Origin of the sequence: Phenylobacterium sp. NIBR 498073, from assembly GCF_027286305.1 — a bacterium.
Taxonomy (GTDB): domain Bacteria; phylum Pseudomonadota; class Alphaproteobacteria; order Caulobacterales; family Caulobacteraceae; genus Phenylobacterium.
On the sequence record NZ_CP114599.1, the window covers coordinates 2,102,994 to 2,159,097 of the forward strand.

The window sequence follows — 56,104 nt, forward strand, 5'->3', positions numbered from 1 at the left end:
CGGGAAGTAGGTGATGTCGTCGAAGCCCTCGATGCCGCCGCCGCCGTCGAAGTCGCCGGAGACGCCGACATGGGCCTTACCGGCGACCTGGGCCGCGTGCTGGATGTGCTTCATCAGGTCGTCCATGTTGGCCCGCGCGATCGGGTGCTTGGCCTCGATGGCGTTGCGGGCGGCGCGATAGGCCTCGCGCTTGTCGGCCGGGATGTCGCGCGGCGAGCCATAGGTCTTGAACAGTTCGGCCAGCGCCGCCTTGCGCTCCGGGATCTCCGGCATGTCCTTCATGTAGCCGGAGAAGGCGTTGATCTGGATGACGCCGCCCTTGGCCGCCAGCTTGCGCAGCAGGTCGTCGGGAACGTTGCGCGGGTGGTTGTAGATCGCCTTGGCGCCGGAGTGCGACAGGATGATCGGCGCCTTCGACAGGTCGAGCATCTGGTCCAGCACCAAGTCGGAGGCGTGGCTGGCGTCGAGCAGGATCCCCAGGCGGTTGGCCTCGGCGACGAACTGCTTGCCGAGCGGCGACAGGCCGCCGTGGATCGGGCCCTTGGGGTCGGTGGCGCTGTCGGCCAGGTCGTTGTTGGCGAAGTGGACGGGCGACATCATCCGCACGCCCATGTCGTATAAGGTCTTCATCAGCGTCAGGTCGCCGGCGACCGGCGAGCCGTTCTCCATGCTGATGTAGACGAAGCGCTTGCCGCTCTGGCTGATGGTCTCGGCCTCGTCGGCCTTGGTGGCCAGGGCGAAGATGTCGTGGTTCTTGGCGACCATCTCGTGGATCACCATGGTCCGCAGCAGGGCATGGTCGCGCGCGGCGATATTGCCCTCCTTGGTGTTGGCGCCCTGCGGGGTGAACACCACGAAGAAACCGCCGTCGACGCCGCCGTCGACCATGCGCGGATAGTCGACCTGGCTGCCGTCCTCGACCTTGTTGCGGGCGCGGATGTCGAAGCTGGGGTTCGCCTCGTTCGCCGGGGTGTCGAAGTGGGTGTCTAGCACGATCAGGTTCTCGTGCAGAATCCGGGTCTCCGGCTTCACCTTGGGAGCCTGAGCCAGGACCGGCGAGGCGCTGGCGAGCAGAACCGCGAGCGGAAGACCAAACTTGAACACGAACGCCACTCCCCGAAACTTGAATGGCGCGAACCTTCAGCATTCCGGAGAGTCTGCGCAAGCCTCAGTTGCGGTCGATCCGCGCGGCGAAGCAGCCGCGGCCTGCATTATGGGCATGCAGGTAGGCGACCTGCGGATCGGCGAGCAGTCTTTCGATCACCGCCGCCAGATCCGCACCCGGGGAAAGCTCGGCGGCGGTCATCATGCCGGCGGCGTCGAACGCCCGAAGCGAGATTTGCGGCCGAACCGCCAGGCATTGGGGCAGGGAGTCGACCGCCACCGCGGTCTCCTGGGCGGCTTCGCTCACGAAGATGGCGTGCGAGGAACGATAGGGCGTGTCGGCGCTCTGGTGCTGGTAGTTCAGCAGCAGCAGGGTCTGACCCACGGCGGCGTCGCGCAGGGTGATGCGGCAGGGGAAGCCGATCGGCGTCGTGGCCGTGTAGCGGACGGCGCCTAGGGCGGCGAGCTCGGCGTCGCCGAGGCCGAACAACGGGCGAAACTCATCGACCGGCAGGCCGGTGATCCTGAAGGACATGACTAGCTCCCGAGGTTCAGGCGGCGTCGTGGAAGATGACGCCCAGGGTGTGGCGTTGGCCGCTGTGCAGCTGGCTGACGCCGTGGCGCATGGTGACCCGGTAGCTGCCGCGGGTTCCGCGCACCGGGCGATGGTGGACGGCGAAGATCAGGCCGTCGCCCTGGCGCAGCGGCGCGACCTCGGCCCGCGACTGCATGCGCGGCCGCTGTTCGGTCAGCACGAACTCGCCGCCGGTGAAGTCGCGGCCGGGCTCCGACAGCAGCACCGCGACCTGCAGCGGAAACACGTGCTCGCCGTAAAGGTCCTGGTGCAGGCAGTTGTAGTCGCCAGGCCCGTACTGCAGCAGCAGCGGCGTCGGCCTCTGCTGCCCGGCCTCGTGGCACCGCTCCAGGAACGCCGCGTGCTCGGCCGGATAGCGCACGGCGATTCCCATGGCCTCGTTCCAGCGGTTGGCGATTGGAACCAGGCGCGGATAGAGCCGGGTCCGCAGGCCGCCGATCAGGGCGGGCAGGGGATAGGCGAAGTACTTGTACTCGCCGCGACCGAAGCCGTGCCGGCTCATCACCACCCGACTGCGGAAGCCGTCCTCGCGGGGATAGAGGCCGGCGATCGCGGCGCATTCCTCGGGCGTCAGCAGGCCCGGCAGCAGGGCGTTGCCCTGGGCGTCCAGTTCGCTTTCGACTTGGCGCCAGTCGAAGGACGCCAGGCGTCCTTCTCCGGCTGCCGGCTGGAGGACCGCGGCGCTCATGCCGCGGCCTCGCGGTCCAGCAGGGCGCGCTTGCGCTCGACGCCCCAGCGATAGCCCGACAGCGCCCCGTCGTTGCGCACCACCCGGTGACACGGGATCGCCACGGCCAGGGCGTTGGCGGCGCAGGCCTGGGCCACCGCGCGCACCGCCGAAGGCTTGCCGATCTGCTCGGCGACCTGGGCGTAGCTGGCGGTCTGGCCGGCCGGGATTTCCCGCAGCGCCTGCCAGACTCGCTGCTGGAACGCCGTGCCGCGCACGTCGAGCGGCAGGTCGAGGCCGAGCCGCGGCTGCTCGACGAAGCCGACGACCTGGGCGACCAGGGCCTCGAACGCCGCGTCGCCGCCGATAAGCTCGGCCTTGTCGAAGCGGTCCTGCAGGTCGCGGACCAGGCGGTCTGGATCGTCGCCGAACAGGATGGCGCAGACGCCCTTGTCGGTCGTCGCCACCAGAATCGAGCCCAGCGAGCACTCGCCGACCGCAAAGCGGATCTGCTGGGCCTCGCCGCCGGCCCGGAAGCGGGTCGGGGTCATGCCCAGAACCCTTTCCGACTGCTCGTAGAAGCGGCCGCCCGAGTTGAAGCCGGCGTCGTAGATCGCCTCGGTGATGGTGCCGGCTTCCCCCAGCGTCTGGCGGACCCGCTCGGCGCGGCGGGCGTCGGCATAGGCCTTGGGCGTCAGGCCGGTGACCGATTTGAAGATCCGGTGGAAGTGGAACGGGCTCATGCGCGCCTCCGCGGCCAGGACCTCGAGCCCGGGCGCCTCCTCGGCGGCCTCGATCAGCCGGCACGCGGCGGCGACCGCGGCGGCGTTGCGCTGCGCCAGCGGCGCCTGGTCAGGCTTGCAGCGCTTGCAGGGGCGAAAGCCCGCGGCCTCGGCCTCGGCCGTGGTGGCGTGGAAGGCGACGTTCTCGGGCCGCGCCGGCCGCGCCGCGCAGGAGGGGCGGCAGTACACCCCGGTCGTGCGCACGGAATAGAAGAACGCGCCGTCGGCGGCGGCGTCGCGGGCGGCCAGCGCGGCCCGGCGGGCGCTATCGGTCTCGAATGCGATCTGCATCTCAAATGCTCCATCGATCTGGTGAGCGATGGGATAGGCCCGTGATCGGGCGCTGAAACTCCGGCTCTTGCTTTCAAATCCGCATGTCGGGCCCGCATCGCAAGCGCGGCCACGGCGCGAGGTCCGAAATCCGCGATTTGCGAACCCATGCGCCGCCCCCTATATCGGTCGCTCACCGCAGGGAGACCGCAGCACCATGGACATCGCGACGACCAGCCAACTCGTCCCGAACGTCAATCTGTCCATGGTTTCGCATGTCCGCCTTCCTCACGCTCGACGGCCTTTCGTACAAAACGCCTGACGGCCACCCGCTTTTCGACGACCTGACCCTCGCCTTCGGGGCCGAACGCACCGGCCTCGTGGGGCGCAACGGCGTGGGCAAGACCACCCTGATCCGGCTGATGCTGGGCGAGATCGCGCCTGCGGCCGGGACGGTCGTCGTGCGCGGCCGCGTCGGCGTGCTGCGCCAGGCCCTGGCCCCGCCGCCGGGCGCCAGCGTGGCCGACATCCTGGGGCTCGCCGGCGAGCTGGCCCGCCTGGAGCGGATCGAGGCCGGCGCCGGGAGCGAGGACGATTTCGCCGACGCCGACTGGAGCCTGCTCTCGCGCCTGGAGGCGGGGCTGGCCCAGGTTGGGCTGGCGGGGCTCGACCCCATGCGCCCGGCCGCCGAGCTCAGCGGCGGGCAGGCGACCCGCGCCTCGCTGGCCGGGCTGCTGGCCCGCGAGCCGGACCTGCTGCTGCTGGACGAGCCGACCAACAATCTCGACGCCGAGGCGCGCGACCTGATCGCCCAGGTGCTGGCCGCGTGGAAGGGCGGGGCGGTGGTGGTCAGTCACGACCGCGCCCTGCTGCGCCTGATGGACCGGACGGTCGAGCTGACCAGCCTGGGGGCCAGGGTCTATGGCGGCGGCTACGACCTCTATGCCGAGCGCAAGGCCCAGGAGGAGGCGGCCGCCGTCCGTGAGCTGGCCGACGCCGAGCGGACGGTGGCCCGCGTCGAGCGCGAGACCCAGGTCGCGCGCGAGCGCAAGGACCGCCGGGACGCGGCCGGGCGCAAGTTCGCGGCCAAGCGCAGCGAGCCCAAGATCCTGCTCGGCGGCATGGCCGAACGGGCGGAGAACTCAGGGGCGCGTGAGGGGCAGGTGGCCGCTCGGCTGCGCGAACAGGCCGCTGGCGACCTGGCCGAGGCGCAGGGGCGCGTGGAGCGTCTGCGGCGCCTGGCGTTCGAGCTGCCGCCTTCGGGACTGGCGGCCGGCAAGACGGTGCTGGCCCTCGACGAGGCCGCCTTCGCCTATCCGGGGGGGCGGCCCGTGCTCAGCGGCCTGTCGTTGCGGATCGCAGGCCCCGAGCGAGTGGCGGTGACCGGCCGTAACGGCGCGGGCAAGTCGACCCTGATCGGGCTGGTCACCGGCGACCTGACGCCCACCGCTGGGCGCGTCACGCACGGCGCACGCTTCGCCTTGCTTGACCAGCAGACCGCCATGCTGGCGCCCGACGAGACCCTGGTCGACGCCTTCCAGCGGCTGAACCTCGGCGCCACCCGCAACGACGCCCACGCGGCGCTCGCCCGGTTCCTGTTCCGCAACACCGCCGCGGAAAAGCCGGTCGCCGCGCTCAGCGGCGGCGAGCGCCTGCGCGCGGCCATGGCCTGCGTGCTGATGTCGGCGACGCCGCCCCAGCTGCTCGTCCTCGACGAGCCGACCAACCACCTGGACCTCGACTCGATCGCGGCGGTCGAGGCGGCGCTGCGCGGCTATGACGGAGCGATTCTGGTGGTCAGCCACGACCGCGATTTTCTGAACGCGATCTCCGTGGATCGGGAAGTGCGGCTAGGCGACGACTAGGCCTGGCTGGAGTCCAGGGTCACCGCCGCGACCAGGCCGTCGGGGACCAGGTCGCGGATGATGCTGGCCAGGCCGATGCGCACCGCCAGCTCGCCGCCGTCCTTGACCAGCAGGGTGGTGGCGACCTGGCTCGGCTGGCCGCCCTGCAGCACGGCTTCCAGCGCCGCGGTCAGGTCGGCGCGGTCGCGCGGCCGGGCGATGTCGGGCAGGCGGCAGGAAACCAGTTCGTCGGCCGAGAAGCCAAGCAGCTTGGCGAACCCCGGATCGATGGTGGCCAGAACTCCGCGGACATTGAGCCGCAGAACCATCACCTGCGGCAGCATCGACAGCGCCGCGTCCAGGGCGCGCGCTTCGTTCAGCTGCGCCTGCATCTCGCGCTCGGCGGTGCGGTTTTGGATCAGCACCGCCACGCCGCCTGGATAGGGAAAGGCGCGGAAGCCGTAGTGGCGCACGCCGGGCGCGTCGCCAGGCGCCTCGAACTCCAGCGTCTCGCCGCTCCGCAGCGCGCGCTTGAGCTGCTCGCCCATCAGCGAGCGGGCGGTCGCCGGAAACAGGTCTTCCCAGAACCGGCCGACCAGCTGCGAGGCGCTATGGCCCACCAGCGCTTCGAACACGTGGTTCACGGCGGTGATGTGCAACTGGGAGTTCACGGCCATGAACGCCTCGGTCACATGATCGAGGATTGCGTGCTGGCTGGTCTCGAAGAACGGTTCGTTGTCTTCGCGCGGGTGGAAGGAATGGTCTTCCTTCGATGCTGAGTAGTAGTCGGCCGATACCAATACTACCCGTGGTCGCCCGTGGTGGGTAACGATGACCGGACCGCCCAATGCTCGATCCTGCCACTGTCCGAAATTCCGGCTGATCTCGCCGGCGGTAACGACGGAAGGCTCCCCGTGGCCATTGTTCATCGCACTTCCAAGCTTCGCGTGAATTCCGCGGACTGCGCAATTCCCGGAAGGCTCGCCCCCAAGGCCCAGCTACGCTTAACCAAACGCTAGCGTTGCTTCGTGGCAGAGCGCAACTCGAAATATGTCGCCTGCGCTGAAGGATTGTCGTCCGCAAAAGATGCGTAAAATGCGTACTTTATGCGCTTACTCTACGCAAAGGTGAGAGGTCGCCAACCTGCTCGCGAGGGAGCGGCCCCGGACCGACACGCCCGAGGCCGCCCGACGTCGCGGCGGAGCTAGGCCGCGGCCTTGCGCACCACGCGGAAGGTGCCGTTGGCCCGCGCGCAGGGCTCACCGTCGGCGGTGACGAAGGCCTGGGCGAAGGCCAGGGTGGAGCCCGGCTTCACGAACACGGTGTCGAACTCCAGCCACTGGCCGATCTTCGCCGCGCCCAGGAAGTCGAGCGCGAGGTTGACGGTCACCAGGCTGGCGTCCGGCCCCAGCCGGTGCGCGCAGGAGAGGCCCATGGCGTTGTCGGCCAGGGCGCTGATCAGCCCCCCGTGCACCATGCCGCGGCTGTTGGTGTGCGCGGCCTCGGCCACCAGCCCCAGCACCACCGCGCTGTCGGTGCGGCGGCTGTAGATCGGCTCCCAGGGGTCGGTCAGCGGACTTTGCCGGAAGTGCCGCTGGAAGCCGAGCGGGATGGCGAGGGTCTCCTGCATCATCCCATGCCTCACGCCGCCGCGGCGAGCTTGGCCAGGCTGGCGATGGTCTTGGCCACGGCCTGGGCCGCCTCCGCGCCCTTGGTCAGGAAGTGCTCGCGGAAGAAGGTCTGGTGGACGTCGTGCTCATGGAAATGGTGCGGCGTCAGCACCACCGAGAACACCGGCACCTCGGTCGAGAGCTGCACCTGCATCAGGCCGCTGATCACCGTCGAGGCCACGAAATCGTGGCGATAGATGCCGCCGTCGACCACGAAGCCGGCGGCGACGATGGCGGCGTACTTGCCGGTCTTGGCCAGGGTTTGGGCGTGCAGCGGGATTTCAAAGGCGCCGGGCACCTCGAACCGGTCGATGGCGCTCTCCGAAAAGCCGAGGCCGCCGATCTCCTTCAGGAAGCCCTGATAGGCGTTGTCGACGATCTCGCTGTGCCAGCCGGACTGGACGAAGGCGATGCGGGCCAGACGGAAGGCGCCGTTGGCGGTGGGGACTTCGAAGTGGGTGACAGTCATGGTCAGATCCCTGAGATGGATTGAAACCACGACTCAGGGAGACGCTAGGCCCCGGCCAGGGAATCCCGCACGCAGGCGTGCAAGGACTGGCCGTCGCCAGCGGTTCTCATAACCGGACTCTAACCGTCGGCTCCGGAATCGCACCGGAATCTGCTGTCCCCGACGACCTATCGACCGCCAGGCGCCCGCGGGCTCGTGCGGCCGAAGCCGCCATTACCGCCGGTGGGGACTTTCACCCCGCCCTGAGAACGCGGTCGCCGGAACAGCCCGACGACAGCGGCAAGGGTAGGCCCATGACCCAACGTCAAACAAGTGTTTAATTTCTGAGGCGGGGCCCCAGAGGGGCTGACAGCCCGTCTACGCTCGCTTGTTCAGCGTGATCGAGGTGGCCGAGGCGGCCGGCGCGGCGACCCCGCCGCGGCCGTAGCCCGAACCAGTGTTGCGCTTGGAGGCCACTTCCTCGGCGATCGCCCGAACCAGGCCCTCGGTGACCGTCTTGGCGGCGTCCAGGGCGCGGCCTTGGCGAGCCAGCACGGCGTCGAACGCCTCGGTGGCGCGGATCAGCCGCGTGCGCTGGACCAGCGGCGCGCCGGCCACCAGGTTCGGGTTGGCGCGCACGCGGGCCGACTCGTGACGATAGACGTTGGCCAGCTTCGAGGTTTCCTCGATGTGCAGCGCTGCGTCCTGGGGCCGGCGCTCCTCGAACGCCAGCGCCTCGTGCGCGATGAGCTCGGTCAGGCGCTCGGTCAGAACGATCAGTTGTTCGACGCGGTCGGTCGCGTCCGTGGCGGAGATCGCCATGCCAAACTCTCCTAACTCAGACCTTGAAGCTTCAACATTTCCTGGGCGACCCGATCGGACAGGCCGACGCCGCCGGCCTTGCCGACCTGCTTGGCCATGGCGTCGCTCAGGAACGACTTGAACGCCGCCTCGCCATGGCCGCCGTTGAACGGCGCCTCGGCCCCGACGTCCTTGAACATCTGGCTCAGCATCACCGACAGGAACGAGGCCTCGAAGTCCTTGGCGGTCTTCTCGATCTGGCCGCGCTTGGCCAGTTGCTCGGCGGTGAGCTGCGGCGTCGCCGCCGTCGGAACGCTGAAGGTGCTGGAGGTCAGGTCCATCACATCACCTCGATGTCGGCTTGCAGCGCGCCGGCCGCCTTGATGGTCTGCAGGATCGAGATCATGTCTCGCGGCGTGACGCCCAGCGCGTTCAGCCCGGCGACCAGGCTGGCCAGCGAGGCTCCGTCGCGCAGGGTGATGAACTTCTTGCCCTTCTCCTCGTCCACCTGGACGTCGGACTGCGGGACCACCGCGGTCTGGCCGCGGCTGAACGGGGCCGGTTGGCTGACCGCCGGGCTCTCGCGCACGGTGATGGTCAGGTTGCCCTGGGCGATGGCGACCGTGGAGACGCGGACGTTCTCGCCCATCACGATCACGCCGGCGACCTCGTCGATCACCACCTTGGCCGGGCTGTCGGTCTCGACGCTCAGGTTCTCGACTTGCGACATGAACGAGACCATGTCCTGGCCGCCCGGCGAGCGGATCGTGACGATGGTCGGGTTGTCGGCGCGCGCGGCGCCGGGGAAGCGGGTGTTGACCGCATCGGCGATCTTGCGGGCGGTCGAGAAGTCGGGATTGCGCAGGGTCATGCGCAACTCGCCCATGCTCGCCATCTGGAAGCCGATCTCGCGCTCGACGATGGCCCCGCCGGCGATCCGGCCGGCCGTCGGAACGCCCTTGGACACTGACGAGCCCGAGGCGCCGCCGGCCGAGATCGAGCCGGTCTGCACCGTGCCCTGGCTGACCGCGTAGGCCTGGCCGTCGGCGCCCAGCAGCGGGGTGACCAGCAGCGTGCCGCCCTGCAGGCTCTTGGCGTCGCCCATGGCCGACACGGTCGCGTCGATCGGCGCGCCGGCGGCGACGAAGGCGGGGAGGCGGGCCGTCACCATCACGGCGGCGACGTTCTTGGTGTTGAGGTTGGTGTCGCGGGTGTTGACCCCCAGCCGCTCGAGCATGGCCTCCAGGCTCTGGCGGGTGAACGGGGCGTTGCGCAGGCTGTCGCCGGTGCCGTTCAGGCCGACCACCAGGCCGTAGCCGACCAGCATGTTGTCGCGCACGCCCTCGAACTCGACGATGTCCTTGATCCGCGACTTCGCGAAGGCCGGCCCCGAAACCAGGGCGGCGGCGACGAAAGCGGCGCTGAAGAGGCGGAAAGTTCGACGCATGGGACCTCGACGCAATACGGACGGCAAAGAGCTTGCTGGTCCCTTGCGACGGGCGTGCCAGTTCAAAAAGTGAGCAAAATCAATGGTGAAGGTTTGCGCGGCGCCGCATCGGAGGCGCCTGGCGGCAGAAATTGCCCGGCATTAACCATACCATAAGCTTGCCCCGAGAGATTTGGGACGAAGCATGGTAGAGGGCCTTTCATGAAGGTCAGCGGAACAAGCGGCGTTGGATCGGCCGCCGGGCCGGGCAAGGCTAAGTCGGCCGGCGGCGAAGGCTTCCAGATCGCCCAACCCACAGCGGCTGCAGGCGCAGCTCAGGTCGCGCGCGCCGGCGGGGTCGGCGGGGTGATGAGCGTCGATGCGATCCTCGCCCTGCAGGAGATCGGCGGGCCGCTGGAACGCCGCCGCCGCGCCGTTGGGCGCGCAGGCAAGATTCTCGACGTTCTCGAAGACGTGAAGATCGCGCTCCTTTCGGGCGACGTGTCGGTGGACGATCTAGATCGCCTGAAGCGGGCGGTCGCCGAGGAGCGGCAAGGCTCGGACGACGAACGCCTAGAAGGTGTATTGAACGAGATTGAAACCCGTGCTGCCGTGGAGCTCGCTAAACTCGAGCGCGCGAATCGTGCGGCGTAATGGCCTGCGGAGAGCGAGGTTCGTTGAAAGCGGATTTCTATTTGGTATAAGCGGCCCGCGTTTCGTCGGGTTGATGTACCGAGGGGGCTTGAGGCGTCTATGAGCACGGCCACGATGTTGGCGGAAAAGCCTGAATATCGTCCTTCCGAGGACGAGGAATTCATGAATGAGCGGCAGCTTGAGTACTTCAAACAAAAGCTGCTGAACTGGAAAGAGGACATCCTTCGCGAGTCCCGGGAAACTCTCGCTCATCTTCAGACTGAGACCGAGAACCATCCCGACTTGGCGGACAGGGCGACGTCGGAAACTGACCGAGCCCTCGAACTCCGCACTCGCGATCGCCAGCGCAAGTTGATCTCCAAGATCGACGAGGCGTTGCGGCGGATCGAGGATGGATCGTACGGCTACTGCGAAGACACCGGCGAGCCGATCGGCGTCGCCCGCCTCGAAGCCCGTCCGATCGCGACCTTGAGCCTGGAGGCCCAGGAGCGGCACGAACGCCGCGAACGGGTCCATCGGGACGACTGAGATTGAGAAGGGCGATCCTCCGGGGTCGCCCTTCTTCATATGGCCATGAGACTGTCGCGCAGCATTCACGCGGCTGAACTCGTGTCGTCATGCGCAAGGGCTAGCAGCCTCCCAGTTGTTTCGGGGGATTGCTATGCGCCTAATGACCACCACGGCTGCCGCCGTACTCGCCTTCGCCATCGCCCAACCGGCCTTCGCCGAGGCGGACACGACCGACACGCAAGTTGAGGACGTCATCGTCACCGGCACCCGCCGCGTGGACCGCACGGCGTTCGAGTCCGCCGCCCCGGTGGATGTCATCTCGGAGTCGGTGCTGGAAAGCACGGTTTCCGACGAACTCATGGAAAAGCTGGTCGCGGCGGTGCCGTCCTTCAATGTCCAGCGGCTGCCAGCCGCGGACGGTCAGGCCTTCGTGCGTCCCGCCACCTTGCGCGGCCTTTCCCCCGACCAGACCCTGGTGCTGATCAACGGCAAGCGCCGGCATCGGTCGGCCTTGCTGGGCGGTCGCGGCGCCCAGGGCGTCGATCTCGGCCAGATCCCCAGCTTCGCCATCAAGCGGATCGAGGTGCTGCGCGACGGCGCCTCGGCCCAGTACGGCTCGGACGCTATAGCCGGCGTCATCAACCTGATCCTGAACGATCAGCCGGGTGTCAGCGCCTTCGCCCAGGCCTCGCAGTATTACGAGGGCGACGGCCGAGTGCTTGAGGGCGGCATCCGCGCCGGTTGGGCCATCGGCGACGGCGGGCATCTCGTCGCCACCCTGACCTACACCGACAGCGAAGCGACTTCGCGCACCCGTCAGCGTCCGGACGCCATCGCCTTCCAAGCCGCCAATCCCACGCTGACGGTCCCCAATCCGGTGCAGCGTTGGGGCCAGCCGGATCGCGACGCCACCCGCTTCGTCGTCGACGCCTCCATCCCGCTGAACGAGGCGGTCGAGCTCTACGGCTTCGCCACCTACACAGACTCCAGCGGCGTGACCGACTTCAACTGGCGCAACCCCTCGACCGACACCGCCTATCGCAACAGCGCCGCGTTTCCGGGCTGGAATCTACGCCAAATCTATCCGGTCGGCTTCTCGCCGAAGTTCGGCCAGGACGAGACGGACTACGCGGTCAACGCCGGCCTGCGCGGCGAGTTAGACAGTGGATTGTCTTGGGATTTCAACGCCTCGCTGGGCGAGGACAAGATCGACTACTTCATCAACGAGACGATCAACGCCTCATTCGGCCCGCAATCGCCGACCGCCTTCCGCGCCGGTGTCCTGACCCAGCGCGAGCAGAACCTCAACCTCGACTTCACCAAGCCGGTGGAACTGAGCTTCCTGGCGGAGACCGCCAATCTGGCCTTCGGGGCCGAGCGGCGGGTGGAGACCTACAAGATCGGCGCAGGCGATCCGATGTCCTATCAGGTCGGCCCCGGCGCCCCGGCCGGTCTGCCCTCTGGCTCCAACGGTTTCCCGGGCTACAGTTCTTCGCAGGCCGGGTCGTGGGACCAGACCAGCTACGCGGGCTATGTCGACCTCGACCTTTCCTGGACCGACGCCTTCTCCACCGACATCGCCATCCGTTACGAGGACTTCTCCGAGTTCGGCTCGACCACCGACGGCAAGATCGCCGCCCGCTATCAGATTTCGCCGAACTGGGCCGTTCGCGCCGCGGCCTCAACCGGCTTCCGCGCTCCGACGCCTGGGCAGTTGAACAGCACCCGCACGTCCCAGGGCCTGGACACCACGACGCTGCAGCTGTTCACCGCCGGCCGTCTTTCGCCGGCCAACCCGGTTGCGCAGTTCTTCGGCGCCAAGCCGCTTGAGCCGGAAACCTCGAAGAACGTCTCGGTGGGCCTGGTCTATCGCAACGCCGACAACGGTCTGACAGCTTCGCTGGACTACTACCGGGTCGAGGTCGACGACCGCTTCGCCACCTCGCCGAACTTCACCGTGACCCCGGCGATTCGCGCCCAGCTGGTGCGCTTGGGCGTGCCCGGAGCCGATTCGCTGACCTCGGTCAGCTACTTCACCAACTCGTTCAACACCCGCACGCAGGGGATCGACGCCGTCGGCTCCTGGAAGACCGTGGTGGGGGAGGGAACCCTGACGCTGACCGCCGCCTACAATTGGAACGACACCAAGGTCACGCGCTCCAAGCTCAGCGAGGTCTCCAACCTAGCCCGCATCAACATCGAGGACGGCCTGCCTGAGCACACAGGCAACGTCACGGCGTTCTACGCCTGGGGCATGTTCGAGGGCATGGCCCGGGTCCGCTATTTCGGCGACTGGACCGACGCCCAGTTCCAATCGTCCGCCGACCTCGTCCAGGCCTTCGGCGCGCGGACCTTCGTCGACGTGTCGCTCAGCGCCCAGGTCACCGACCAGGTGAAGATCACCGTCGGTGCGGAGAACCTCTTCGACACCTACCCGGACGAGGCGACCTTCCAGGCCTCGCGCGGCCTGATCTATTCGCGCAACGCGGTCTACGACACCGACGGCGGGCTCTACTACGTCCGCGTCGGCGCGAAGTTCTGAGGGCGCGATGGGCGACATCACGCGGCGCGGCCTGGCGGGCCTGGCCCTGGCGGCCGTCCCGGCGGGCGCCGGTGCGGCCGACGCCCTGGCCGCGCTGAACATCACCGAGAACCCGTTCGGCCCCAGCGCCGCCGCCCGCGCGGCGCTGGCCAAGGCTGTGACCCACGTCGAGCACTATCCCCACGCCGAGGAAGCGGCGCTGGTGGCCGTGATCGCCAAGGCCAACGGCGTCACTCCGGCCCATGTGGCGATCTCCACCGGCGCTCTGGAGCCGCTGGCCATGATGTCGTCCTTCTGGACCAAGGGCGGCGTTCAGCTCGCACCGGCCCTGACCTACGACACCCACATCAGTTACGCCGCGCGGGTGGGCCAGCAGGCCCGCCGTGTGGCGATGGCGCCAGACCAGCAGATCGACTTCGCCGCCATGGCGCGGTCGCTGGGGCCGGACGTGCAGTTGTCCTACGTCTGCAACCCCAACAATCCGACCGGCCTGCTCGCCGATCGGACGGCGTTGCGCAGCTTCTGCATCCACGCCGCCAGATTCGCCCCGGTGATCGTCGACGAAGCCTTCATCGACATGAGCCTGGATCCGGCGAGAGCGTCGTCGACCTGGTGCGTGAAGGCCACGACGTGATCGTCGTCGGCACCTTTTCCAAGAGCTACGCGCTGGCCGCGGTGCGCATCGGCTACTGCATCGCCCAGCCTGAAAGGGCGCGGGCGATCCGCATGCTGCTGGCGCCCTCGCGCAACGGGCCGGGTTTGTCGGCGGCGGCCGTCAGCTACCGCGACACGGACTATCTGGCCGCCTCCAACAGGGCGATGGAGCAGGGGCGTCAGGTCCTCTACCGCGCCTGCGACACGGTCAAGATTCCCTATCTCCGCTCACATGGCAGCTATGTCTGGGCCAATTTCGGCACGGCCCGGACGATCAAGCGGCTGGAGGCCGAGGGCGTGATGCTGCGCCTGTTCGCTGGCGCCGCCCCCGGCTGGGCGCGAGCTGCGGTCGCCGACCCGACCGCCATGGCCCACTTCGCGCGCGTCTTGCCGAAGGTAATGGCCGCCTAGCTCTGGCCCCCGGCGAATGGCGAGGCTACATGGGATTCATGTCCACGCGCCTCGTCATCGCCGCTATCCAAGCCAATCCGACCGTGGGCGCCATCGCCCATAACGAGGCGCTGGCGCGCGAGCGCCTGGCCCAGGCCAAGGCGGCCGGCGCGGACATCGCGATCTTCTCGGAACTCTTCATCAACGGCTATCCGCCCGAGGACCTGGCGCTGAAGCCGGCCTTCTGGGCCGCCGGCAAGGCCGCAGTCGAGCGGCTGGCGCTGGAGACCAAGGACGGCCCGGCCGCCCTGGTCGGCGTGATCTGGCCCAACGCCAAGCCCGGCGGGCGTCCGCACAACGCCCTGGCCTTCCTCGCCGAGGGCGAGATCAAGGGCCTGGCGATCAAGGGCGACCTGCCGAACTACGGCGTCTTCGATGAAAAGCGCGTGTTCGAGGCCGGCGCCTCGGCCAGCGTCTTCGAATGGAAGGGTGTGAAGCTCGGCGCGCCGATCTGCGAGGACATCTGGTCGGATGCCATCTGCGCCGATCTGAAGGCCAAGGGCGCCGAGATCCTGCTGGTCCCCAACGGCTCGCCGTTCCGCCGCACCGCCGATCATGAGCGGATGGGGGTGGCCAAGGCCCGTGTGGCTGAAACCGGCCTGCCGATGCTCTACGTCAACGAGGTCGGCGGCCAGGACGAGCTGGTCTTCGACGGCGGCTCGTTCGCGTTGTCGGCCCAGGGCGAGGTGGTCATGCGCCTGCCGATGTTCGAGGAAGCCTTCGCCCTGACCGTCTGGGAAAAGGGGCAGGGCGGCTGGGCCTGCGTCGAGGCGCCGATGGCGGATTGGGTCTCGGGCCCTGAGGAAGTCTACCGCGCCATGGTGCTGGGCCTGCGCGACTATGTGAACAAGTCCGGTTTCCCGGGCGTGCTGCTCGGCCTCTCGGGCGGCGTGGATTCGGCGATCAGCGCCGTGGTCGCCGCCGACGCGCTCGGCCCCGACCGGGTCCGCTGCTTCATGCTGCCCTCGCGCTACACCAGCCAGGACAGCCTCGACGACGCCGAGGACTGCGCCAAGCGGCTTCGGATCCGTCTCGACGAGATCTCGATCGTCCCGGCCATCGACGCCTTCGCCCAGATGCTGACTCCGCATTTCGAGGGCAAGGCGCCCGACCTGACCGAGGAGAACATCCAGGCCCGCGCCCGCGGCGTCTCGCTGATGGCGCTCTCCAACAAGCTCGGCCTGATGCTGATGACCACCGGCAACAAGTCGGAGATGGCGGTCGGCTACGCCACGCTCTACGGCGACATGTGCGGCGGCTACAACGTCCTGAAGGACATCTATAAAACCGAGGTCTACGCGGTCTGCGACTGGCGCAACGCCAACGATCCCTACGGCGTCGCCGCCGATCCGATCCCCGAGCGCATCCTGACCAAAGCTCCGTCGGCCGAACTGCGCCCCGACCAGAAGGACCAGGACAGCCTGCCGGAGTACGCCGAACTCGACGCGATCTTGCATGGGTTGGTGGAGGAAGAGGCGACCCTCGACGAGATCGTCGCTCGCGGCCATGCGCCCGAGACCGTCGAGCGCATCCAGCGGCTGCTCTACAATTCGGAGTACAAGCGCCGCCAGGCCGCGCCGGGCGTGAAGGTCGGGGCCCGCGCCTTCGGCCGCGACCGCCGCTATCCGATCGTCAACGGCTTCCGCGACGTGGTGTCGGGGAGGTGAGCCGCGCGCCCGTCATCGAGACCGAGCGCCTGCTTCTGCGCGGCCAGTCGCGGACCGACTTCGAGGCCTTTGCCGCAATGTGGGGCGATCCTGAGGTCACCCGCTTCATCGGGGGCAAGCCCTCCACCCGCGAGGAGGCCTGGAACCGCCTGCTACGCAACATCGGCCACTGGGAAGAGATGGGCTTTGGCCCCTGGATGGTCTGCGAAAAGGACAACGGCCGCCTGGTCGGCGACATCGGCTTTGCAAACTTCCAGCGTACGCTGGAGCCGACCCTCGGCGAGACGCCGGAAATCGGCTGGGTCATGTCTCCGGCCGCCCACGGCAAGGGCTATGCGAGCGAGGCGGTCGCCGCGGCCCTGGCCTGGGGCGACGCGAACTTCGAGGAGCCGCGCACGGTCTGCATCATCGCCCCAGGCAACGCCGCTTCGCTTCGGGTCGCCGAGAAGAACGGCTTCCGCGAATACGCCCGCGCCGACTATCACGGCGAGATCGTGCTGCTGGAGCGGCTGCGGCCCTAGGTTAGTTGGGCGACGTCCGGCGCGGCGTCCGGTCCGGTCGGCACGCCGCGGCGCAGGGCCGGGATGATCTCGTCGATGGCGTCGACCGCGACCCAGCTCGCCATGAAGCTGGGCGGGGTCAGGTGCTGGTCGACCGTGTGCTGGAACAGGTGGAACAGCGGTTCCCAGAAGCCGTCCGGATTGTAGAACACCACCGGCTTTCCGTGCAGGTCCAGGCGTCGCCACGACAGCAGCTCGACCACTTCCTCCAGCGTGCCGATGCCGCCCGGCAGCACGACGAAGCCGTCCGAGCGCTCGAACATCATCATCTTGCGCTCGTGCATGGACTCCACGACGACGGTCTCGACCACGTCCAGGCGGCGTTCGCGTTCCTTCAGGAAGGCCGGGATGATGCCCAGCACCTTGCCGCCGGCCTCGTGCGCGGCGACCGCACAGGCGCCCATCAGCCCGACCCCGCCGCCGCCATAGATCATCGTCAGCTCCTCCGCCGCCAGCCCGCGGCCCAGTTCGGCGGCGCTGGCCAGCAGGGCCGGATCGGCCGCATCGGACGAGCCGCAGAAGACGCAGACGGAGTCGAGGCGGTCGGGCGCGTCGCCCATTTGATGAAGCTCCTGGAGAATCAACGCGGCGCGCTTGCAGAGGCGCCGGGAAAGACCGATTAGCTAGGCCGAGAACCAGGGAGTTTCAAGCTGCGCCGAGTCCCGCTTCATCCGCCGCTGCTGGCGGCGCTCGCCCTCGGCCTGGCCGCTTGCGGCCAGGACCCTGCGCCCAGCGCCGCGCCGGCCGCCAAGGGGGCGCCGGCCCAGGCTGACGTCGGCTACCTCGCGCCGCCGCAGGTCAGCGAGGTGCGGCTCGACGGCGACAGCCTACGGATCAGCGGCTCGGCCCCGGGCTCCTCGCGGGTGCGTCTGGCGACGCCGCAGGGCCAGGCTCTGTTCGTCGACGCCGACTCAAAGGGCGTCTGGCGCTTGGCGGCGCCGCGCGGGACCCAGCCCCAGATCTACGGCCTGTCGGCGACCGGCGGCGGGCGCACGGTGCAGAGCGAAGGCTATCTGCTGCTGACCCCTGACGGAGAGGCGGCGCTGCTGCGGGCCGGGACCGGCGCGTTGCGTGTCGGCCGCACCGGCAAGAATGATCTCGACGCCGTCGACTTCGATCGCGAGGGCGGGGCGGTGGTGTCGGGCCGCGCCCCGGCCGGCGCCGCGCTCAGCGTCCATATCGACGGCCGCAAGTTCGCCGAAGGGCGGGCCGACGGCCGCGGCCGCTATGTCCTGGCCCTGACCCAGCCGCTGGAGCCGGGCCGCCGGCAGATCGACGTCTTCGGCGACGCCACCGAGAACCCGGTGGAGGTCGATGCGACCCCCGCGCCGGCGCTGGCCAGCGGGCCTTTCCGGGCCGCCGCCGTAGCCGGGGGCCTTCGCGTCGACTGGATGACCCCGGGCGGCGGGGTCCAATCGACCATCCTGCTGAAGTGAGCCGCTGATGACCCCTGCCATGGCCGCCCGCCGTCAGGCGGTTCCCGACGCCATCGCCCCGGCGTCGGTGAAATTCGACTTCTGGCGCTCGATGCGCGACCTGGCCGCCCTGGTCATGCGCTCGGGCGCGCCCGGCCTGCGCTGGCGCGTGGCCGCATCCCTGGCCCTGGTGTTCGCCGGCAAGGCGGCTGGGGTGGCCGCGCCGGTGGCTCTGGGCGATGCGATCAACCGCCTGGCGCCGGGCGCCGGCCAGGCCGCCCAGCTCGGTTTCGACTTCCTGCTGCTGGCCCTGGCGTTTGCGGGCCTGCGGTTGGTCGCGGCCTGCGCGCCCAACCTGCGCGACATGATCTTCACCGTGGTCGCCCAGTCGACCATGGCCAAGGCCGCCACTGAGACCTTCGCCCACACCCTGGCGCTCGGGCTCGACTATCACCAGGGCAAGCAGACCGGCAGCTTGGCGCGGGTTATCGACCGCGGCGCGCGCTCCACCGACTTCCTGATGCGCAGCGTGGTGTTCAACCTCGGCCCGACGGCGATCGAGCTGGTGCTGGCCATGGCGGTGATGGCCATGCGGCTGGACTGGCGTTTCGCCGCGACCGCCTTCGTCACCATCGTCCTCTACGCGATGCTGACCTTCAAGATCACCGACTGGCGGCTGAGCCACCGGCGCGAGTTGAACGAGGCCGACAGCCGCAGCGCCGGCCTCTCGGTCGACGCCCTGCTGAACTACGAGACGGTCAAGACCTTCGGCTCTGAGGATCGCACCGTCGACCGTTACGAAGCGGCGATGGCCGACTATGTCCGCGCCGGGGTGCGGGCCAACGCCTCGCTGGCCATGCTCAATGCGGTGCAGGCCCTGGTCCTCAATCTCGGCCTGGCGCTGATGACGGTGATGGCCGGCTACGAGGTCATGAACGGCCGCATGCGGATCGGCGACGTGACCATGGCTATCCTGTTGCTGATCGGCATCTACGGCCCGCTCAACATGCTGGGCTTCAACTACCGCGAGATCCGTCAGGCCTTCATCGACATGGAGCAGATGGTCCAACTGCGGGCGGTGAAGCCCGACATCGTCGACGCCCCTGACGCCCGGCCTCTGCCGCCGGCCAGCGGCCGCGGGGCCGAGATCGTGTTCGAGGACGTCGAGTTCCGCCATGACGCCCGCTCGACCGGCCTGATCGACGTCAGCTTCCGCGCGGCGCCCGGCGCGACGGTGGCCCTGGTCGGGCCGTCCGGGGCGGGCAAGACCACCGCCATCCGCCTGGCCCTGCGGCTGATCGATCCGCAGAGCGGCAAGATCACCCTCGACGGCGTCGACCTGCGCCAGGTTCGGCAGAGCTCGCTGCGTCAGGCGATCGCCCTGGTGCCGCAGGACGTGGCGCTGTTCAACGACACCATGGCCGCCAACATCGCCTTTGCGCGGCCCGCCGCCAGCACGGCCGAGATCCGCGCCGCGGCCGAGGCGGCCGAACTGGGCGGCTTCATCGACAGCCTGCCGAACGGTCTGGCCACCCTGGTGGGCGAGCGCGGCCTGAAGCTGTCCGGCGGCGAGCGCCAGCGCGTCGGCATCGCCCGCGCCCTGCTGGCAGATCCACGCCTGCTGATCCTCGACGAGGCCACCAGCGCGTTGGACGGCCCGACCGAGGCGGCCATCCAGGAGACCCTGCGCAAGGTCCGCGCCGGCCGCACCACCCTGGTCATCGCCCACCGCCTGTCCACCATCGTCGACGCCGACCTGATCCTGGTGCTGCGCCGCGGCCGCATCGTCGAGCGCGGCCGCCATGCCGAACTGCTCGAAAAGGGCGGCGAGTATGCGGCTCTTTGGCGTCGCCAGACCCGCGAGGCGTGACGGCGGCTGTAGACTGGGTCTAGGCTCTGGCGCTCAAGTCTCCGAAGGCGCGCCGATGTTCAATCCCAATCCCTGGCTGAAGCTGTCGATCGACGCCTTCTGGCTCGGGGCCGAGTCCAGCCAGGTGGTGGCGCTGCGCATGATGAAGCTGGCCGGCGGCGGGGCAGGGGCGGCGGCCGAAGCCCAGCGCATGGTGGCCGAGAAGGTCTCGGCGGCGATGGCGGCCCAGACCGAACTTGCGCTCGGAGCCATGAGCGGCTCGCCGCACGCCGGGGCGACCAAGGCCATGGCGCTCTACCGCCGTCGGGTGCGCGCCAACCGTCGGCGGCTGGCGCGCGAGGTCTGAGGACCTACTCGGCGGCCTTGGCGATTTCGCTCTCGCCGCCGGCGACGATCTCGTCGCTGCGCCGCTTGCGCTTACGCAGCCCCAGCCGCTCGCCCAGCCAGCCGAACCGCCGGCCGTAGACCTTCGGGGCGGCCAGCATCACCGGCGTCAGGATCAGCGTCAGCAGGGTGGCGAAGGACAGGCCCCAGACCACCGCTCCGGACAGCTGCACCCACCACTCGGAGCCGGGCGCCTTGTACTCCAGGTGCATGCCGTGGAAGTTCGGGTGCAGCTGGAACATCAGGGGCAGCAGGCCGACCACCGTCACCAACGTGGTCAGCATGACCGGCCGGAACCGCTGGGTGGCCGCGCGCACAGCCGCCTCGTCGGCGGGGAAGCCGGCGCGGCGCAGCTGGTAGTAGGTGTCGACCAGCACGATGTTGTGGCCGACCACGACCCCGGCCAGCGCCACGACCCCGGTCCCCAGCATGATCACCGAGATGTAGTCGAAGGTGTGGGCGATATTCACGACCACCCCCAGCAGCACGCCGACGGTCGACAGCGCCACCGCCGACAGCGTGACCAGCACGCCGTAGAACGAGTTGAACTGCCAGAGCAGGATGACGCCCATCAGGAACAGCGAGACCGCCATGGCGGCGACGAAGAAGCGCGCCGCCTCCTGGCCTTCCTCGTCGGCGCCCGTGAACTTCCATCGCACGTTGGGGTCCAGGTTGGCTTTCTCCAGCCAGGGGCGCAGCTCGGCGATCTTGTGGCTGGCCGCCACCCCCTCGATGGCGTTGGCCTGGATGACCGCCAGCCGCTGTCCGTCGCGGCGCTGGATCGTCGTCACCTGCTGGGCCGGGGCGAGCTTGATGAAGTAGCTGGCCGGCACCGGCCCGAACTGGGTCGGGATTTTCAGGCTGTCGAAGGCCGCGACGTTGCGGCTCTCGGGCGGGAAGCGGACGCGGATGTCCAGCTCGTCGTCGGCGTCGTCAGGGCGGAAACGCCCGACCAGGACCCCGCCGGTCACGAACTGGATCGCCTGGCCGACGGTCAGCACGTCGACGCCGTAGCGGCCGGCGGCCTCGCGGTCGACAGTCATGTTCCACTCGATGCCGGGCGAGGTGCGGTTGTCCTCCAGCTCGTGTAGCTGCCGGTCGGCGGCCAGCTTGGCCTTGACGATGTCGGCCGCCTTGTTGAGCGCCGCGGGGTCCTGGCTGCGCAGCTCGACCTGCACGTCCTTGCCGACCGGCGGACCGCCCTGCGGCTCGCGCACCTCGACCTCGACGCCGGGAATGCCGGCCACGCGCTTGCGAACCTCGTTGGCGATGTCCTTGCCGACCAGACCCAGCTCCAGCCGGTCCTCGTAGTCGACGAAGTCCACGTTGATGCGGCCGATGGTGTCGTTGGGGATCGAGTTCGGGCCGCCGCCGGGGCTGGCCGTGCCCGATCGCACGAAAATCGAGTTGATGCCCTTCTGCCCGATCAGCCGGCTCTCGACCTGGCGCACGATGACGTCCTGGGCTTGCGGCGACAGGTTGCCCCGCGCCTTGACGTAGACGGCCACGTATTCCGGGTCCTGCTGCAGGAAGAACTCGGTCGGCTTGTTCTCGGCGCGGAAGGCGATGACCACCACCACGATGACCGCCAGGGTCGCGAACATGGTCGTGGTCGGGTGATGGCCCAGGCTGTCGATGGTGCGTGCGTACCAGCCCATGAAGCCGGTCATCTCGCGCGGGTCGCCCCGTTCGGACTTCTCGATCTCGGCCAGGTGCGCCTCGTCCACCGCCGCCTTGCGTCCGAAGATCGAGCCCAGGGCCGGGGTGAAGATCAGGGCGATGAAGATCGACGCGCCCAGCACGTAGAACAGGGTCATGGGCAGGAAGCTCATGAACTTGCCGGGGATCGAGTTCCAGAACAGGAACGGCAGGAAGGCGCAGAGCGTCGTCAGGGTGCCGTTCAGCACCGGCCAGAACATCCGCTTGCCGGCCGCGGCGAAGGCTTCCTCCTTGGACATGCCCTCGGCCATCTTCCGGTCGGCGTACTCGACCACCACGATGCCGCCATCGACCAGGATGCCGACCGCCAGCACCAGCCCGAACATCACCATCTGGTTCAGGGTCACGCCGGTGGCGTTGAGCATCAGGAAGGCCAGCATGAAGCAGGCCGGGATCGCCGCGCCGACCATCAGTCCCTGGCGGATGCCCAGCGTCGCCACGATGATCAGCATGACCAGGATGGTGGCGATCAGCAGGCCGCTCTCCAGCACCACCAGGGTACGGCCGATGAAGTCGCTTTCATCGAAGATGTACGAGACCTTGACCGTCTCGGGCCAGCGCTTCTGCTCCTCGGCGACGACCTTGCGGACTTCCTTGACGGTGTCGAGGACGTTGGCCCCCGACCGCTTGGCCACGTCCACCGAGAAGGCCGGCTGGCCGTTGAAGCGGGTGATGTAGTTGGCTTCCTTGAAGGTCCGCCGGACGTCGCCGATGTCGCCGACCGTGATCAGCCGGTCGCCGTTCTTCTTGATCGGCAGGGCCAGGATGTCGGCGGGCTGGTTGACCACCCCGGGGACCTTGACCGCGAACTTGCCGGCGCCGGATTCCAGGTTGCCGGCCGGGACCAGCTGGTTGTTGCGGCCGATCACCTGCGCCAGCTCGCCCGGCGAGACGTTGGCCGCCTCCATGCGCACCGGGTCGATGGTGACTTCCAGCAGCTCCTCGCGGCCGCCGTTCAGATAGACCTCCAGCACCCCGGGGGTGCTTTCCAGCCGGTCCTGCAGGTTGCGCGAAATGTGGAACAGGGTGCGTTCCGGGGCCGCGCCCGACAGCACGATGCCGATGATCGGCTCGCCGGAGGCGTTGGCCTCCTCGATGATCGGCTCCTCGGCGTCGGGCGGGAACTTGCCGCGGGCCAGGTCGACCTTGGCGCGGACCTCGCCCAGGGCCTTGTCCTTGTCGAAGTCGGCTTCGAACTCCAGGTTCACGATCGCCATGCTCTGGCGGGCGACCGCGTTCATCTCCTTGACGCCCTCGATCGTCTGGAGCTCGGTCTCCAGCGGCCGCACGAGCAGCCGCTCGGCGTCCTCGGGACTGACGCCGGGGTAGGGCACCACCACGGTGAGGAACGGGAAATCGATGTTCGGGTTGGATTCCCGCGGCATCGACAGGTACGCGAAGAACCCGAACAGGCTGGCGATCAGGGTGACAGCCAGCACCACCTTGCGCCGTTTGATCGCGCCATCGATCAGAGGTCCGATCATAGCCTCGTCTCCTGATGAGCAGGGGCGCGCCTAGCGCGCCGCGGCCACTCGAACCTTCTGACCTTCGGCCACGTACGACTGGCCGACCGTGATCACCCGGACCGGGCCCTTCAGGCCGGTCACCCAGATGCCCTGCGCCGTCTCCTCCAGCACCTTGATCGGCGCGAAGGCGACCTTGTCGTCGGCCAGCACGTAGCGCACGCCCTGGCGCCCGCCCGCATCCAGCACCAGCGAGGACAGCGGCACCAGGTGCGCGGGGCCCGACCCGGCGTTGATCCGCACCGCCGCCGACAGGCCCGAACGGGTCATCTGCGGGTTCGCGGTGGTGATCTCGATGCGATAGGTGCGGGTCTGCGCGTCGGCCTCGCGCGCGGCGTAGCGGACCTTGCCGGCCAGGGTCTCGCCGGAGGTCAGCTGGGCGCTGGCGCTCGAGCCGACCTTGACCTTCGAAGCCTCGGTCTCAGGCAGGTCGCCGACGATCAGCAGCGGATTGAGCTCGATCATCGTGCCGCAGGGCTGACCGGGGGCCAGATAGGCGCCGACCTCGGCGTCGCGCTTGTCGAACACGCCGTCGAACGGGGCGCGGATGCTCATCTGCTCGACGCCCAGCTCGGCCTGGCGGACCGTGGCCGCGGCGCTGTCGAGATTGGCCTGGTCCTGCAGCACCTGGGTCTGCGAGCGATAGCCCTTGGCCGCCAGCTCGGCCGACGCCTTCTGCTGCAACTGGCGCGAGCGCAGGTTGGCGCGGGCCTGGTCCAGCGTCGCCTGGCGAGCGTCGACGTTCAGCCGGCACAGCACCGTGCCCTTGCGTACGAACGAGCCTTCGACCGCCGGGGTGGCGGCGACGACGCCGGCTGTCTCCGAACGCACCACGACGCTGCGCGCCGCCTCGGTGCGGCCGCGGATCGCCACGGCGTATTCATGAGTGGATTCCGGGGTCAGCACCGCCTGCACGGTGGGCAAGGCGTCCGCGCCGGCGGTCTTGGCCTCGGCCTTTCCAGACTTGTTCGCCCGGCTGACAATGGTGCCGATGGCGAAAGCCAGGACCAGCACGGCCACGACGGCGATCACAAACAGGTACTGTGACTTGACTCGCATTCAGCCGTTTCCCCCCGGGCAGCAACGAAGTCGCGACCGCTCTTGGAATCGCAGTCGTACGCCCGGGCCGCAGAAAATAGGTTTTAGCGTCTTCTGATGCCGCTGTTCTACGACTGCAAATGAATTCGCGGGCAGACGACGCAAAGGGCCGATAATGTGCCCCGGGCGCCGCATGATTGCAGCATGGCCTTGCTTGCTCTTTAACGCCGCGGGCGCTCCAATATCCGCCGCCTGCAAGGAAAGTACGCCGCCGTGAAATACCTGCACACCATGGTTCGGGTGACCGACCTCGACGTTTCTCTGGACTTCTACTGCAACAAGCTGGGCTTGGTCGAAGTCTCCCGCACCGAGAACCAGGGGGGACGATTCACCCTGGTGTTCCTCTGCGCCCCCGCCGACCGCGAGGCGGCCCTGGCCGCCAAGGCCCCGATGGTCGAGCTGACCTACAATTGGGATCCGGAGGACTATCAGGGCGGTCGCAACTTCGGCCACCTGGCCTACGCCGTCGACGACATCTACGCGACCTGCCAGCGCCTGGCCGACGGCGGGGTGACCATCAACCGCCCGCCGCGCGACGGCCACATGGCCTTCGTGCGTTCCCCCGACGGCATTTCGATCGAGCTGCTGCAAGCCGGTCCGCGCAAGGAGCCGGCCGAGCCGTGGGCCTCGATGCCGAACACGGGGTCGTGGTGAGCGGCCGCCTTTCCGGGCGCTCGGCGCTCGTCACCGGCGCGGCCGGGGGCATCGGCCTGGGCTGCGCCCGGGCCTTTGCCGCCGAGGGTTGCGACCTCGTGCTGCTCGACCTCGACGAGGCGCGGGTCGTGGCTGCGGCGCAGGACCTGGCCCGCGACAGCGGGCGGCAAGTTCACGCCCTGGCCTGCGACCTCGCCGACGCCGAGGCCGCGCGCATGGCGGTGATCCGGGCCGCGGCGCTGCTGGGCAAGATCGACGTGCTGGTCAACAACGCCGGCATGCTGGTCGCTGGCGACATCCTCGACGCCGAGCTGGAGGACTTCGACCGGGTTATGGCGGTGAACCTGCGCGCCCCGTTCGTGGTCGGCCAGACCGTGGCCCGCCACATGGTCGACGCCAAGATCAGGGGCTCGATCATCAACATGTCCTCGATCAACGCAGTGCTCGCTATCCCCAACCAGATCGCCTACGTCACCTCCAAGGGCGGCCTGGCGCAGCTGACCAAGGCCATGGCCCTGGGCCTGGCGCCGCATGGCGTGCGGGTGAACGCGATCGGGCCGGGCACCATCGTCACCGACATCCTGAAGGGGGTGATGCAGGACGATGAGGCTCGCCGCCGGGTGCTGCAGCGCACGCCGCTCGGCCGCTTCGGCGAGGCCGACGAGATCGGCCGCGTCGCCGTCTTCCTGGCCAGCGACGACAGCTCCTACATCACCGGTCAGACCATCTATCCCGACGGCGGCCGGCTGGCCCTGAACTACACGGTGCCGGTCGCGGACTAGAGACCGAGCGTCATCCCGGAAAGCCTGCAGGGTTTGTCCGGGATCCATTCGCGCCGACGCGCCGCGCGGAGCGAGGCGTTCCGAGTCAGGGTGTTTATGGATCCCGGCCTTCAGCTGCGCTGAAGGCGGGATGACATCGATAGGCATCCCCGCGCTTCCTTCCCTCCCTAGACCGGCTAAAAGCCCCGAATGCTGCGACTGACCGAAATCAAGCTGCCTCTCGGCCACCCGGAAGAGGACCTGCGCGCCGCCGTGCTGGCCAAGCTGGCCGGCCCCGAATCCGAGCTCGTCTCGTTCGAGATCTTTCGCCGCGCCAACGACGCGCGGCGCAAGTCGGCGATCCTGATGGTCTACACAGTCGACGTGGTGGTGCAGGACGAGGCGGCCGTGCTCGCTCGCCACGCCGGCGATCGCAACGTCCAGCCGACGCCGGACATGGCCTATCGCCACGTCGCCCAGGCGCCCGCGAATCTGGCCAAGCGTCCGGTGGTGATCGGGGCCGGCCCCTGCGGCCTGTTCGCCGGCCTGATCCTGGCCGAGATGGGCTTCAAGCCGATCATCGTCGATCGCGGCAAGGTCGTGCGGCAGCGCACCAAGGACACCTGGGACCTCTGGCGGCGCAGCAAGCTGCACCCCGAGTCCAACGTCCAGTTCGGCGAGGGCGGGGCCGGCACCTTCTCCGACGGCAAGCTCTACAGCCAGATCAAGGACCCGCGCTTCCTCAGCCGCAAGGTGCTGACCGAGTTCGTCGCCGCCGGCGCCCCGCCCGAGATCCTGACCGAGGCCCACCCCCACGTCGGCACCTTCCGGCTGGTGACCATGGTCGAGGCTATGCGCGAGAAGGTCGAGGCGCTCGGCGGCGAATACCGCTTCGAGCACAAGGTCGAGGACTTCGACATCGCGCTGGAGGGCGGCCAGCGCCGGCTCGTCGGTCTGCACCTGCAGGGCGGCGGCTACATCGAGGCCGACCACGTCGTCCTCGCCCTCGGCCACAGCGCCCGCGACACCTTCCATGCGCTCTACGACCGCGGCGTCCACATCGAGGCCAAGCCGTTCTCGCTCGGCTTCCGTATCGAACACCCGCAGTCCTGGATCGATCGCGCCCGGTTCGGGACCAACGCCGGGCACAAGGACCTGGGCGCGGCTGCCTACAGCCTCTCGCACCACTGCTCGAACGGGCGGACGGTCTACAGCTTCTGCATGTGCCCGGGCGGCACGGTGGTCGCCGCGGCCTCCGAGCCGGGCCGCGTCGTCACCAACGGCATGAGTCAGTATTCCCGCAACGAGCGGAACGCCAACGCCGGCATCGTCGTCGGCATCGAGCCCGAACGCGACTATCCGGGCCATCCGTTGGCCGGGATCGAACTCCAGCGCCACTGGGAATCCCAGGCCTTCGTGGCCGGCGGCGAAACCTATGCCGCGCCCGCCCAGCGGGTCGGCGACTTCCTGGCCGGCAAGCCGTCGACCGACCTCGGCGAGGTGGCGCCGTCCTACCGCCCTGGCGTCACCCCGACCGACCTGTCGACCTGCCTGCCGGACTTCGCCATCGCCGCGATCCGCGAAGCGCTGCCGGCCTTCGCCCGCCAGATCCCCGGCTTCGACCACGCCGACGCGGTGCTGACGGGCGTGGAGACCCGCACCTCGTCTCCGGTCCGCATCACTCGCGGCAAGGACTTCCAGAGCCTCAACACCGTCGGCCTCTATCCGGCCGGCGAGGGCGCGGGCTACGCCGGCGGCATCCTCTCGGCCTCGATCGACGGCATCAAGGTCGCCGAGGCGGTGGCGCGCAGCATCGTGGACGGCCGGCCGGCCGCTACGGCTTGATCCCGGCCGCGTCTCGCCGGCCTCAAGCAGGACCTCTAGGGGCGTCGTCCTGCAGACCCCGCTGGGCGAACCAGGCGATGATCAGGCCGAAGGCCAGCATGGCCAGGCCGTTCTTGATCAGGCCCTCGGGGCTGAACGTCGGAACCCTGCCGACCGCCGACAGCGGCATGACCACGTAGTTCATGACCCCGTAGATGACGACGCCGTAGGCCAGGCCGGCGGCGATCCACGCCCGGCGCAGCACCGGTGCGGCCAGGCTGGCCGACACGAAGACCGCGGCGATGATCAGCCCCATCGCTTCCTGCAGCGCCGCGCCCAGGACCGCGGTGGCGGTCCCGCCGTCGAACGCCGCCTTGCCGATCAGGCCGCTGGCGATGAACTGCAGGATGGTGGTCAGGCCGGCGCCGCTGATCAGCATGGCCGCGCCGATGTCGAGCGTGGCCGCGACCACTCCGCCGAGGACGATGGCCGTGAGGATTGAGCGTTTCGAAGCCACGAGTTGCGTTCCCCGACCAGCCTTGGCAGGGGACGCTAGTTCAGGATCGGCGTTCGCTCAATCTTGGCGCTTCGGGGGGTAGGCATGGCTGACCCCGTTCGGATCCTCGACGCTGGTCTCGCCGACATAGTTGGGGCCGACCGGGACCTTGCCGTGCCCGCCGGGGATATCGAGCACGTAGGTCGGCTGGCAGAGGCCCGAAAAACGCCCGCGCAGGGCCCGCATCACCGCGCGGCCCTCCGCGATGCTGGTCCGCTGGTGGCTGGTGCCCGGCGCCAGGTCGCCCTGGTGCAGGTAATAGGGCCTGATCCGGTTCTCGACGAAGCTGCGCATCAGCGCGCCCAGCGTCTCAGGATCGTCGTTGACGCCCTTCAGCAGCACGGTCTGGCTCAGCATCGGCAGGCCGGCGTCGATGATCCTGGCGCAGGCGGCGCGGGCGGCGGGGGTCAGCTCGCGCGAGTGATTGGCGTGCAGGGCGACATAGACCGCCTTGCCTTCGCAGGTGATCGCCGTGACCAGCTCGTGGGTGACGGCGCCCGGATCCACGACCGGCACGCGGGTGTGATAGCGCACCACTTTCACGTGTTCGATGGCCGCCAGCCGGGTCGAGATGTCGGCCAGCCGCCGCGGCGACAGCACGAACGGGTCGCCGCCGGTGACGATGACCTCCCAGATCTCCGGTCGCTCGGCGATATAGGCGAACGCGGCGTCCAGCTGGGCGGCGGTGAGGTTCGACAGCCCCTCGGGCCCGACCATTTCGCGCCGGAAGCAGAACCGGCAGTAGACCGCGCAGGTGTGGGTCGGCTTCAGCAGGACGCGGTCGCGATAGCGGTGGACGATCCCCTCGACCGGGCTGTGGGTGAAGTCGCCGATCGGGTCGGCGTCCTCCTCGGGCGTCGCCTCCAGTTCGGCCGCGTCCGGCATCAGTTGGCGGGCGATCGGGTCGGCCGGGTCGGCCGGGTCGATGAGCTCGGCCATGTCCGGGGTGATCGCTAGCGCATAGCGGGCGGCCACGCGCTCAAGCTCCGGCAGCCGCTCCAGCGGCGCCAGCCCGGCGGCGACCAGGTCGCCCGGTTTGCGAAGCGTGCTCATCCCGCGCGCATATGGCTCATGCGGGGCCTGGGGGCAAATGCGGCCTAGCGCGCGACATCGGCCACCGGCGTCCAGACCACCTGCTCGATGCGGGCCGCGCCGGTCGCCAGCATCACCAGCCGGTCGAAGCCGAGCGCCGAGCCGCAGGCGCTCGGCATGTGCGGCAGGGCGGCCAGGAAATCCTCGTCGATCGGATAGCGTTCGCCATAGACGCGGGCCTTTTCGTCCATCTCCGCCTGGAACCGCCGCCGCTGCTCGACCGGGTCGGTCAGCTCGCCGAACGCGTTGGCCAGCTCGACCCCGCAGGCATAGAGTTCGAAGCGCTCGGCCACCCGCGGATCGGACGCCTTGGGCCGGGCCAGGGCCGCCTCGCTGATCGGGTACTCGCAGAGGATGGTCGGGCGGCCCATGCCCAGGTTCGGCTCGACCTTCTCGACCAGCACCTTCGAATAGATGTCGGCCCAGACGTCGTCGTCGGCGATCCGCACGCCGGCTCGCGTCGCAGCCTCGGCCAGGCCGTCGCGGTCGGTCGCCCCGTCCGTCGCCACCGTGGCCAGCAGGTCGATGCCGGCGTGCCGCTGAAACGCCTCCTGCAGGCTCAACCGTTCGGGTTCCTGGAAGGGGTCGCTGGATAGCTGCCGATAGGAGAGGGTCTTGGCCCCCGCCGTCTCGGCCGCCAGCCGCAGCAGGTCGGCGCAGTCGGCCATCAGTTGCTCGTAGGGCTCGCCTGTGCGGTACCACTCCAGCAGGGTGAACTCAGGGTGATGCAGCGGCCCGCGCTCGCGGTTGCGCCAGACCCGGGCGAAGTCGAATATCCTCGTCTCGCCCGCGGCCAGCAGCTTCTTGCAGGCGAACTCGGGCGAGGTGTGCAGGTAGAGCGGCGCGGTCTCGCCAGAATTGCCGATGATTTCGGTGGCGAAGGCGTGCAGGTGGGCTTCGTTGCCGGGCGAGACCTGCAGCGCCGCGCCCTCGACCTCGGTGAAGCCGCGGTCCTCGAACCAGCGGCGGGCGGCCCGGGTGATCGCGCCTCGCGCCAGCAGGAACGGCCGTCGGTCCTGGTGGATGTCGGCCCGCCACCAGGGCGATTGAGAAGTCATCGGCGCAGGCGTCCTCTATGCGGCCATTTCGATCATGACTGGCGAATTTCGCCTTCATCGTATAGGTGCGCGGCAAGACCGCCGCTCGGCGGAATCGCGCGGGGGTCGATGGCGGCCCCTCCAAAATAGGCTTGAGGACGAACTTACGTGAAGGTCGCTGCCAGCTCGCTCAGGAAAGGCGCCGTCGTCGACATGGACGGCAAGCTCTATGTCGTCCTGACCGCCGAAAACATCCACCCCGGTAAGGGGACCCCTGTCACCCAGCTCAACATGCGCCGCATCGCCGACGGCGTGAAGGTGTCCGAGCGTTGGCGCACGACCGAGCAGGTCGAGCGCGCCTTCGTCGACGACCGCAACTACAACTTCCTCTACCAGGACGGCGAGGGCTACCACTTCATGCAGCCCGAGACCTACGATCAGGTCGTGGTCTCGGAAGAAACCGTCGGCGAGAACGCCCCGTGGCTGACCGACGGCCTGACGGTCGTCCTGTCGGTGCACGAAGGCGTTCCGATCGCCATGGAGCTGCCGCGCACCGTCATCTTCGAAATCGCCGAGACGGAGCCGTCGGTGAAGGGGCAGACCGCCTCTTCGTCCTACAAGCCGGCCATCCTGACCAACGGCGAGCGCATCATGGTGCCGCCGTACATCGCCGCCGGCACCCGCGTGGTCATCCTCACCGAGGACTGGACCTACTCGGAACGCGCCAAGGACTAAGACTTCCGCGCGGCGGGGATCAGGCGAAGCGCTTGGCCCCCGCCACGCACAGCACGACCCCGGCGGTTACAGCCGCCATGGACCAGCCGACCGGCTCGCCCAGCAGCCAGGCCGCCAGGCCCAGGCCCATCAGCGGCTGCAGCAGCTGCAGCTGGCCCACCGCCGCCACCCCGCCCAGCGCCAGGCCGCGGTACCAGAAGACAAATCCGATCAGCATGCTGAACAGCGAAACGTAGGCCAGGCCCGTCCAGCCGCGCGCGCTGACCTGCGCCAGGTCGGCCGGCCACGTCGCCAGCCCCAGCGCGGCCATGGCGGGCAGGGCGATGACCAGCGCCCAGCAGATCACCTGCCAGCCGCCCAGGGTGCGCGACAGGCGCCCGCCCTCCGCATAGCCGAGCCCGCAGACCGCAACCGCCGCGACCATCAGGAGGTCGCCGCTCAGCGAGCCTTCCACGCCGCGGGTGAGAGCGAAGACGGCCACCAGCGCCGCCCCAAGGCCGGCAAAGGCCCAGAACGACCGGCTCGGGCGCTCGCCGGCCCGGACCACCGCGAACAGCGCCGTGGCCATGGGCAGCAGCCCGATGAACACGATCGAGTGGGCCGCGGTGATCTCGCGCAGGGCGATCGCGGTCAGCAGCGGGAAGCCCGCCACGACCCCGGACGCCACGAGCGCCAGGGCCGCGAGGTCGCGGCGCGTCGGTCGCGGCGCGCGCATGACGCTCAGCAGGCCCAGCGCCAGGGTCCCGGCGATCACCGCCCGCGCCGCCGTCAGGAACAGCGGGTCGATCTCAGCCACCGCCACCCGCGTGGCGGGCAGGGATCCGGAAAAGATCACCACCCCCAGAAGTCCGTCGATCCAGCCTCTCGTCTTGTCGTCCATGGTCGCCTCCAGGGAGGCAGGACTAGGGAGCGGGCGCTCGCCTGGACAGGTACGGTGAGATACAGTTTGGCAAAACTGTACTGGATAATTGGCAGGACAGATGGCGCGCGGCGGTCGGGTCGAGGCGGTGATGGGCGGCATACGCGAGCGGATCGCGGCGCGAACGCTGCAGCCCGGCGCCAAGGCGCCGTCGATCCGCGCCCTGGCCGCGGCCAGCGGCGTCGCCAAGTCGACGGTGGCGGAGGCCTACGACCGGCTGGCGGCCGAGGGCGTCCTGCAGGCCCGGCGCGGCTCGGGCTTCTATGTGGCCGGCCGCGCGCCGCCGCTGGCCCTGGCCGAGCTGGCGCCGCAGCTCGACCGCTCGATTGATCCGCTATGGGTGTCGCGCCAGTCGCTGGAGGCGGCTCCCGGGGCGCTCAAGCCGGGGTGCGGCTGGCTGCCCGCTGACTGGATGCCCGACGAGGCGGTGCGCCGGGCCCTGCGGGGGCTGGCGCGCAGTAGGCAGGCCAACCTGACCGACTACAGCCCCCCGCTCGGCGCGCCGGCCATGCGCCAGCACCTGTCGCTCCGGCTCGCCGCCTACGGCCTGGAGGCGCCGCCCGGCCAGGTCATGCTGACCGAGTCCGGCGTCCAGGCGCTGGACCTGGTCTGTCGCTTCCTGCTGGAGCCGGGCGACACGGTCCTGGTCGACGATCCCTGCTATTTCAATTTCCACGCCCTGCTGCGCGCGCATCGGGTCGAGGTGGCGGGCGTGCCCTGGACCCAGGGCGGCCCGGACCTTGAACAGTTCGAGCAGTTGCTGACCGCCCGCCGGCCGCGCCTCTACATCACCAATTCAGGGCCCCAGAACCCGACCGGCGGCACGCTGTCGGCGGTGACCGCCCATCGCTTGCTCAAGCTCGCCGAGCGGCATGACCTGCTGATCGTCGAGGATGACGTCTATGCCGACCTGGAGACCGAGGCCTCGCCGCGCCTGGCGGCGTTCGACGGTCTGGAGCGGGTGGTGGTGATCGGCAGTTTCTCCAAGACCCTGTCGGCGGCCGGGCGCTGCGGCTTCGTCGCCGCCCGCGCGGAGTGGGTCGAGGGGCTGATCGACCTCAAGGTGGCGACCTCGTTCGGCGGCGGCGGGCTGGCGGCGGACCTGACCCATGCGATCCTCGCCGACGGCGCCTATCGCCGCTACCTCGCCGCCCTGCGCGAGCGGCTGGCCCGCGCCCGCGGCGAGACCCTGGCGCGCCTGCGGCCGCTGGGGCTCACGCCCTGGATCGAGCCGGCCGCCGGGATCTTCCTCTGGATGCGGTTGCCGGACGGCCTGGACGCCGGCGCGGTCGCCCAGCACGCCCTAGCCCACGGCGTCGTGCTGGCCCCGGGCGAGGCGTTCAGCGCCTCGCGCGGCTGGCGCGACCACCTGCGCTTCAACGCCGCCCAGTCAGGCGACCGACGCATCTACGAGGTGCTCGACGTGGCGATGCGGTCGGCGCGGGGCTCCCCGCCGATGGCGACGCCGCGGCCAGCGGGTTGAGCTTCATCGGCATCGCGACTAATGGTGGCGTGCGCGCGTAACTGCTCGCTCCTGTTGTGAAGGGAAGCATGGCCAGCCCGACCGTCCAGCAAGTTCTCGATTGGATGCTCTTCGACAACGCGAAGTGGTCTGGCCCGGTCATCACCTTCAGCATTCCTGGACCGTCGAGCACCTGGCCGGGCTATCCGTATCTGGGCAGCGAGTGGAAGGAGTATTGGGGTAATGAGCCCTGGCGGCCGGGCTTCGGGTTCCTGACCGATGGCCAGGCCGACGTCTTTCGGTCGTTCGTCGCGAGCTACGAGCGCCTGATCGCTACGCCGCTCCGGGAAACCGACGATGTGCTGCAGCCGGGCGACATCCGCGTTGCGTTCGTTGATGCCGATCCGTGGGGCGGATACGCGACGCCGCCGCCCGCTATCGACCAGGCCGCCGAGCCCGGGCACGGGGACATTTGGATCAACGTCGACTACGCGGAGACCTCCCTCAAGGTGGGGTGGGACTTCGTGAAGGGCGAGCGCGTCATGCCCACGGTGCTGCATGAGTTCGGCCATGCGCTGGGGCTGGATCACCCCTTTGAAGGCGCGTCGCCGTTGCCGGCGCAGTTCGATTCCACCCGCTACTCGGTGATGTCCTACACGCTCGCCAAGGATGTCGAGACCTACAGCTTCTATTGGTATGGCGATGGCCTGCTGACCCGCGGAGAGAGCCTGCTCGTCGATCAGCCGATGGTGTTCGACATTCTGGCGCTGCAGTCGCTCTACGGCGCCAACCCGGCGACGGCGGCGGGCGCCGACACCTACAGCTGGGACGAGAAGGTCCCGTTCCTGACCTCGATTTACGACGCGGGCGGCGTCGATCGGATTGACCTCTCGGCGCACAGCCGACCGTCGTTCATAGATCTGACCCCCGGAGCCTACAGCAGCATCGCGATCTATACCCGCGAGGCCCAGCAGGCCTTCTGGACGGCGAGACTTCCCAACTTCGCCGACCGGATCGCGGGAACCTACGATAACGCCGAGGCCCACGGCATTCTCTACACCGGCCGCGACAACCTGGGGATCGCGTACAGCACGACCATTGAGGACGTCGCTGCCGGCAAGGGGGCGGACACCATCATCGGCAATGCGGCGGCCAATACGCTCTCCGGCGCCGGCGGCATGGACCGCATCCTGGCCGGGGACGGCGCCGACACGATCCTTGGCGGTTCGGGGAACGACTTCCTTCGGGGAGAGGCCGGAGACGACAGCCTGTCGGGCGACGACGGGGCCGACGACATGCATGGCAACATGGGGGCCGACGTGCTCTTCGGAGGCCAGGGCGACGATTGGGTGGTCGGCGGCCAGCACGACGACAGACTCTACGGCCAGGCCGGGAACGATCTCATCTATGGAAACATGGGGCGCGACCTGCTCCTTGGGGGCGACGACGCTGACACGATGCTCGGCGGCCAGGACGACGACTCGCTCTCTGGCGGGGCGGGGGCGGATTTCCTCTCCGGCGATCGGGGCGACGACACGCTCAGCGGCGGCAGCGGCGCTGACACCTTCTACGCATTCGATGGCGCGGGGATCGACCGGATCCTCGACTTCAACCGCGCCGAGGGCGATCGCGTCGCGATCGGCGGGGGCGGCGCCTATGCCGTAGCGAACGTCGACGGGGATGTCGTGATCAGCCTGGGCGGCGGCGGTCAGATCATTCTGGTGGGGCGCTCGGACGCCAATCTCACGGGCGAGTGGATAGTCTCGGTCTAGGTAGCCACCCGCCGCGCGGTGATGATCTTCACCGGCTTGGCCAGCATCTCGCCCTTCATTACGCCTTCGCCGGCGGTGGGGGAGGTGGGGGCGGCTAGGATCTGTTTCACCGTGTCCATGCCCTCGACCACCTTGCCGAAGGTGGCGAAGCCGAGGTTGTCGCCCGGCTGCTTGGGATCGGCGTCCATATAGGTCATGTCGCCGACGCAGATGAAGAAGTCCGAGGTGGCGGTTCCTGGGCTCGTGCGCCCCATCGAGATCGCGCCGTCGACATGCGACAGGCCGGTCTTGGTCGTCGGCTCGTGGGCGATCGGTTTCAGCACGCGTTTGGGATCGTTCTGAACGCCGCCCTGCACCAGGCCGTATTCGGGGGCGTTGGGAACCTTGGACGCCCGATAGAAGGTCGCGCCGTCGAAGCGCTTCTCGTCGACATAGCGCAGGAAGTTGCCCGCCGTGATCGGCGCCTTGTCCGGATAGAGCTCCAGCACGATGGGGCCGTCAGCGGTGTCCAGGCGCACCTTCACCGGACCCGCGGCCGACTGGGCGGCGGCCGGCGCGGCCGCCAGCGCGGCCATCGCCCCTAGAAACACGCGTCGCTTCATCGCCTGGCTCCCGGTTTAGCGTGCAGCTTAGCGCCGGTCGTTCGCACGGCCAACGCGGCCGTCACAGGGCGTTTGCCGACAATATTGGCAAATGTTCAGGACGACGTTCCGCGGGAGTGTTCGACGATGACAATCCAAATTGTCACGCGTGAAATGCATATTGCTGTTGTCGCCAGGCATTGTGTCCACCGTGCCGGCGATCGGTTGTCATGTTTGCGTAGTTGGATTTCGAGTTATGCGTGAAGAGGGACCAGCTGACGCCCTTAGCCTTGCTGGTTACCTTGAGGGCGCATCCAGACCGCTGCTCAGGAGCGAGGCGGTTCTCTTGGCTGGGCGTTTGGCTGGCCTGCTGGCGCTGGATACGGCCGATCAGGTCTCCTTGAACCTCGCCCTGCTCGGTGACTACCGGCTCGCCAAGGCCCTGGCGGGCCGGTTGCTGCCTCGCGGTGCGGCGTGGTCGATCGATCCGTCGCCCGAGGGGGTGAAACGACGGGCGGCGCGTTTCACCGTGACGATGGGTAAAGTGCGGGCGGTGGGAGCCGTGCCGGCTCTGGTGCTGCTGGCGGCGCTGCTGCGGCGCGCGGGCTGCTGAACCGTCCGGTGTCATGGGATTTGTGGAGGAGGGCGGCTCTGCGCCCGAAATCCAAGTGGCTCCCCGAGCAGGACTCGAACCTGCGACAAGTCGGTTAACAGCCGACTGCTCTACCAACTGAGCTATCGGGGATCACGTTGGAGGCGGCGATATACCCAGCACTGGCCGGGTGTGCAAGCGCTCAAATCGACTTTGTCCACAGAGCAAAAAAAGAGCCCGGCCGGAGCCGGGCTTGAAACGAAGTTCGGTGATGGTGGGGTGTCTTCAAGGAAGACGCCGTCATGGTCCCGCTTTGATGGTTAAGTGGCGATTAACGCTCATGGCCGCCAATGGGCAGGCGCGACGCCGCGACCTCTCGACGGGCTGCGCGCTCGCCGCTACCAGGGGCGAAATCGTGAGATCTAGGGCGGAAATGCGTATCCATTTCACCGGCATAGCTGGGGCGGGCATGAGCGCCGTGGCCCTGATGATGCGCGATGCGGGCCACGAGATCTCCGGATCGGACGAAGACGTCTTTCCGCCGATGTCGACCTATGTCGAGGGGCTGGGCTTTCCGTTCCACCGTCGATTCGATACGGCCAACCTTCCGGACGACCTCGACGTGCTGGTTCTGGGGACCAGCGCCAAGCTCGGCGCCGAGACCAATCCCGAGGTGATCGCCGCCCGCGCCCGCGGCGTGCGGGTCACCACCTTCGCCGAAATGCTGGGCGAGGCGACTCGCGAGCGGGCGGTCACCGTCGTCGCCGGATCGTTCGGCAAGTCCACCTGCACGGCCCTGATGGCGCACGTGCTGCACCAAGCCGGGGCGAGTCCCGGCTGGATGGTCGGCGCCATCTCGCCCTCGCTGCCGGCGACCGGCCAGTGGGGCGCGGGCGAAGTCGTGCTGGAAGGCGACGAGTACATCGTCTCCTCGGCGGACACGCGCTCCAAGTTCGAGCTCTACCACCCAAGCCACCTGCTGCTGACCTCGCTGGTCCATGACCACGTCAACGTCTTCCCGACCTTCGAGGCGTACGAGGCGCCGTTCCGAACCCTGCTGCGCAGGCTCCCCGCCGACGGGCTGGCCGTGATGCGCGAGCATCCGGCGACGCGGGCCGTGGCCGGCGAGACCGCCGCGCGCGTCGTCTGGTACGACACCAGCCCCTGCGACGGCTGGTACGCGGCCAATGTGGCGTTTGGCGAAACCACCACCTTCGATCTCATCGGGCCCGGCGGACGGACGCTCGCGCTGACCACCCAGCTGCTCGGCGCCCACAACGTCGAGAACGTCGTCGGCGTCGCGGCCTACTTGCTCGAGCGCGGCCTGGTCGCGGAGGCGGCGCTGGCCGCGGGCGTGGCCAGCTTCGCCGGCATCCGCCGCCGCCTGGACCGCCTGACGCTCACCTCGCGCATTCCGGTGATCGAGGGCTTCGGCAGCTCGTATGAAAAGGCCCATTCGGCGATCGAGGCCATGCGGCTGCACTATCCGGACCGCCCGCTGGTCGTGGTGTTCGAGCCGCACACCTTCAGCTGGCGCAGCCGGGATGCTCTGCCTTGGTACGACACGGTGTTTGAGGGCGCTTCGCGGGTGCTGATCTGTCCGCCGCCGGTGCACGGCGCCGGCAGCCACCACCAGTCGACCTTCGAAGAGATCCTGGCCCGCGCCCGGGCGACCGGCATCGCCGTCGAAGGCGTCGCCGACGCCCAGGCGGCCACCCAGGCCTTGTCCCATCTGCGCGGCGACGAAGTCGTGCTGCTGCTGTCCTCCGGGCCGCTGCTGGGCCTGCCCGACAGCCTGCCGGGGCTGTTCGACCGCCTCTACGGCGCACCTGCCTACGCCTGAAGCGGTCGAACGCTGGCCTCAGGCCTCCTTGAACTGCGCCCGGCGCGGGCCGAGGTAGCCGAACAGGAAGGCGGCGACCTTGCGCATCTGGATTTCCTCGCTGCCCTCGGTGATCCGGTATCGGCGGTGGTGGCGATAGATGTGCTCGAACGGCTTGTGGCGCGAATAGCCGATGCCGCCATGCACCTGCATCGCCCGGTCGGCGGCCTCGCAGACCAGCCGGTTAGCCCAATAGTTGCACATCGACACCTTGTCGGAGAGCTGCTTCTCGACCTCCTTGTGCGGCATGCGGTCCATGTCCCAGGCGGTCTTGCGGATCAGCAGGCGCAGCATCTCGGCCTGGGTGGCCAGCTCGACCAGCGGCCACTGGATGGCCTGGTTCTCGGCCAGGGCCTTGCCGAACGGCTTGCGGGCGCGGGCGTACTTGACGCTCTCCTCGATGCAGTAGACCGCCGCGCCCAGCGAGGAGGCCGCCTGGCGGATACGGTTCTGGTGCACGAACGATTGGCCCAGACCCAGGCCGCGGTCGATCTGGCCCCAATAGCTGTCCTCGGGGATCCACACGTCGGTGAAGCTGACCCGCGGGTGGTCGGTCGGCATGTTGAAGGTCCACAACCATTCCTCGACCTTCACCCCGGGGGTGTCGGCCGGCACGATGAAGCAGGTGATCCCCGTGGCGTCGCCGTCCTGGCCGCTGGTGCGCGCGAACACCATGCAGTGGGTCGCCACGTGCATGCCCGTCGACCACATTTTTTCGCCGTTGATCAGCCAGCCGGGCTGGCCGTCGCGGTCCTGGCGCACGGCGCGGGTTTCCATGAAGGTCGCGTCCGAGCCGTGGTTCGGCTCGGTCAGGCCGAAGATCGTCCGCATCCCGCCGCTGAGCAGCTTGTCGGCGTCGCGCTCGTACTGAGCGTTCGTCGCGAACTCCTTGAACATCAGGATGAAAGGGTTGTTGCCGACGATCGAGTGCTCGTTCTGCAGGTCGTTGTGCAGGCCCAGCCCATTGGCCGCCAGATGCTCGCGGATCACCGCCATGTCGAGGTTGGTGCCGGCCTTGCCGCCCATCTCCTTGGGCCAGGCGTAGCGCAGGTGTCCGGCCTCGTCGGCCAGCTTGCGGGCCTTGGCCAGCAACTCCTCCCACTCCTTCTTCGGCAGGCCGCCGGCGTCCCAGTCGGTGCGCTCGTACTCGCGGCGATGGTCGAAGAACCGGATGTTGTCGTCCTGGTTCTCCAGCGGCTTGATCTTGGCCTCGATGAAGGCGTCCAGCTCGTCCAGATAGGCGGCCAGTTCGGGCGGCAGGCTGAAATCCATCGCGTCTCTCCCTGTTTTGCGAAGCAGCCTAACCCAGGTCTGCGCTTCCGCCGGGTCAGGGGGATTTGATCGATCCGTCGACCGGCCGGCGCGACCGGTCGCAGGCGCCTCGTATGGCGGGCCGGCGGTCGCTAGCCGGGCCTCAAGTCCACCTGGAGGTCCGCATGCGTCTCATCCTGCTCGGCGCGCTGGCGTCGCTCTGTCTCGCCGCGCCGGCCCTCGCCGGGGTTCCGGCCGGGTCCTGGTCCCAGAAGTCCGACGGCCAGGAACTGACCTTGGTTCCCAAGCTCAAGATCGCCCCCAGCATGTCGGCCACCGGCATGGTCCTTGGCACGAGCGGCTACGGCGGCAATGCGACCACCACGACCCTGCAGAGCGAGTTCGTGCCGATGCGCACCCAGCGCGCGATGTCGCTGGTGATTCGGCCCGACGGCGCCTTCACCTGGACGATCGACAAGACCCGCCCGGTCTCGGCGCAAAACGCCGGCTGCAAGCTGCTGATCCGCGAAGAGAAAACCGGCCGGGTCCGCGCCGAGGGCGACCGCCTGGTGTTCGACGTCACCGGCGGCGTCCAGAGCTCGCGCGACAGCTGCGACCCGGCCAAGGCCTCGCGCGGCGCCAAGGCCCCGGCCAGCGAGAGTTACGGCTACCGGCTCTCCGGCGGCGCCCTCAACCTTACGGCAGCCGGCGGGGTGAACTGGATTTTCAACGACGGTTGACGCGGCGAGAGCCGTTTACAGCAGCGTAAAACCCCGCCCAGATCGCGCAAAAGGCCAAGGGAGGCTGCGCGGCGGATGTCCGATCAGGTGCTGGAAGGGCTGCAACGGCTGGCGCCGGAACTGGCCGGCGAGGGCGCGAGCGTCGAGGGCCTGCAGCGCCTCTCGGGCGGCGCCAGCATGGAGACCTGGGCCTTCGTGCTGGTCGGCCCCGGCGGGCGCGACGAGCTGGTCCTGCGCCGCCGCACCGCGCCGATGGCGCCGGAGGAGGGGCGCTCGGTGTCGCTGGCCACCGAGGCGGCGCTGATCACCGCCGCGCATGCGGCCGGGGCGCCGGTGGCGCAGCTGGTCCACCTGGCTCGTCCCGCCGACGGCCTGGGCGAAGCGCACATCACCCGCCGGGTGGCCGGCGAGACCCTGGGCCGCAAGATCGTCTCCGACCCCCGCTTCGAGGCGGTGCGCCCGAAACTCGCCCGCCAGTGCGGCGAGATCCTCGCCCAGATCCACGCCGCGCCGCCGCCGCCCGGCCTGAAGACCGTCGACGCCCTGGAGGAGCTGGCCCGCTACGAGGAGGTCTACCGCAAGTCCGGGGCCGAGCGGCCGATCCTGGAACTGGCATTCCAGCACCTGAAGAAGATTGCCCCGCCGCCGCGCGCGCCGGTGCTGCTGCACGGCGACTTCCGGAACGGCAATCTGATGATCGATTCGGAGCGCGGGGTCAGCGCGGTGCTGGACTGGGAGCTGTCGCACTGCGGCGACCCGGCCGAGGACCTGGGCTGGATTTGCGTCAATTCCTGGCGCTTCGGCCGCGCCGACCTGCCGGTCGGCGGCTTCGGCCGCTACGAGGACCTGCTGGCCGGCTACGTCGCCGGCGGGGGCGCGGAGATCCCGCTGTCACGGGTGCTCTACTGGCAGGCGCTGGGCTCGCTGAAGTGGGGCGTCATGTGCCTGATGATGTACGCCAGCTACGCCAACGGCGCCGAAAGCTCGGTCGAGCGCCCGATGATCGGCCGTAGGGTGTCCGAGACCGAGATCGACCTGGTGACCCTGCTGGAGAACGGCCTGTGATCGAACATCCGAAAGCCGAGGAGCTGGTCGAGGCCGTGGCCCGCTGGATCGACAGCGTCCGCCCCCAACTCGCTCCGCGTGACGCCTTCCTGGCCCGGGTCGCCGCCAACGCCCTGGGCGTCGTGCGGCGCGAATTGCAGCAGGGGCCGGCGGCCGAGGCCGCGGCGGTCGAGCGGCTCGGCGCGCTCCTGGGGCGCTCCGGATCGCTGGCCGAACTGAACGCCGAGCTCTGCGCCCGCCTGCGGTCGGGCGAGATGGACGCCGCCACGCCGGGGCTGCTGGCGGCGCTGCGGGCGAACATCACCGAGCAGATCGCCATCGATCAGCCGAGTTATGCGCCAGAGCCGGGCTGAGCGGTGATTCCCACCCTGGCGGCCGGGGGCGTTCACGGATAGAGCGGCGTCATGTTGAGCCGCAAAGACTGCCTGGACCTCGACGCCCGCGACCCGCTCGCGGCGCGGCGCGAGTTGTTCGACCTGCCGGGCGGGGTGATCTACCTCGACGGCAATTCGCTGGGCGCGCTTCCCCGCAATGTTCGCCCCCGCCTGGAGGCGGCGGTGCAGAACGAATGGGGCCGCGACCTGATCAAGAGCTGGAACACCGCCGACTGGATCAATCTGCCGACCCGGGTGGGCGATCGGATCGCCCGGTTGATCGGTGCGGGGGCGGGCGAGGTGATCGCCGCCGATTCGACCTCGGTGAACCTCTTCAAGCTGGCGGCGGGGGCGTTGAAGGCGCGGCCGGGCCGCAAGGTGATCGTCACCGAGCCCGGCAACTTCCCGACCGACCTCTACATCCTCCAGGGCCTGCGCGACCTGCTTGGCGACGTGCAGCTGCGGGTGGTCGAGCGCGAAGCCCTCGCCGCGGCGCTGGACGAGGACGTCGCCCTGCTGCTGCTGACCCACGTCCACTACAAGACCGGGGCCGTCCACGACATGGCCGCCCTGACCGCGCGCGCCCACGCCGTTGGCGCGCTGGCCCTGTGGGACCTCAGCCATTCGGCCGGCGCCCTGGCCGTGGACCTCAATGGCTGCGGTGCGGACCTCGCCGTCGGCTGCGGCTACAAGTACCTGAACGGCGGCCCCGGCGCGCCGGCCTTCCTTTTTATCGCCAAGCACTTGCAGGCGGATTTTCAGACACCCCTGACCGGCTGGATGGGGCATGCCGCGCCGTTCGCGTTCAGCGACGACTATGCGCCCGCGCCGGGCGTGCTGCGCGGTCTCTGCGGCACGCCCTCGGTGCTCGGCCTGACCGCGTTGGAAGCCTCGCTGGAGGCCTTCGACGGCGTCGACATGGGCCAGGTGCGGGCCAAGTCGATGGCGCTGGGCGATCTTTTCCTCGACCTGGTTTTCGAGCGTTGCGAAGGCTTTGGCCTGGGATGCTCACGTGACGCGACCTCTCGCGGCAGCCAAGTCGCCCTGACCCACGAGAGCGGCTATGCGATCATGCAGGCCCTGATCGCCCACGGCGTCATCGGCGACTTCCGCGCCCCTGACGTGCTGCGCTTCGGCTTCACCCCGCTCTATGTCCGCTACGTCGACGTCTGGGACGCCGTCGACATCCTTTCCGACATCATGGCCCGCGGCGAGTGGCGGCAGGCCCGCTATCACGAGGTCTCGGCCGTCACATGAGCGAGAAGCTGCACACCCCGCCGGCGATGAGCTATGGCGACTATCTCGGCCTCGACACGCTGCTGGCCTCCCAGAAGCCGCGCTCGGACGAGCATGACGAACTGCTGTTCATCATCATCCACCAGGCCTCCGAACTGTGGCTGAAGCTGTCGCTACACGAGCTGCGCGCCGCCCGCGCCCACATCCGCGCCGACGACCTCGGCCCGGCCTTCAAGATGATCGCCCGGGTCAGCCGCATCCAGGGGCAGCTGATCCAATCCTGGGACGTGCTCGGCACCATGACCCCCAGCGACTATCACGCCCTGCGCCCGCACCTGGGCCAGAGCTCGGGCTTCCAGTCGTTCCAGTACCGGATGCTCGAGTTTGTGATGGGGGCCAAGGACGCCTCCATGCTCCTTGTCCACGAGGGGACGGAGGTCCACGCCCAATTGGTCGCGGCCCTGGCCGAGCCCAGCCTCTATGACGAGGCCATCGCCCTGCTGGCGCGGCGTGGCTTCGACATCCCCGGCTCGGTGCTGGAGCGTGACTGGCGCGAGCCGCATCGCGTCGATCCGGCGGTCGAGGCGGCCTGGATCGCCGTCTACCGGGATCCGGATAAATACTGGGATCTCTATGAGTTGGCCGAGAAACTTGTCGACCTTGAGTTCCGCTTTCAGCAGTGGCGCTTCGCGCACCTGAAGACGGTCGAGCGGATCATCGGCTTCAAGGGCGGCACCGGCGGCAGCGCCGGTGCGGCCTATCTGGCCAAGGCGCTGCAGGGCTCGTTCTTCCCCGAGTTGTTCGGGGTTCGCACGGTTCTCTAGTGCTGTGGCGGCGGGGCGCTCAGCACGCGGTTCAGCGCCTCGCCCAGGGCCTCGGCCAGCAGCGGCTTCTCGACGATGTCGACCCCCGCGGCCTGCGCCCGGCTCCGCACCATGGCGGTCGGATGGGTGGTGATCAGCAGGGCCGGCAGCCGAACGGCCCGGCGGCGCAGCACCTCGACCAGTTCCAGTCCGTCCATCCCCGGCAGCTGTAGATCGACCACCAGGCAGCCGTCCGCCGGGAGCTGCGGACAGGCCGCTAGGCTCTCGGCGTCGGCGAAGGTCTCGACCTCGTAGCCGTCGAGCTCCAGGGCGAACTTCAGCGCCGTGCGCACGGCCGGATCGTCATCCACCAGAAGCAGGGGGGCGGGGCGCACGGCGGTTCCCATGGTCAGGCCGCGGCCTTCCAGGTCGGCTCGAGCTGAGCGTGCGGCGGGCAGGGGGCGACCGCGGTCTGCGGCAGGCCGACCATCTCGTTGGCGAAGCCGTGGTTGACGTCGCGGTGATGGGCTTCGTCGGCCCTGACCACCAAGACCACGTCGCGCAGGGTCGCGGTGTCGGCCAGGCCCCAATAGCGCTTGGCGATCTCGGGCGCCGGCACGTTCGGGCTGCGGCCCTCGTCGATCTCGGCGAGGTAGTGCGTATAGCTGATCACCGCCTCTTCCTCGAAATAGCCGACCACGCGGTGGGCGGTCTTGGCGGAGACGAGGTAGAGGCCGAAGAAGAACAGGTAGAACACCCACTGCACCGCCACGACCACGAAGCGTTCGAACAGCGTCGGCTTGCTGACCTCGATGAAGGTCATCAGGTGCATGCGCTCGTTCTCGGCCTCGTCCATCAGGGTCTTGATCCAACCCTTGTCGTCGCACATGCGGCGCAGGCACTTCAGGTGGGTCAGGGTGGCGCCGACCATGCCCGGGACCGCCGCGACGGTCTCGAGCACCACCGCCCGGTGGCCGTAGCGCTTGGCGAAGAAGGTGTCCGCGCAGAACCGCAGCAGCTTCACGAAGCCGAAGGCGACGCTGTCGGAAAGACCCTGCGGCTTGTGATGGACGCTGGTGTCGACGAGGGGGGCGGTCATGTTCGGGCTCCTGCTCCGATGATGGCGAACAGGTACCCGTGCAAGCCCTTGGACAGAATCCGTGTCTTCCTCTTAAGGGGTATCCCCTAGCTTCACCGCGCCTGGCGGTGCGGTATCGGACAGGCGGCGCAACAGGGAAGGCCAGATCCTGCAGTACGGCTCGTCCAACGTCTGGATCGGTGCGGCGGTGGCCATCCTGGCCACCCTGGCCGGCGTCGCCGCCCACGTGCTGCTGGCCCCGGTCGTCGGCGATCGCGTCGCCTTCCTGGTGTTCGTGCCCGCCGTGGTGCTGGCCTCGGCCCATTCGGGACTGGCCCCAGGCGCGCTGGCGGCGATGCTCGGCGTCTGGTGCGGCCTGTTCCTGGCCCAGCGGCACGGGCCGATCAACAATGCGGATGTGGCCAGCGCCGTGGTCTTCGCCGGGGTCGCCGCGGCCATCGTCGTCGGCGGGGAGTCCTTCCAGCGCTCGCGGCGCGAGGCGGCCGCCGTCAATCGCGACCTGGCCGCGCGCGAGGCCCACCTCAGCTCGATCCTCGACACCGTGCCGGACGCCATGATCCTGATCGACGAGCAGGGGACCATGCAGTCCTTCTCAAGCGCCGCCGAACATATGTTCGGCTGGACCGCAGCCGAGGCCCTGGGGCGCAACGTCAACCTGCTGATGCCGGCCCCGCACAAGGAGGCCCATGACGGCTATCTGGAGCGCTACTACCGGACCCACGAGCGGCGGATCATCGGCCTCGGCCGCATCGTCGTCGGCCTGCGCAAGGACGGCTCGACCTTCCCGATGGAGCTGTCGGTCGGCGAGATGCGCACCGCCGACGGCCGCTTCTTCACCGGCTTCGTCCGCGACTTGACCGAACGCCAGCGCACCGAGGCGCAGCTGAAGGAGCTGCAGTCCGAGCTGGTCCATATCTCGCGGCTCACGGCGCTCGGGGAAATGGCTTCGGCCCTGGCGCACGAATTGAACCAGCCGCTGTCGGCCATCGCCAACTATCTGCGCGGATCCGTGCGCCTGTTGGCCAGCGATCCGATCCCGCGCGAGCGGCTCAGCGAGGCGCTCGACAAGGCCAACGAGCAGACCCTGCGCGCCGGCCAGATCATCCGCCGCCTGCGCGACTTCGTGGCCCGTGGCGAGACTGAGCGGCGGGTCGAAAGCCTGCCCAAACTGATCGAGGAGGCCGGCGCCCTGGCCTTGGTCGGGGCTAAGGAGCACGGCGTGCGGGTTTCGTTCGACCTCGACCCGGCCGTGAACCTGGTCCTGGCCGACAAGGTCCAGGTCCAGCAGGTCATTCTCAACCTGATCCGCAACGCCATCGACGCCATGGACGAGGCGCCCCGGCGCGAGTTGCGCATCCTGACCCGGGCCGCGGACGATCAACTGGCCCAGGTGACGGTGGCCGACACCGGGCCGGGCATCAGCCCGGAGGTGGCCGAACAGCTCTTCCAGCCCTTCATCACCACCAAGCGGCATGGCATGGGGGTGGGGCTCTCGATCTCGCGTACGATCGTCGAGGCGCATGGGGGCCGAATCTGGGTGGAAAATACGCCTGGCGGCGGCGCCACCTTCCATTTCACGCTGCGCAGCGTTGCGGACGAGGAACTTGATGGCTGACGAACTGGTGCATGTGATCGACGACGATCCGGCGGTTCGCGATTCCCTGGCCTTCCTGCTGGAGACCGCAAACCTCAGTCCGCGCACCTACGACTCGGCCGTGGACTTCCTGGAGGCCCTTCCGGAGGTTACGAGCGGTTGCGTCGTCACCGATGTGCGGATGCCCGAGATGACCGGCATCGAGCTGGTGCGGCGGCTGAAGGGCCAGGGCTTCCGCCTGCCGATCGTGATGATCACCGGCCACGCCGACGTGCCGCTGGCGGTCGAGGCCATGAAGGCCGGGGTCGCCGACTTCATCGAAAAGCCGTTCGACGACGAGGTGCTGCTGGCGGCGATCCATGCGGCGCTGCGCGATGGCGAAAAGGACCGCCAGGGTGCGGCCGAGGCGGCGGAAATCTGCGCGCGGATGGACATCCTGTCGGGGCGCGAACGCGAAGTGCTGGGAGGTCTGGTGGCGGGCCACGCCAACAAGGTGATCGCTTTCGATCTGGGGATCAGCCCGCGCACCGTCGAAATCTATCGCGCCAACGTCATGACCAAGATGAAGGCGGCCAGCCTGTCAGAGCTGGTCCGCATGGCCATGCTGGCGGAACGGGGCTAGCCGCGCTTCTTGCCGCCTGCCGAGCTCCAGATCGAAACACCGCCGAGGATCAGCGCGAAGGCGGAAAAAGCGACGACGACCATGGTCAGGTAGAGGGTGTCGAACGACATCGGGTGGGCTCCTGTCTGATGGGCCCACGGTGACGCTTTCAAGCCCGCCGGAATATTCGTGAGTGCTCCTTAAGGGCTTCTACGGAAGCGCCTGGAGCGGAAACTCGACCCCGGAAGCGACCGGCGCACGCCATGCGCCGGTCGCTTCATTTTTGCCTGTTGCGAAAAATCCTAGTGATCGCTAGGAATCGATGGGCGATCATCAGGGAACGAGCGAACGTGAGCAGGCGTCTTCTCATCGGGCTGGACAGCGGCGGGGCCAAGACGGCGGCCGTTCTCTGCGATGAGACGGGGCGTGTCCTGGCCCGCGTGCGCGACATCGGCGCAGCGATCGTCGGCCTGCCGGACCTGCGTTTCTACAAGGTCGTCGGCCGGGTGCTGGCGCGGCTCTGCGAGCAGGCGAAGGTGGCCCTGACCGATGTCGAGCGGGTCGCCATGGGCCTCAGCGGCGTCGACTACGCCGACGAGCAGGCCGAGCAGCACCGGCTGATCGCCGCCCGGTTCGGGCTCGAAGGCCGGCTCGAACTGGTCAATGACGGACTGGTGGCGCTGTGGGGGGTGTCGCGGGCCGACGCGGTCGCCCTGTTCCAGCACGGCAGCGGCGTCACCACCGCCTACCGCGCTGCGCCCGGCCGCGAGGCCATCTACGACAGTCTCGACGTGGCCGAGGTCTTCGATGTCCGTCGGGCCGCTTTCGCCCTGACCGCCCGGATGATCGACGGCCGCGCCGCGCCGAGCGAGCTCAAGGATCGGGTGCTGGCGCACTGCGGCGTGCCGGCCGAACGCTTCGCCGAATGGGCGTTTCGGGACGAGGCCGCGCGCGAGCGGCGGATGGCGGTCGCGCCGGTGGTCTTCGCCGCCTGGCAGGCGGGGGATCCGGCCGCGGCCGAGATGATCGACCGCGCCGCCGACGACTACGTGCTGACCATGCGTGTGATGGGCGAGCGGATCGGCGCGCCCTTCGAGGCGGCGTTCGGCGGCGGGGTCATCACACAGGGCGGGACGGCCTTTCAGCTGCGGCTCGGCGAGATGCTCTCGCGCCAGCTGCCGGACGCGCGGCTGGCCCCGGTGGCGCTGCCGCCGGACCTGGGCGCGGCGGTGTTCGCCGCCTTCCGCGCGGGCCTGGATCCCAAGCCCTTCTTCGCCAAGCTCGCCGAACTGGAGACCGCCTGATGCGTCCCATCGTCCTCTGCATCGTCGGCGCCGGGGGCAGTTACACGCCCGAGATCGTCGAAGGCGTGCTGGACCGCCCAGGCCTGGAGCTCGCCGAGGTCAGCCTGACCGACAGCGACCCGCAGCGGCTGGCGGTCATGGCCGGCCTGACCCGCCGGATGATCGCCGCCAAGGGCGCCAAGATCGCCGTCCGCGAGAGTTCAGACCTCGCCCAGGCGGCCGCCGGGGCCGACTTCGTCGTCACCCAGATCCGGGTCGGGGGCATGGCCGCCCGCCAGCTCGATGAGACGATCCCTCTGCGCTACGGGGTGATCGGTCAGGAGACGACCGGCCCCGGCGGCATGTTCAAGGCGCTGCGGACCATCCCGGTGATGATCGACATCGCCCGGACGATCGCCCAAGTCGCGCCGGGAGCCTTCATCCTCAACTACACGAACCCCAGCGGCATTGTGACCGAGGCGGTGCTCAACCACACCGACGCCAAGCTGCTGGGGCTGTGTTCTTCAATTCCGCTGCTCCAGCATCGCCTGCGCCGCTTGCTCGCGCCGGTGTTCGGCGAGGTGCAGATCGCCAGCGTCGGCCTCAACCACCTGGGCTTCATCCACCAGATCACCGCGGGGGACGAGGACGTCACCGCCCGGGCCATCGCCCACCTGGCCGACGGCGCTACGGCTAACGACGCCCTGTTCGCCTCCGCGCTGAAGATCGCGCCTCGGCTCGGCGCGATTCCGGTCGAAAAGTACGGTGACCTCTACTTCCATCGCCGGGCCGAGTTCGAGGCGATGGCGAGCGCCCAGCGGACGCGCGCCCAGGCGGTCATGGACATCGAGGCCGAGGTGCTGGCCGAAGCCGCCGACCCGGCCGTGGCGACCAAGCCGCCGGCCCTGATCCGTCGGGGCGGGGAGGGCTACAGCGGCGTCACCTTCGACACGCTCGACGCCGTCCTCAACGACCGGGGCGCGAAGATCGTGATGAGCGCGCTGAACAAGGGCGCGGTCGCCGGGCTGCCCGACGACGTCGCGGTCGAGACGGTCTGCCATGTGGACGCCTCGGGGGCGCGGCCCTTGCCGGTGGGCGAGATCCCGCTGGCCTATCGCGGTCTCGTCCAGGCGGTGAAGGCGCACGAGAGCCTGACCGTGCGGGCGGCGGTGACCCGCAGCCGCGACGCGGCCCTGCAGGCGCTGCTGGCCCACCCGCTGGTCGGCGACATCGATGTCGCCGAGCCGATGCTCGACGAGATGCTCGCCGCCCACGGGCTGAACTACCAATAACGTCCGGGGAGGGACGCCATGGAGCCTTCGAAGAGTCTGGTCGAACGCCTTGGCTACGACGCCGATGCGCGGCTGCTGATCATCAACTGCGACGACGTCGGCTCCAGCCACGCCGCCAATCTGGCCTGCCATGAGGCGATGACCGCCGGCGTCGCCACCAGCGGCACGCTGATGGTGCCCTGCGCCTGGGCGCGCGAGGCGGTGGACATGTTCGCCGGCCTCGATCTCGGGGTGCATCTGACCCTGACCGCCGAGTATCCCGGCTATCGCTGGCGTTCGCTGACCGGCGGCCGCTCGCTGCACGACAGCGACGGCTTCATGCCCTCGACGGCCGCCGCGGTCTTCGCCCGCGCCCAGATCGACGAGGTCCGCGCCGAATGCCGCGCCCAGATCGAGCAGGCCCTGGCCTGGGGCGTCGACATCACCCACCTCGACTCGCACATGGGCGCGAACCAGATCGATTCCCGATTCCTGGAGGTCTACGTCCAGCTGGCGCAGGAATACGACCTGCCGCTGCGCATGCTCGGCCCGGACCTCGAGGCGATGCTGGGCGTCTCCGGCCGGGCCATGGCCGCGGCCGCCGGCCTGGTCTGCAACGACGAGTTCGTGTCCCAGTGGGGGCGGCCTACCGGCGAGCTCCTGCGCACGGCCCTGCCGGAGCTCGCGGCCGGCGTCGCCGAGGCCAACGTCCACCCGGTGCTCGATGGCCCCGAACTGCGCGGCTACGACAAGAAGGAGCCGCTGATCCGCATCGACGACCATGCGGTGGTTATGGATCCGGCCACTCGCGGCTTCCTCGACGACCAGGGCTTCCGGATGATCAGCTTCCGTCCCCTGCGGGACCTGCAGCGCGCCGGCTCGTGAGCGAGGCGCGGCGGGTTCGCGCGGCCTACGGACTCGGCTGCTTCGGCACCGATCTCTATTGGCACGGCACGAGCTTCTTCCTGCTGTTCTACTACACCGACGTGCTCGGCCTGCCGAGCGCGACGGCCGGACTGGTGTTCGGCGCGGCGATGATCTGGGACGGCCTGATCGACCCGCTGATGGGCCTGATCGCCAGCCGCACCCGCACCCGCTGGGGGCGCTACCGGCCCTACCTCCTGCTCGGCGCGGCCCCGCTGGCCGCCGCCTATGCGCTGATGTTCGTCCAGCCGTTCCTGGGCATGCCCTGGCCGCTGGCCTTCGCGCTGCTGGCCCAGATGCTGTTCCGCACCGCCTACACAGCGATTTCGATCCCCTACGGCTCGCTCTCGGCGGCGATCACCACCAGCGCCGACGAGCGCAACATGCTGGCGACGTTCAAGGTCTGGGGCGGGGCGCTGGCCGCCCTGGCCGTGGCGTTGGGCAGTCAGCCGTTCGTCGCGCTCTGGCCGACTCCGCAGCTCGGCTGGTTGATGCTGGCCCTGCTGATCGGCACCGTGTCCTCGGCCGCCTTCGTCGTCATGTTCCTGCGCACCCGCGAGCAGCCGCCCGGCGAGGCGCCGCCGCCGGCGTTCGGCACGATGCTGCGTGCTCTGGCCGAAAACCGGCCGTTCCTGGTCCTGCTGGCCGCCATCGTCGCGGTGAACATCGCCACCGTGATCAGCGGCAAGGTGACGGTCTACTACTTCACCTACTACCTGCAGCGCCCCGACCTGACCGGGCTTGGCCTGGCGATCCAGGTCGCTGCGGTCCTGCTGCTGACCCCTGTCTGGAGCTGGGTCGGTCGTCGCTGGTCCAAGCGCCAGGCCTGGCTCTGGGGAGCGGGCGTCGCCACCGCCGGCCTGGCGGGGCTCTACGCCTATGGCGGCAAGGATCCGGCGGTGGTGATGACCATCCTGGCCCTGGTCCAGATCGGCGGGGCGGCGATCCCGATCACCATGTGGTCGCTGATCCCCGACACCGTCGAGGTCGGGGAGTGGAAGACCGGAGCGCGGGTCGAGGGCGCGGTGTTCGGCGTCGTCACCCTGGGGCAGAAGGTGGCGCTCGGCGTCGGCATCGGCTTGACCGGCCTGCTGCTTCAGGCCTCGGACTACGTCGCCGGCGCCGTCCAGGCGCCTCAAACCCTGCGCGGCCTGCACCTGATGATGACCGTGCCGTCGATGCTCGGCTTCGCGGTCTCGGCGGCGATCATGTGGTTCTACGTCCTGGACGGGCGGCTGCATGGCCGCATCGTCCGCGCCCTGGAGCGCAGGACCGCCTAGGGTTTGCGGCGGCCCTTGGCCAGCGGTCCGAACTCGGCGCGCGCCCGTGCGACTCTGGCCTTCATGTCGGCTAGCACCTCGGGACGCCGGCTCGCGAGGTTGTAGGTCTCGCCCGGATCGGCGGCGAGGTCGAACAGCAGCCCGTAGTCGTAGGCGTCCAGCGGCAGTTCGCCGTCGCGATAGTAGGACCGCGTGACGTACTTCCAACGGCCGACCCGGATTCCGGCCACGTCCTCGTTGTTGAAGAACAGCAGCTCGGCGTGCGGCGAGGGCGCGCCCTTGCGCGTCAGCACCGCCGAGACGTCGCGCCCGTCCAGCTGGACGGCCGGCGGCGCTCGGCCCGTCCAGGCCGCCAGCGTCGGCGTCAGGTCGATGTTCATGCTCGGGGCGTCGCTGACCAGGCCGGGCGGAATGGTCCCCGGCTGGCGGGCGATGAACGGCACGCGGAAGCCGCCCTCCCAGCCGCCGCCGCCCTTGCGGTCCCGCCAGGGACCGCTTGAGCCCTCGAACCAGGGGCCGTTGTCGGAGGTCACGATCACCAGGGTGTCGCGGTCCAGGCCCAGCGCCTTCAGCTTGGCGAGCAGTCGCCCGACCCCAGCGTCCATCTCTTCGACCACGTCGCCATAGGCCCCGGCGGCCGAGCGGCCGGCGAAGGCCGGCGGCGGATCCAGCGGATAATGCGGCGCGGTCAGGGCCAGCATCAGGAAGAACGGCCGGCCGCGGTTCTCCTCGATGAAGGCCAGGCCCCGCTCGAAGAACCGCTCGGTCAGGTACGGCGAGTCGACGTCCTCCCGGACCAGTTCGCCGCCCCGGCTGTCGTAGAGCGCCAAGGGCTTCATGTCGTGGGAGTAGGGCAGGCCGAAGAACTGGTCGAAACCCTGGACGGTCGGCGGCCAGTAGGGCGCAGCGTGCCCCAGGTGCCACTTGCCGACCAGGGCGGTCGCGTAGTCCGGCTTCAGCATCTCGGCCAGGGTGACTTCCGCCAGCGGCAGCCCGTGGGTGTCGCCCTGACGGATGACGTCGTAGCCGAGGCCTGTGCGGATCGGATAGCGGCCGGTCAGCATCCCCGCCCGCGACGGCGTGCAGATGTTGGCGCTGGAATAGGCGCTGGTCAGCCGCACGCCCTCCCGCGCCATGCGGTCGAGGTGCGGCGTGCGGATCGCCGAGGCGCCATAGACCCCGACATCGCCCCAGCCGAGATCGTCGGCCAGGACCAGGACGATGTTCGGCGCGCGACGCGGACCGGCCGCCGCCCCGCAGGACAGCGCGCTGGCCCCGGCGCCGATCAGCAGATCGCGGCGGCGCATGGTCAGAACGCCGCGGTGACCTCGATCCCGTAGGTCTGCGGTTCGCCGCGCTCGACGAACTTGGTGCCCAGGAAGTCCGCGGTCCGGTTGGTCAGGTAGTCGTCGTCGGTGATGTTCGAGCCCCACAGGCTGACCGCCCAGTTGCTGTCGATATGGGTCAGGGTCACGCGGGCGTTCACGATGTTGCGCGAGTCCAGCAGCTGGTTGGCCAGGTTCTCCTGGCCCGCATAGGTGCGCGAGCGATAGGCGTACTGGCCGAACAGGGTCAGTTCCGACCCGATCGACGGCAGGTCGAACGTATATTGCGCCGAGGCGCTGCCCGACCATTTCGGCGAGAACGGCAGCTCGTTGCCGGTCGCGTCGCTGCCGGCCGCCCCGCCGCCTTTGAAGTCGTCGAAGGTGGCGTCCATGTAAGCCGCGTCCAGGGTCAGCCGCAGGCCGGCGATCGGCAGCGCCTCGATGCTGAGTTCCGCGCCCTCGGTGTGAACCTTGGCCGCGTTGGACAGCTGGATGACCGTGATCCCGCCGGGGAACTGGACGAAGCGGTTGATCTGGTAGTCGTCGTAGTCGGCGATGAACGCCGCCATGTTCAGCCGCAGCCGGCGGTCGAACAGCTCGGTCTTGGCTCCGATTTCGTAGGACTGCACCGTCTCGGTGTCGAAGGCGAAGTCGGCGCGGCCGTCGTTGTTCAGGTCGCGGACCTGGTTGCGGTTCAGGAAGTCGATGTTCCAGCCGCCGCTTTTGAAGCCGGTCGAGTACTTGGCGTAGAGGTTGACGTCCTCGCTGGCCTTGAAGGTCACTCCGACGCTCGGCGTGAAGCGGTTTTCGTCGGCCTCGTCGCGGAAGTTGTTCAGGGTCGCGATGCCGACCAGGCCGCTGTTGGAGCCGTCGAGGTCGAAGTCGAGCTTGCGCTTCTCGCTCGTGTAGCGGCCGCCCGCGTTCAGGGTGAAGCGGTCGGTGATCTCGAAGTCGAGCGAGCCGAAGGCGGCATACGACGTGGTCTCGATGCTGGCCGAGGAGGGCGTGCTAGAATTTGGTGGGATGCCGAGGCCGAGCAGGCCGACCATCGGGCCCCAGGCGGCGACGCGGACGGTGTCGGCGTCCTCCTTCAGCAGGAAGATGCCGGCGACATAGCGCAGGCGGCCTTCGTCAGGCGAGGCGAGCCGCAGCTCCTGCGTCCACTGTTTGAATTCGTCCTGGTAGAGCGTGTGCAGGAAGTCGATCGGGCTGTAGTCGTTGTCGGCCTGGATCGCCTGCTTGCTGGTGCGGTAGGCGGTGATCGAGGTGATCGTCGAGCCGCCCGCCAGCTCGTAGTTGATGTTCAGCGCCGCGCCGCCGGTCTCGGCGTGCTTGAAGCGCGGGGTGTTGGTGTTGACCACCCACGGCGCGGGGGCGTTCGGATCGGTGGTCCCGCCGCCGGTCAGGTTGGACACCGCCTCGGGCCCGCCGCGGAACGAGTGGTCGCGCATGTAGTCGGCGCTGACGTCGATGGTCAGGTCTTCGTTGGGCAGGAAACGCACCGCGGCGCGATAGGACTGCGAGTCCAGCGAGCCCATGACGGTGTCGCCGCTGAACAGGTTGCGCGTAAAGCCGTCGCGCTTCTCCACCCCGATCGAGGCCTTGGCCAGCACCTTGTCGGCCACGATCGGCAGGTCGGCACGCAGGCCGATGCTGCCGTAGTTCGAATTGCCGGCCCCAAGGATCAACTCGCCGCCGAACTCATAGCCCGGCGCGCGGGTGATGATGTTCGCCGCCCCCGACACCGTGTTGCGCCCGAACAGGTGGCCCTGCGGCCCGCGCAGGACCTCCACGTGGTCGATGTCGAGCAGGGTCTGGTTGAGCGAGGCGACCTGGCCGATATAGACGCCGTCCAGATAGACCCCGGCGCGGCCGCCGAAGCCGATGTTGCGTCCGCCGCCGCCCACGCCGCGGATGTAGACGGTGCCGTTGGCCTTCTCGACGCTGAAGTTGGGGGCGACGGCGGTCAGGTCCGACAGCCGCGTCGCATGCAACTGGTCGACCCGGTCCTCGGCGATCGCGCTGACCGCGATCGGCACCTCCTGCAGATTTTCCGTGCGCTTCTGGGCGGTGACCACCACCTCGTCGAGCGCGACGTCCTGCGCCGCGGCTGCGCTGCTGAAGCCCATGGCCGCGAACGCGGCGCCTGTAAGCAGAAGTCTACGCATGGATCCCCTCCCTAGAGCCTGCGCCAGCGTCAGGCTCCACCCCGGAAACCGACCGCGCGCTAGAATTCTTGTATTCACTAGGTATTGGTCAACAGCTAGCAGGCGCTAGGTTTTCGTGCAAGGTTGATTTCGATGACCAGGACGCGTGCCCCAGCCGAGATCGCCAACGCCCCCGGGACTCGTCAGCCAAGGGGCCGGGCGCGCCGGGCCGCGGTGCTCGACGCGGCGCGGCGGCTGTTCGCAAGTCAGGGATTCAAAGGCTCCAGCCTGGCCGCGATCGCGCAGGAGGCCGGCATCACCGATGCGGGCCTGCTCTACCATTTTCCGACCAAGAACGCCCTGCTTCTGGCGGTGATCGCCGAGGGCGACCGCGAGCAGGACGAGGCGCTGGAGAAGGTGCGCGACGTCCAGGGCTTGCCGCTGCTGCAGCGCATGGCCGAGTTCGGCGCCGACCTTGAGGCCGATCCGATCCTGACGGCGCTGGACGTGACCCTGTCGGCCGAGAACCTGTCGGGCGGATCGGAGATCAACGCCTACTTCGTCGGCCGCTACGACCGCTTCCGGGCGATG

General features: G+C 69.0%; 52 protein-coding genes, 1 tRNA gene, 1 pseudogene and 1 riboswitch (2 of these 55 only partly in view). Of the genes and pseudogenes, 30 read left to right on the forward strand and 24 right to left on the reverse strand.

The annotated features are described in order from the left end of the window. The 4 genes from O4N75_RS10535 to ada form a co-directional block, all read right to left on the reverse strand. Positions 1-1,104: the 5' portion of a dipeptidase gene (locus O4N75_RS10535; protein ID WP_269629294.1), read on the reverse strand. 114 nt of this gene lie to the left of the window's left edge; 1,104 of the gene's 1,218 nt are visible here — the first part of the coding sequence; its start codon is at positions 1,102-1,104; its stop codon lies off the left edge, out of view. 64 nt (positions 1,105-1,168) lie between these two features. Next, positions 1,169-1,639, reverse strand: coding sequence for a DUF1203 domain-containing protein (locus tag O4N75_RS10540; RefSeq protein WP_269629295.1), 471 nt, complete (start codon positions 1,637-1,639; stop codon positions 1,169-1,171). A gap of 16 nt (positions 1,640-1,655) precedes the next feature. After that, entirely contained in the window at positions 1,656-2,387 is a 732-nt protein-coding gene (locus O4N75_RS10545; protein WP_269629296.1) for a 2OG-Fe(II) oxygenase, read from the reverse strand. After that, complete coding sequence (gene ada / locus O4N75_RS10550) at positions 2,384-3,439, reverse strand: bifunctional DNA-binding transcriptional regulator/O6-methylguanine-DNA methyltransferase Ada (protein ID WP_269629297.1); 1,056 nt, start codon at positions 3,437-3,439, stop codon at positions 2,384-2,386. Before ada ends, O4N75_RS10545 begins: the two co-directional genes overlap by 4 nt. A gap of 254 nt (positions 3,440-3,693) precedes the next feature. On the opposite strand from ada, the gene O4N75_RS10555 reads away from it, so the two are divergent. Beyond that, positions 3,694-5,283 (forward strand): ABC-F family ATP-binding cassette domain-containing protein, encoded by a 1,590-nt coding sequence (locus O4N75_RS10555; protein WP_269629298.1) that lies wholly within the window; start codon positions 3,694-3,696, stop codon positions 5,281-5,283. On the opposite strand, the gene O4N75_RS10560 is transcribed toward O4N75_RS10555, so the two are convergent. The 6 genes from O4N75_RS10560 to O4N75_RS10585 all read right to left on the reverse strand — a co-directional run bounded on the left by O4N75_RS10560 (position 5,280) and on the right by O4N75_RS10585 (position 9,628). Further along, positions 5,280-6,191: a PAS domain-containing protein gene (locus O4N75_RS10560; RefSeq protein WP_269629299.1), complete on the reverse strand. Its 912-nt coding sequence runs from the start codon at positions 6,189-6,191 to the stop codon at positions 5,280-5,282. The genes O4N75_RS10555 and O4N75_RS10560 overlap by 4 nt on opposite strands. 275 nt (positions 6,192-6,466) lie before the next feature. Further along, entirely contained in the window at positions 6,467-6,895 is a 429-nt protein-coding gene (locus O4N75_RS10565) for a PaaI family thioesterase (RefSeq protein WP_348649542.1), read from the reverse strand. An 8-nt stretch (positions 6,896-6,903) separates the two neighbouring features. Further along, positions 6,904-7,401 (reverse strand): 6,7-dimethyl-8-ribityllumazine synthase, encoded by a 498-nt coding sequence (locus tag O4N75_RS10570; RefSeq protein WP_183769629.1) that lies wholly within the window; start codon positions 7,399-7,401, stop codon positions 6,904-6,906. A gap of 98 nt (positions 7,402-7,499) precedes the next feature. Beyond that, a riboswitch (FMN riboswitch) is annotated at positions 7,500-7,655 on the reverse strand. Between the two features lie 103 nt (positions 7,656-7,758). Continuing rightward, positions 7,759-8,202, reverse strand: coding sequence for a flagellar basal body protein (locus tag O4N75_RS10575; protein WP_269629300.1), 444 nt, complete (start codon positions 8,200-8,202; stop codon positions 7,759-7,761). A gap of 11 nt (positions 8,203-8,213) precedes the next feature. Further along, the gene (locus O4N75_RS10580) at positions 8,214-8,522 is read right to left on the reverse strand and encodes a rod-binding protein (protein ID WP_348649543.1); all 309 of its coding nucleotides are present in this window, start codon (positions 8,520-8,522) and stop codon (positions 8,214-8,216) included. Beyond that, positions 8,522-9,628 carry a flagellar basal body P-ring protein FlgI gene (locus tag O4N75_RS10585; RefSeq protein WP_267229714.1) on the reverse strand — a complete coding sequence of 369 codons (1,107 nt, stop codon included), beginning with the start codon at positions 9,626-9,628 and terminating at the stop codon, positions 8,522-8,524. Before O4N75_RS10585 ends, O4N75_RS10580 begins: the two co-directional genes overlap by 1 nt. Positions 9,629-9,829: 201 nt before the next feature. On the opposite strand from O4N75_RS10585, the gene O4N75_RS10590 reads away from it, so the two are divergent. From O4N75_RS10590 to O4N75_RS10615, 6 genes and pseudogenes are all read left to right on the forward strand, one after another. After that, complete coding sequence (locus tag O4N75_RS10590) at positions 9,830-10,261, forward strand: flagellar assembly protein FliX (protein ID WP_269629301.1); 432 nt, start codon at positions 9,830-9,832, stop codon at positions 10,259-10,261. A gap of 99 nt (positions 10,262-10,360) precedes the next feature. Then, on the forward strand, positions 10,361-10,789 hold the full coding sequence (gene dksA, locus O4N75_RS10595) for an RNA polymerase-binding protein DksA (protein ID WP_267229712.1): 429 nt from the start codon (positions 10,361-10,363) through the stop codon (positions 10,787-10,789). 142 nt (positions 10,790-10,931) lie between these two features. Beyond that, positions 10,932-13,313 carry a TonB-dependent receptor gene (locus tag O4N75_RS10600; RefSeq protein ID WP_269629302.1) on the forward strand — a complete coding sequence of 794 codons (2,382 nt, stop codon included), beginning with the start codon at positions 10,932-10,934 and terminating at the stop codon, positions 13,311-13,313. A 7-nt stretch (positions 13,314-13,320) separates the two neighbouring features. Beyond that, positions 13,321-14,378: pseudogene (locus tag O4N75_RS10605) on the forward strand (histidinol-phosphate transaminase). 38 nt (positions 14,379-14,416) lie between these two features. Continuing rightward, positions 14,417-16,084, forward strand: a complete 1,668-nt coding sequence (locus O4N75_RS10610; protein ID WP_269629303.1) for an NAD+ synthase — start codon at positions 14,417-14,419, stop codon at positions 16,082-16,084. Beyond that, the gene (locus tag O4N75_RS10615; protein ID WP_269629304.1) at positions 16,081-16,605 is read left to right on the forward strand and encodes a GNAT family N-acetyltransferase; all 525 of its coding nucleotides are present in this window, start codon (positions 16,081-16,083) and stop codon (positions 16,603-16,605) included. The genes O4N75_RS10610 and O4N75_RS10615 overlap by 4 nt, the downstream gene beginning before the upstream one ends. Here O4N75_RS10615 and O4N75_RS10620 read toward each other — a convergent pair. Then, positions 16,602-17,204 carry a TIGR00730 family Rossman fold protein gene (locus tag O4N75_RS10620; RefSeq protein WP_269629305.1) on the reverse strand — a complete coding sequence of 201 codons (603 nt, stop codon included), beginning with the start codon at positions 17,202-17,204 and terminating at the stop codon, positions 16,602-16,604. The genes O4N75_RS10615 and O4N75_RS10620 overlap by 4 nt on opposite strands. 246 nt (positions 17,205-17,450) lie before the next feature. Here O4N75_RS10620 and O4N75_RS10625 point away from each other — a divergent pair, with 246 nt between their 5' ends. Genes O4N75_RS10625 through O4N75_RS10635 form a run of 3 tightly spaced genes read left to right on the forward strand, consistent with a single transcriptional unit; the run spans position 17,451 to position 20,275 of the window. After that, the gene (locus O4N75_RS10625) at positions 17,451-18,080 is read left to right on the forward strand and encodes a hypothetical protein (RefSeq protein ID WP_269629306.1); all 630 of its coding nucleotides are present in this window, start codon (positions 17,451-17,453) and stop codon (positions 18,078-18,080) included. 7 nt (positions 18,081-18,087) lie between these two features. After that, the gene (locus O4N75_RS10630; RefSeq protein ID WP_269629307.1) at positions 18,088-19,929 is read left to right on the forward strand and encodes an ABC transporter ATP-binding protein/permease; all 1,842 of its coding nucleotides are present in this window, start codon (positions 18,088-18,090) and stop codon (positions 19,927-19,929) included. Positions 19,930-19,984: 55 nt separating this feature from the next. After that, positions 19,985-20,275: a hypothetical protein gene (locus O4N75_RS10635; RefSeq protein ID WP_269629308.1), complete on the forward strand. Its 291-nt coding sequence runs from the start codon at positions 19,985-19,987 to the stop codon at positions 20,273-20,275. Between the two features lie 4 nt (positions 20,276-20,279). Here the strand turns inward: O4N75_RS10635 and O4N75_RS10640 are convergent, their stop codons facing one another. Further along, positions 20,280-23,516, reverse strand: coding sequence for an efflux RND transporter permease subunit (locus tag O4N75_RS10640; RefSeq protein WP_269629309.1), 3,237 nt, complete (start codon positions 23,514-23,516; stop codon positions 20,280-20,282). A gap of 30 nt (positions 23,517-23,546) precedes the next feature. Then, complete coding sequence (locus tag O4N75_RS10645; protein WP_269629310.1) at positions 23,547-24,614, reverse strand: efflux RND transporter periplasmic adaptor subunit; 1,068 nt, start codon at positions 24,612-24,614, stop codon at positions 23,547-23,549. 252 nt (positions 24,615-24,866) lie between these two features. Between O4N75_RS10645 and O4N75_RS10650 the strand changes: the two genes are divergently transcribed. The 3 genes from O4N75_RS10650 (at position 24,867) to O4N75_RS10660 (ending at position 27,913) form a co-directional block, all read left to right on the forward strand. Beyond that, positions 24,867-25,307 (forward strand): VOC family protein, encoded by a 441-nt coding sequence (locus tag O4N75_RS10650; RefSeq protein ID WP_269629311.1) that lies wholly within the window; start codon positions 24,867-24,869, stop codon positions 25,305-25,307. Further along, complete coding sequence (locus O4N75_RS10655; RefSeq protein ID WP_269629312.1) at positions 25,274-26,089, forward strand: SDR family oxidoreductase; 816 nt, start codon at positions 25,274-25,276, stop codon at positions 26,087-26,089. Before O4N75_RS10650 ends, O4N75_RS10655 begins: the two co-directional genes overlap by 34 nt. A gap of 189 nt (positions 26,090-26,278) precedes the next feature. Beyond that, on the forward strand, positions 26,279-27,913 hold the full coding sequence (locus tag O4N75_RS10660; RefSeq protein ID WP_269629313.1) for an NAD(P)/FAD-dependent oxidoreductase: 1,635 nt from the start codon (positions 26,279-26,281) through the stop codon (positions 27,911-27,913). A 22-nt stretch (positions 27,914-27,935) separates the two neighbouring features. Here O4N75_RS10660 and O4N75_RS10665 read toward each other — a convergent pair whose 3' ends face one another. The 3 genes from O4N75_RS10665 to epmA are packed head-to-tail and all read right to left on the reverse strand — an operon-like array spanning position 27,936 to position 30,598. Then, positions 27,936-28,409, reverse strand: coding sequence for a hypothetical protein (locus tag O4N75_RS10665; RefSeq protein ID WP_269629314.1), 474 nt, complete (start codon positions 28,407-28,409; stop codon positions 27,936-27,938). Positions 28,410-28,466: 57 nt separating this feature from the next. After that, the gene (locus tag O4N75_RS10670) at positions 28,467-29,501 is read right to left on the reverse strand and encodes a lysine-2,3-aminomutase-like protein (RefSeq protein WP_269629315.1); all 1,035 of its coding nucleotides are present in this window, start codon (positions 29,499-29,501) and stop codon (positions 28,467-28,469) included. Positions 29,502-29,545: 44 nt separating this feature from the next. Next, the gene (gene epmA / locus O4N75_RS10675; RefSeq protein WP_269629316.1) at positions 29,546-30,598 is read right to left on the reverse strand and encodes an EF-P lysine aminoacylase EpmA; all 1,053 of its coding nucleotides are present in this window, start codon (positions 30,596-30,598) and stop codon (positions 29,546-29,548) included. Positions 30,599-30,745: 147 nt separating this feature from the next. Between epmA and efp the strand changes: the two genes are divergently transcribed. Continuing rightward, on the forward strand, positions 30,746-31,312 hold the full coding sequence (gene efp, locus O4N75_RS10680; protein ID WP_267229695.1) for an elongation factor P: 567 nt from the start codon (positions 30,746-30,748) through the stop codon (positions 31,310-31,312). A gap of 19 nt (positions 31,313-31,331) precedes the next feature. Here the strand turns inward: efp and O4N75_RS10685 are convergent, their stop codons facing one another. After that, positions 31,332-32,192 (reverse strand): DMT family transporter, encoded by an 861-nt coding sequence (locus O4N75_RS10685; RefSeq protein ID WP_269629317.1) that lies wholly within the window; start codon positions 32,190-32,192, stop codon positions 31,332-31,334. Positions 32,193-32,292: 100 nt separating this feature from the next. Between O4N75_RS10685 and O4N75_RS10690 the strand changes: the two genes are divergently transcribed. Further along, entirely contained in the window at positions 32,293-33,714 is a 1,422-nt protein-coding gene (locus tag O4N75_RS10690; protein ID WP_269629318.1) for a PLP-dependent aminotransferase family protein, read from the forward strand. Positions 33,715-33,782: 68 nt separating this feature from the next. After that, positions 33,783-35,465 (forward strand): hypothetical protein, encoded by a 1,683-nt coding sequence (locus tag O4N75_RS10695; protein ID WP_269629319.1) that lies wholly within the window; start codon positions 33,783-33,785, stop codon positions 35,463-35,465. Here O4N75_RS10695 and O4N75_RS10700 read toward each other — a convergent pair. After that, the gene (locus O4N75_RS10700; protein ID WP_269629320.1) at positions 35,462-36,067 is read right to left on the reverse strand and encodes a peptidylprolyl isomerase; all 606 of its coding nucleotides are present in this window, start codon (positions 36,065-36,067) and stop codon (positions 35,462-35,464) included. The two genes, O4N75_RS10695 and O4N75_RS10700, sit on opposite strands and share 4 nt — an antisense overlap. A 337-nt stretch (positions 36,068-36,404) precedes the next feature. Between O4N75_RS10700 and O4N75_RS10705 the strand changes: the two genes are divergently transcribed. After that, positions 36,405-36,659, forward strand: coding sequence for a hypothetical protein (locus tag O4N75_RS10705; protein WP_269629321.1), 255 nt, complete (start codon positions 36,405-36,407; stop codon positions 36,657-36,659). 56 nt (positions 36,660-36,715) lie between these two features. Here O4N75_RS10705 and O4N75_RS10710 read toward each other — a convergent pair. Beyond that, positions 36,716-36,791 (reverse strand) — tRNA-Asn (locus tag O4N75_RS10710). Between the two features lie 280 nt (positions 36,792-37,071). On the opposite strand from O4N75_RS10710, the gene O4N75_RS10715 reads away from it, so the two are divergent. Then, positions 37,072-38,481: a Mur ligase family protein gene (locus tag O4N75_RS10715; protein ID WP_269629322.1), complete on the forward strand. Its 1,410-nt coding sequence runs from the start codon at positions 37,072-37,074 to the stop codon at positions 38,479-38,481. 18 nt (positions 38,482-38,499) lie between these two features. Here O4N75_RS10715 and O4N75_RS10720 read toward each other — a convergent pair whose 3' ends face one another. Further along, entirely contained in the window at positions 38,500-39,792 is a 1,293-nt protein-coding gene (locus O4N75_RS10720; protein ID WP_269629323.1) for an acyl-CoA dehydrogenase, read from the reverse strand. 164 nt (positions 39,793-39,956) lie between these two features. Here O4N75_RS10720 and O4N75_RS10725 point away from each other — a divergent pair, with 164 nt between their 5' ends. The 5 genes from O4N75_RS10725 (at position 39,957) to kynA (ending at position 44,010) form a co-directional block, all read left to right on the forward strand. Then, positions 39,957-40,511 (forward strand): hypothetical protein, encoded by a 555-nt coding sequence (locus O4N75_RS10725; RefSeq protein WP_269629324.1) that lies wholly within the window; start codon positions 39,957-39,959, stop codon positions 40,509-40,511. 75 nt (positions 40,512-40,586) lie between these two features. Next, on the forward strand, positions 40,587-41,576 hold the full coding sequence (locus tag O4N75_RS10730) for a phosphotransferase family protein (RefSeq protein WP_269629325.1): 990 nt from the start codon (positions 40,587-40,589) through the stop codon (positions 41,574-41,576). Continuing rightward, a complete protein-coding gene (locus O4N75_RS10735) occupies positions 41,573-41,929 on the forward strand; it encodes a DUF6285 domain-containing protein (protein WP_269629326.1) in 357 nt (118 codons plus the stop codon). The genes O4N75_RS10730 and O4N75_RS10735 overlap by 4 nt, the downstream gene beginning before the upstream one ends. Before the next feature lie 51 nt (positions 41,930-41,980). Then, a complete protein-coding gene (gene kynU / locus O4N75_RS10740; RefSeq protein ID WP_269629327.1) occupies positions 41,981-43,207 on the forward strand; it encodes a kynureninase in 1,227 nt (408 codons plus the stop codon). After that, the gene (gene kynA, locus O4N75_RS10745) at positions 43,204-44,010 is read left to right on the forward strand and encodes a tryptophan 2,3-dioxygenase (protein WP_269625558.1); all 807 of its coding nucleotides are present in this window, start codon (positions 43,204-43,206) and stop codon (positions 44,008-44,010) included. The genes kynU and kynA overlap by 4 nt, the downstream gene beginning before the upstream one ends. On the opposite strand, the gene O4N75_RS10750 is transcribed toward kynA, so the two are convergent. After that, positions 44,007-44,384 (reverse strand): response regulator, encoded by a 378-nt coding sequence (locus O4N75_RS10750; protein WP_269625559.1) that lies wholly within the window; start codon positions 44,382-44,384, stop codon positions 44,007-44,009. The genes kynA and O4N75_RS10750 overlap by 4 nt on opposite strands. Before the next feature lie 14 nt (positions 44,385-44,398). Then, positions 44,399-45,088, reverse strand: a complete 690-nt coding sequence (locus O4N75_RS10755) for an alternative oxidase (protein WP_269625560.1) — start codon at positions 45,086-45,088, stop codon at positions 44,399-44,401. 187 nt (positions 45,089-45,275) lie between these two features. Here O4N75_RS10755 and O4N75_RS10760 point away from each other — a divergent pair, with 187 nt between their 5' ends. From O4N75_RS10760 to O4N75_RS10785, 6 genes are all read left to right on the forward strand, one after another. After that, positions 45,276-46,703 carry a PAS domain S-box protein gene (locus O4N75_RS10760; protein WP_269625561.1) on the forward strand — a complete coding sequence of 476 codons (1,428 nt, stop codon included), beginning with the start codon at positions 45,276-45,278 and terminating at the stop codon, positions 46,701-46,703. Beyond that, positions 46,696-47,304 carry a response regulator FixJ gene (gene fixJ / locus O4N75_RS10765; RefSeq protein ID WP_269625562.1) on the forward strand — a complete coding sequence of 203 codons (609 nt, stop codon included), beginning with the start codon at positions 46,696-46,698 and terminating at the stop codon, positions 47,302-47,304. Before O4N75_RS10760 ends, fixJ begins: the two co-directional genes overlap by 8 nt. A gap of 329 nt (positions 47,305-47,633) precedes the next feature. Beyond that, on the forward strand, positions 47,634-48,587 hold the full coding sequence (locus tag O4N75_RS10770; protein WP_269625563.1) for a BadF/BadG/BcrA/BcrD ATPase family protein: 954 nt from the start codon (positions 47,634-47,636) through the stop codon (positions 48,585-48,587). Continuing rightward, positions 48,587-49,858, forward strand: a complete 1,272-nt coding sequence (locus tag O4N75_RS10775; protein WP_269625564.1) for a hypothetical protein — start codon at positions 48,587-48,589, stop codon at positions 49,856-49,858. The genes O4N75_RS10770 and O4N75_RS10775 overlap by 1 nt, the downstream gene beginning before the upstream one ends. 18 nt (positions 49,859-49,876) lie before the next feature. Further along, entirely contained in the window at positions 49,877-50,722 is an 846-nt protein-coding gene (locus tag O4N75_RS10780) for a ChbG/HpnK family deacetylase (RefSeq protein WP_269625565.1), read from the forward strand. Further along, positions 50,719-52,041 carry a glycoside-pentoside-hexuronide (GPH):cation symporter gene (locus O4N75_RS10785; protein ID WP_269625566.1) on the forward strand — a complete coding sequence of 441 codons (1,323 nt, stop codon included), beginning with the start codon at positions 50,719-50,721 and terminating at the stop codon, positions 52,039-52,041. Before O4N75_RS10780 ends, O4N75_RS10785 begins: the two co-directional genes overlap by 4 nt. On the opposite strand, the gene O4N75_RS10790 is transcribed toward O4N75_RS10785, so the two are convergent. Both O4N75_RS10790 and O4N75_RS10795 read right to left on the reverse strand, forming a co-directional pair. Beyond that, positions 52,038-53,348 carry a sulfatase-like hydrolase/transferase gene (locus tag O4N75_RS10790; RefSeq protein WP_269625567.1) on the reverse strand — a complete coding sequence of 437 codons (1,311 nt, stop codon included), beginning with the start codon at positions 53,346-53,348 and terminating at the stop codon, positions 52,038-52,040. The two genes, O4N75_RS10785 and O4N75_RS10790, sit on opposite strands and share 4 nt — an antisense overlap. 2 nt (positions 53,349-53,350) lie before the next feature. Next, on the reverse strand, positions 53,351-55,534 hold the full coding sequence (locus tag O4N75_RS10795) for a TonB-dependent receptor (protein WP_269625568.1): 2,184 nt from the start codon (positions 55,532-55,534) through the stop codon (positions 53,351-53,353). 132 nt (positions 55,535-55,666) lie between these two features. On the opposite strand from O4N75_RS10795, the gene O4N75_RS10800 reads away from it, so the two are divergent. Beyond that, positions 55,667-56,104: the 5' portion of a TetR/AcrR family transcriptional regulator gene (locus O4N75_RS10800; protein ID WP_269625569.1), read on the forward strand. 201 nt of this gene lie beyond the right edge of the window; 438 of the gene's 639 nt are visible here — the first part of the coding sequence; its start codon is at positions 55,667-55,669; its stop codon lies off the right edge, out of view.

Bases quoted from the DNA above. Each gene is read 5' to 3' on its own strand.
- O4N75_RS10790 (WP_269625567.1), bottom strand. From the start codon at position 53,348: ATGCGCCGCCGCGATCTGCTGATCGGCGCCGGGGCCAGCGCGCTGTCC.
- O4N75_RS10730 (WP_269629325.1), top strand. From the start codon at position 40,587: ATGTCCGATCAGGTGCTGGAAGGGCTGCAACGGCTGGCGCCGGAACTG.
- O4N75_RS10640 (WP_269629309.1), bottom strand. From the start codon at position 23,516: ATGATCGGACCTCTGATCGATGGCGCGATCAAACGGCGCAAGGTGGTG.
- epmA (WP_269629316.1), bottom strand. From the start codon at position 30,598: ATGACTTCTCAATCGCCCTGGTGGCGGGCCGACATCCACCAGGACCGA.
- O4N75_RS10795 (WP_269625568.1), bottom strand. From the start codon at position 55,534: ATGCGTAGACTTCTGCTTACAGGCGCCGCGTTCGCGGCCATGGGCTTC.
- O4N75_RS10695 (WP_269629319.1), top strand. From the start codon at position 33,783: ATGGCCAGCCCGACCGTCCAGCAAGTTCTCGATTGGATGCTCTTCGAC.
- O4N75_RS10700 (WP_269629320.1), bottom strand. From the start codon at position 36,067: ATGAAGCGACGCGTGTTTCTAGGGGCGATGGCCGCGCTGGCGGCCGCG.
- O4N75_RS10635 (WP_269629308.1), top strand. From the start codon at position 19,985: ATGTTCAATCCCAATCCCTGGCTGAAGCTGTCGATCGACGCCTTCTGG.
- O4N75_RS10720 (WP_269629323.1), bottom strand. From the start codon at position 39,792: ATGGATTTCAGCCTGCCGCCCGAACTGGCCGCCTATCTGGACGAGCTG.
- O4N75_RS10670 (WP_269629315.1), bottom strand. From the start codon at position 29,501: ATGAGCACGCTTCGCAAACCGGGCGACCTGGTCGCCGCCGGGCTGGCG.
- kynA (WP_269625558.1), top strand. From the start codon at position 43,204: ATGAGCGAGAAGCTGCACACCCCGCCGGCGATGAGCTATGGCGACTAT.
- O4N75_RS10685 (WP_269629317.1), bottom strand. From the start codon at position 32,192: ATGGACGACAAGACGAGAGGCTGGATCGACGGACTTCTGGGGGTGGTG.
- O4N75_RS10715 (WP_269629322.1), top strand. From the start codon at position 37,072: ATGCGTATCCATTTCACCGGCATAGCTGGGGCGGGCATGAGCGCCGTG.
- O4N75_RS10540 (WP_269629295.1), bottom strand. From the start codon at position 1,639: ATGTCCTTCAGGATCACCGGCCTGCCGGTCGATGAGTTTCGCCCGTTG.
- O4N75_RS10590 (WP_269629301.1), top strand. From the start codon at position 9,830: ATGAAGGTCAGCGGAACAAGCGGCGTTGGATCGGCCGCCGGGCCGGGC.
- dksA (WP_267229712.1), top strand. From the start codon at position 10,361: ATGAGCACGGCCACGATGTTGGCGGAAAAGCCTGAATATCGTCCTTCC.
- O4N75_RS10610 (WP_269629303.1), top strand. From the start codon at position 14,417: ATGTCCACGCGCCTCGTCATCGCCGCTATCCAAGCCAATCCGACCGTG.
- O4N75_RS10620 (WP_269629305.1), bottom strand. From the start codon at position 17,204: ATGGGCGACGCGCCCGACCGCCTCGACTCCGTCTGCGTCTTCTGCGGC.
- O4N75_RS10780 (WP_269625565.1), top strand. From the start codon at position 49,877: ATGGAGCCTTCGAAGAGTCTGGTCGAACGCCTTGGCTACGACGCCGAT.
- O4N75_RS10630 (WP_269629307.1), top strand. From the start codon at position 18,088: ATGACCCCTGCCATGGCCGCCCGCCGTCAGGCGGTTCCCGACGCCATC.
- O4N75_RS10775 (WP_269625564.1), top strand. From the start codon at position 48,587: ATGCGTCCCATCGTCCTCTGCATCGTCGGCGCCGGGGGCAGTTACACG.
- ada (WP_269629297.1), bottom strand. From the start codon at position 3,439: ATGCAGATCGCATTCGAGACCGATAGCGCCCGCCGGGCCGCGCTGGCC.
- O4N75_RS10645 (WP_269629310.1), bottom strand. From the start codon at position 24,614: ATGCGAGTCAAGTCACAGTACCTGTTTGTGATCGCCGTCGTGGCCGTG.
- O4N75_RS10575 (WP_269629300.1), bottom strand. From the start codon at position 8,202: ATGGCGATCTCCGCCACGGACGCGACCGACCGCGTCGAACAACTGATC.
- O4N75_RS10555 (WP_269629298.1), top strand. From the start codon at position 3,694: ATGTCCGCCTTCCTCACGCTCGACGGCCTTTCGTACAAAACGCCTGAC.
- O4N75_RS10560 (WP_269629299.1), bottom strand. From the start codon at position 6,191: ATGAACAATGGCCACGGGGAGCCTTCCGTCGTTACCGCCGGCGAGATC.
- O4N75_RS10690 (WP_269629318.1), top strand. From the start codon at position 32,293: ATGGCGCGCGGCGGTCGGGTCGAGGCGGTGATGGGCGGCATACGCGAG.
- O4N75_RS10660 (WP_269629313.1), top strand. From the start codon at position 26,279: ATGCTGCGACTGACCGAAATCAAGCTGCCTCTCGGCCACCCGGAAGAG.
- kynU (WP_269629327.1), top strand. From the start codon at position 41,981: ATGTTGAGCCGCAAAGACTGCCTGGACCTCGACGCCCGCGACCCGCTC.
- fixJ (WP_269625562.1), top strand. From the start codon at position 46,696: ATGGCTGACGAACTGGTGCATGTGATCGACGACGATCCGGCGGTTCGC.
- O4N75_RS10585 (WP_267229714.1), bottom strand. From the start codon at position 9,628: ATGCGTCGAACTTTCCGCCTCTTCAGCGCCGCTTTCGTCGCCGCCGCC.
- O4N75_RS10600 (WP_269629302.1), top strand. From the start codon at position 10,932: ATGACCACCACGGCTGCCGCCGTACTCGCCTTCGCCATCGCCCAACCG.
- O4N75_RS10570 (WP_183769629.1), bottom strand. From the start codon at position 7,401: ATGACTGTCACCCACTTCGAAGTCCCCACCGCCAACGGCGCCTTCCGT.
- O4N75_RS10580 (WP_348649543.1), bottom strand. From the start codon at position 8,522: ATGGACCTGACCTCCAGCACCTTCAGCGTTCCGACGGCGGCGACGCCG.
- O4N75_RS10565 (WP_348649542.1), bottom strand. From the start codon at position 6,895: ATGATGCAGGAGACCCTCGCCATCCCGCTCGGCTTCCAGCGGCACTTC.
- O4N75_RS10755 (WP_269625560.1), bottom strand. From the start codon at position 45,088: ATGACCGCCCCCCTCGTCGACACCAGCGTCCATCACAAGCCGCAGGGT.
- O4N75_RS10725 (WP_269629324.1), top strand. From the start codon at position 39,957: ATGCGTCTCATCCTGCTCGGCGCGCTGGCGTCGCTCTGTCTCGCCGCG.
- O4N75_RS10545 (WP_269629296.1), bottom strand. From the start codon at position 2,387: ATGAGCGCCGCGGTCCTCCAGCCGGCAGCCGGAGAAGGACGCCTGGCG.